Raw genomic sequence first — 55845 nt, 5'->3', positions numbered from 1 at the left:
TGACTCTTTCGGCCCGTCGCATCTCGCGGCGGGCGCTCATCGCGGGCGGTGGGCAGCTCGCCTTCGGCGCGCTGCTCTTCGCACGGATGCGGCACCTGCAGGTGGATCAGGCCGACGAGTTCCTGCTTCTGGCCGAGGAGAACCGGATCAAGGTCCGTCTGATCGCACCGGCGCGCGGCGTCATCTACGACCGCAACGGCGTGCCTCTTGCCAGCAACGAGCAGATCTACCGCGTCAGCATGATCCGCGAGGACGCGGACGACGTGCCCGCGGTGATCGGTCACTTGCGCAGCCTCGTACGGCTCGACGAGGAGGAGTTGCAGCGCGCCCTGCGCGAGATGGACCGCCGTCCGCATCAGGCGGTGACACTGGCCGATCGCCTGTCCTGGGAGGAGCTATCGGCGATCGCGGTCAATGTCCCCGCGCTGCCCGGCATCACGCCGGAGGTCGGCCTGAGCCGCGCCTATCCGCTCGGGCAGGACTACGCCCATGTGATCGGCTATGTCGGCCGCGTCTCCGAGCGTGACATCGCGGAGGCCGAGGAGGTCGACCCCCTGCTGCAGACGCCGCAGTTCCAGATCGGCAAGATCGGCACCGAGCGACAGCTCGAGGACGTGCTGCGCGGCCGCGCCGGCGCCCGCCGGGTGGAGCAGAACGCCGCTGGCCGCATCATGCGCGAGCTCGACCGGACCGAGAGCGGCAAGGGCGCGGACGTGCAGCTCACCCTCGACGCGGGCCTGCAGAACTTCACCCAGGCGCGGCTCGGGCAGGAAAGCGCGTCGGCCGTGGTCATGGACGTGCGCAACGGCGACATCCTCGCCGCGGTCAGTAGCCCGAGCTACGATCCGAACCTCTTCGTCGAGGGGATCAGCGTTCCCGACTACGCCCGGCTGCGCGACAACGACCACCGGCCGCTGCACAACAAGATCGTGCAAGGCCTTTATCCGCCGGGTTCCACCTTCAAGCTCGTCACGCTGCTCGCCGCGCTCGAGGCAGGAGAGATCGGGACGAACGAGACCGTCTATTGCGGCGGCTACACGACGATCTCCAACCGCCGCTTCCACTGCTGGAAGCGCGGTGGCCACGGTCGCGTCGACATCGCGGGCTCGCTTCGCGAAAGCTGCGACGTCTTCTATTACGAGATGGCGCAACGGGCCGGCATCGACCGGATCGCGGCGATGGCGCGCAAGCTCGGCCTGGGCGTGCGCCACGATATTGAGATGAGTTCGGTGAGCGAGGGCCTGATCCCCGACCGCGCCTGGAAGCGGACGAATCGCGGCGAGGAATGGATGATCGGCGACAGCCTCAACGCTTCGATCGGGCAGGGTTTCGTGCTGGCCTCGCCATTGCAGCTTGCGGTTATGACCGCGCGCGTCGCCAGCGGTCTCGACGTCTCGCCCCGCCTCGTGCGCACGATCGGCGGGGTGGCGCAGCCCTCCGGCGTGGCAGGACCGCTCGACCTGCCGCGAAGCTGGCTCGACGGCGCGCGGAACGGGATGTACGAGGTGGTCAACGCGTCCGGCGGGACGGCGGGGCGGTCGAGGTTCGATCTGGACGGCATCAAGTGGGCGGGCAAGACCGGCACCAGCCAGGTCCGCAACATTACCGCCGCCGAGCGGGCGCGCGGCGTGTCCCGCAACGAGGACCTCCCGTGGGAGCGGCGCGACCACGCGCTCTTCGTGGGCTACGCGCCCTACGACGACCCGCAATACGCGGTCTCCGTCGTGGTGGAGCATGGCGGCGGGGGCTCCGCCGTGGCGGCGCCCGCGGCGCGCGACATCATGCTCTACGCGCTGTCGGGCGGCGTGCCCCCGCTCGACGCCTATCCCGACAGCCAGCGTGGCGAGATCGAGGAACGCCTCTCGACGCTAGACCTGGATCCAAGCGTGGCGCGGAGCGGCGGAACCACCAAGGCATGAGCTACCTAGAATACAACGTCGCGCGCACGCCGGCGGGGCTGCGGAAGGTGCTGGCGATGCACTGGGCACTGGTCCTGCTCATCTGCGCCGTAGCCGCGATCGGCTTTCTGGTGCTCTATTCCGTCGCCGGAGGTGACTGGCGGTGGGTTGCGCCGCAGATGCAGCGTTTCCTGCTGGGCCTCGCGGTCATGTTCACCGTGGGCATGATACCGATCTGGTTTTGGCGCAACGTCTCCGCATTGTTCTACGCGCTGACGCTCGTGCTTCTGGTGGCGGTGGAGCTGATTGGGTCGACGGGTGGCGGTGCGCAGCGCTGGATCGAGTTGGGTTTCATGCGCCTGCAGCCGTCGGAGCTGATGAAGGTCACGCTCGTGATGATGCTCGCGGCCTATTACGACTGGCTTCCGGCGACGAAGGTCAGCCGACCCCAATGGGTCGTCGTGCCGCTCGTTATCATCCTGCTCCCGACCCTCCTCGTCCTGAAGCAGCCCGACCTCGGGACCTCGATCCTGCTCATCGCGGGGGGCGGGGCGGTGATGTTCCTCGCCGGGGTCCACTGGGCCTATTTCGCGACCGTGATCGCGGCCGGTGCAGGTTTGGTGACGGCGGTGCTGCAGTCGCGGGGCACGCCGTGGCAGCTCATCAAGGATTACCAGTTCCGCCGGATCGACACGTTTCTCGACCCCGACAGCGACCCGCTCGGTGCGGGCTACCACATCACCCAGTCCAAGATCGCCCTCGGCTCGGGCGGTTGGACGGGCAAGGGCTACCTGCAGGGCACGCAGGCGCGGCTGAATTTTTTGCCCGAGAAGCACACCGACTTCATCTTCACCACGCTGGCAGAGGAATTCGGCCTGATCGGGGGCATCTCGCTCCTTACGCTGTACCTGCTGATCGTGGCCTTCTGCATCGTCTCGGCGCTCCGGATGAAGGACCGGTTCTCGGCACTGGTCACGCTCGGAATCGCCGTCGCGTTCTTCCTGTTCTTCGCGGTCAACATGTCGATGGTGATGGGCATGGCGCCGGTCGTCGGCGTGCCGCTTCCGCTGGTCAGCTACGGCGGATCGGCGATGCTCGTCCTGATGCTGGCGTTCGGCCTCGTGCAAAGCGCCCATGTCCACCGGCCGCGCGCCCAGGGAGAGGGGCGGATCCTGCGACGCTGACACCTTGCTACGGCCGGATGCCGTCGCTTCCACCGGGGCGAAGGGAGGCGCGAAGGCCGGACACGATCGGGAGGCCGGACACCATGCAGGTCGAATCGCTCGAACGGCGGGACGGGACGCCGAGGCTGGCGGAGCGCCACGAGCCCCTGCTGGCGTGAATTACGACATCCCTGCCGGAACCCGGTCCCTGATCGGGCCGGCGTCGCAAACGAAAAAAGGGCCACCCCGAGGGGTGGCCCTTGCAGCTACGTCACGTCCGCCGCGTCACTCGCGGTTGCCCATGAATTGCAGCAGGAACATGAACATGTTGATGAAGTCGAGATACAGGCTCAGCGCACCCATGATCGCCGACTTGCCGAGCCATTCGCTGTCGCCGTGCTGCGCGTGGGCGATGTACTCGGTCTTGATCCGCTGCGTGTCGTAGGCGGTCAGACCCGCGAAGATCAGCACGCCGATGAACGGGATCGCCATCGCCAGTCCCTCGGACTGGATGAAGATGTTGAGGATCATCGCCGCGATCAGGCCGACCAGTCCCATCAGCAGGAACGTGCCCATTCCGCTGAGGTCCTTGTTGGTCACGTAGCCCCACAGCGACAGGCTCGCGAAGGCGATCGAGGTCACGAGGAAGGTCTGCGCGATCGACGTGCCGGTGAAGACGAGGAAGATCGAGCTGATCGACACGCCCATCACGGCGGCGAAGGCGTAAAACACCAACTGCGCGGTGGCGGCCGACATCCGGTTGATCCCGGCGGAGAACCCGAACACGAAGGCGAGCGGGGCGAACATAACGACCCATTTCAGCGGCGATGCGTAGAGAGCCGCACCGATACTCGTCAGGTAATTGTCCGCGCCGATCTGCCCGACCGCTTGCGCCGGATCAGACGTCACGGCCAGCCCCGAGATCGCCCAGGCGGCGGCGAAGGTGATCAGCATGCCTACGGACATCGTGCCGTAGACCTTGTTCATGTGGGCGCGGAGGCCCTGATCTATTTCCGCGGTGCGGGCTCCGGCGATCCGGCCGGTCCGCAGGGCGTCGAGTTGTGCCATCTGGCTCCTCCGAGTGACGTGTTCTGCATTGAGGTTCTCCCCGGAACCTCTTGCTGTCGAATATCGGGATCGGCGCCGTGTTTTTCAAGCGCTCATGCGCGGTCGGGGACCGGCCCCGTTAACGGTCTGGTCCGGGTCGGGACCGGGCGAACCAGGGCAGGGTCGTGGACGGTCCGACGCCGGGCTTTGGGGCGGACGGCATCGATGCCATGCGAGATGCGCAGACGTTTGGCGATTTCGACGCATGACCTGCGGCAGATGCGCTCCAGGGTTTCTTTCCGTTAACCCGTTTCGTTATGAAGCGATCGTCGGCGCTGACTCCGTGCCGGCATGATCAGAGCGGCAAGACCCCGACGGGCATGACGTCGCTGGCCGGGCAGGAGAAGACATGAAGCATCCCGTCGACCTCTATGTAGGTCAACGTATCCGACAACGCCGTTGGAAGACGAACATGACGCAGCAGCAACTGGCCGAAACGGTCGGAATCCGCTTTCAGCAGATCCAGAAATACGAGACCGGAACGAACCGCGTCTCCGCCTCGCGCCTGTGGGATATCGCCGCCGCGATGGGGGTGCCGGTGGCCTACTTCTTCGAAGGGTTCGAGGAGCGGGCGGCAAACGACAAGGGGCCGGACCAGGGGCGGGCGGCGGCGGAGTGACCCGGGCCGCGGAATCCCCCGGTGCGCCTTGACCGGTCGGCCGCCGGATGCCACGCCCCGGACCATGAGCCTTGCCTCCGACATTCCCGCGATCCGCCGCGTCGGCCACGCCCTCGCCGATGCGGCGCGCGCAACGACGTTGCGCCACTTCCGACAGCCGATCGACGTGGAGAGCAAGGGTGCGGCCTTCGACCCCGTGACCGTCGCCGACCGGGAGGCCGAGGCCGCGATGCGCGACCTGCTCGCGAAGCTTCGCCCCGAGGATGCGATCCTGGGCGAGGAGTCGGGAGCCAAGCCGGGGACAAGCGGGTTGACCTGGGTTCTCGATCCAATCGACGGGACGCGCGGCTTCATCAGCGGCACACCGACCTGGGGTGTGCTGGTCGGGCTGATGGACGCGAAGGGCCCGATCTACGGCATCGTCGATCAGCCCTTCACCGGCGAGCGGTTCGAGGGCAGCGCAGAGGGCGCCGTCTGGACGCGGGCGGAGGCACGGCGCGATTTGCGGGTGCGCAGGACGGAAACCATCGAGGCGGCGACGATCCTCACCACCTTTCCCGAGATCGGCACGCCGGAGGAGGGCGCGGCGTTCCGCAGGGTCGCGGCGCGGTGCCGGCTCGTGCGCTACGGAATGGATTGCTACGCCTACGCGCTTCTCGCCGCGGGCCATGTGGACCTCGTGATCGAGGCGGGGCTGCACCCCTACGACGTCGTGGCGCCCATCGCCCTGATCGAGGCGGCGGGCGGCATCGTTACGGACTGGACGGGCGCCCCGGCGCATGGCGGGGGCCGCGTTCTGGCCGCAGCGACCCCGGAGCTGCACGGAGCCGCGATGCGCCTGCTCGATGGCTGAGACGCTGATCCGCGGCGGCGTGATCGTAGCAATCGGAACCGGGCTCGCGACCCCGGTCGAGATGTTGATGGCCGCGGGCTGCCTTGTCGCCACGGACCTCGTGAACACGCGTCGCCATCCGTGCCGAACGCTGACCCGCGAGGTTCCGGCCGGGTAGGACGCGCCGCACTTCGGCGGGCTTCGCGCGCTCTATCCGACGATCCGGCCTAGGCGCGGTTCACGCCGGAGCACATGCACCTCGCCACGCAGCTCGGGTTGGCGGAACTGGCGTTGTCGGGGTGCGACACCTCCTCGGACACCCTTCGTCTCCATCCGAACGGCAGCCGGCTCGGCGACACGACGCAGTGATGGAAGGGGGCGCGGCGATCCTCAACGATCGCATCCGCGTCGTCGATGCGTTCCACGATCCGCGCCCGGCTGCGTGTGTCGCGTGGGTCTCGCCCCTTGCTCGCTCTTCCCGGTCAGCCGGGAGATCATGTGCGACCCGGCGTTGATGACGCGGGACAAGGGCGTGCGGCTGCACACCCATCTGACGGAGAACGACGAAGACCTGCGTTACTTGCTCGAGACGTTCGGCTGCCGGCCGGGACCATACGCCGGAAATCCCGGCTGGACCGGCGCGGATGTCTGGCACGCGCATTGCGTCAGGCTCGACGGTGGACGGGATCGACCTCTTCGCCCGGACGCGCACGGGGGGTGGCGCGTCGCCCGCGTTCGAACTGCCGGCCCGGCACCGGCATCGCGCTGGCTGGGATTGCGCCGCGCTTCTCCTTGCCGGGCGCTGCCAGGTGGGCGTCCTCTTCGTGGCGGGGCGGCAGGGAATGCGCGACGGGACGCTCACGACGCTGGACCTGCCGCGGCGGGTCGAACGGGCGGTAGCGGAGCTGAGGACCTAGATCGGCGGCCCGGACGGGGTGCGGTCGCCGATCTCCTCGCGGAAGTGCCGCCGGCAAAGGCTGACATAGCGATCATTGCCGCCCACCTCGACCTGAGCGCCTTCCGTTAGGGCACGTCCCTCCGCGTCGCGGCGGACCACCATGGTCGCCTTGCGCCCACAATGGCAGATCGTTCGGACCTCCCGCAGCTCGTCGGCCAGCGCCAGCAGCGTGGCCGAGCCGGGGAACAGCTCGCCTCGGAAGTCGACGCGCAGACCGTAGGCCATCACCGGAACGCCGAGATCGTCCACCGCCCGGGCAAGCTGCCAGACCTGGTCGCGCGACAGCCACTGCACCTCGTCCACCAGGACGCAGCCGCAGGGGCCGGCCGCAAGCCGCGCGGCGATCATGGCGAAGAGATCGGTCTTGACGTCCCACGTCTCCGCCGGCGCCTCGATCCCGATCCGGCTGGCGATCCGCCCCGTTCCCGCGCGATCGTCGAACCGCGCCGTCAACAGGAAGGTCTCCATCCCGCGCTCGTTGTAATTGTAGGCGGCCTGCAGGAGCAGCGTGCTCTTGCCCGCGTTCATCGTCGAATAATGGAAGTAGAGCTTCGCCATGTCCGCCGTCCTGCCGCCGCCGGTCTCGTGGCGCAAGACACCGCGCCGTGCTTTCGTCGGGCGCGGCGAAGGATGGGGCATTCGGCCGGCCTGTCTCGCAACGGTCACGTCCCGGGCAGCGCCTGGTCGTTTCTCTCAACGCGCAAGGAGCACGCGACGCGGTTCATACCGGTCAAAGTCGCTGCGGACGCCGTAGCGCTGCGGCGTAATCTATCGGAGCCGAACAAGCATCTGATCGACGGGGCTCAGGCCGCGCGGGAGGCCGGCTGGGCCGGCGCGGGGCCGTCGCCGGCGATGCCGTGCAGCACGGCTGGGACATGCGCGGCCCCCGCGTCGAACGCTTCGCCGCCCCGAACCTCGATCAGCGGCGGGTGCGCCTCTTCGAACGGATCCCGCTTCGTCCGCGGCGAGGGCAGAGGCCGGCCGTCTCAGCCCGTCGGCCCGTTCGCCTTCGCCAGCTGCTTCTCCAGTTCGAATATGCGGAGGGCGTTCTGCATCTGGAGCTCGATCAGCATGTCGAGCATGCGGTCGCGCAGGGCGGCGCGGTCGGGGCCGGGTTTCAGGGGCGCGGAGTCGGGGTCGAGGTCGATGCCGTGCGTCTCCCGGAAATAGTCGAGCATTTCCGACTGGTTCGCCAGATGTGTGTCGACGGAGGAATGGTCGAGGTGCCGCGCGACCATGTCGTCGATGCGGGGCGCCGAGAGGGGGCCGTGCGGCGTCACGGCGTCCTGGAAGGCCGCAGGTCCGTTGGCGGCCTCGAAGCGGCTGTTGAACCACGTCCGGAGCAGGATCTCGGCATCCTCGCTCGTGGAGTGGATGCGGCGCTCGGCCCCGCGAAGCTCCAGGCCCGTGGCCTCGGCGAAGTCGGCAACGATGTCGTCGGAGCGGTATTCACGCACCAGAAGGCCGGGTCCGAGCGTCTCCGCCCAGGTCTTTACACGCCCGTAATAGCCCATGAGTTCAGGGACATACTCGTCGAAGCTCGGGATCGGGCCGGGCATGGACTTGTTGCGGAGCGCGCGCTGCACATAGGCGGAGGAGAGCCAGGGGCGGGCGGGGCGGAGGTAGACGATGCACCGGACGTCCATGAGGTCGCCGAGGCGCTGGACGAAGGGGAGGAGATCCCATTCGACGATGCCCTCGCGGGAGGCGACGAAGGTGGCGGTGCCGTGGGCCGCGTGCCGGGCCGCGAGCTCCGCGTGGAAGGCCTCGGCGAGGGTGGCCTGCGTGGCGGGATCCTGCCGCGAGAGCCGCACGTAGCTCGGGATGTCCTTGCCGGAATCGCCAGCGAAAACAGGCTGCTTGCCGATATAGGCCGCGTTCTGGCGGGCGAGCAGGTTGCGGCTGCGGGCCAGCGCGCCCTGGATCGCGGTGCTGCCGGTCTTGGCCATGCCGATATGGAGGAACAGTCGCATCCCGGTCTCCCTCTGCCCATGTTTTCCGGGCGGCACCGGAGGGCGCGCGGGGCCCCGTGTCAACCGCATTCGGGGCGTGGGGCGGGTGTGTTACGGCCGTGTTATGGCTGTGTTACGGCTGTGGCACAGCTTCGCGTTAACCTTGCGTTCACCGCTCCGCCCGAGCGTCGCCCGAAATCGAGGGATCGCGACAGGAGAGCGGCGATGGCGGGCGAGAAGCTGAGCAAAACGCAGAAGGGCCATGTCAACGACATGATCGGGGCGATGCGGCGCTTCGAATGGGACATGCACATGCAGGTCGCGCGGGCCGGGCGCATCCCGCCCGAATGGCAGGAGATCTGGGAGAGCCGCCGGCCCGAGCGCGAGCACGTCACGGCGCGCATCGACCGCGACGTGATGCGGATGCTGCGCTCCATGGGCCCGAACGTGGGCGGTCGGATCAACGACATCCTGCGCGCCTTCGTCCATGCGCGGCTCGGCGGGCTGATCGAGGGCAACGACCTCGCCGAGGAATACCGCGAGGCCTGGATGGACAGCCGCAAGCCCGACGCCTCGGTGATCAACGTGATGTACGAGCGGTCGAAGAGGTAGGGCGGGCAGGGTTCGATCCCGCGTCGGTTTGGCGAGAGGACGCCTACGGGGGCGGTCCGGTGAAGTAGGGTGGGTGTAAACCCACCGTTGCGCGGCTGGCTGCTGACAAAGCGGTGGGTTTCACCCACCCTACGCTTGCTTTGAGGCAACGAGGAGCGGGTACAATCTAAACCATAGGGACTTACTAATTAAACGACCGAGTTATCGACCGCTCAAGTTAAAATTTAAAATCCGATACATCTCGAAGTCCGACGTCCACCTAACTCCGCAATCGTCGCACGCATCAGGTAGCTTTGACGCACCCAGCCGTTTAGTGCGCTTCGATACCTCTCGTGTCACTATTACTCGGTTAGGACCGGCGAGGCCGTAGGCAACTAAAAATGCGTCTCTGCCAATCTTTTGTAGTTCACGGTCAGTAAACCTAGGATCTGTTGATTGATAGCCAACTTGTAGGCAATGCCTCACGAGCGCGGGATCGAGCGTCTCCTCTAATAGTAGGGCTTTCTTGACCTCGCCTTCTCTCGTCCAAGCGGCAAGTGCACCTTTTCCGCTGGAGACCTCATCGTGTATTTCTGCTGGGATCTTTACGTTTCCGAGCGCCCCTTGATCGATCAGCCAGTCCCAGAATTGAGGAATACGATTTAAGGGGTAGAAATGAGCGTCTGCACTAATCAGGACGTTTGCATCAATTAGATACACTACACGGCAGCCCTATTAGCCGCCACAAATCTGCCTCTATTAGATTCGAAGTGCCGCAAGAGCGGCTCGACGGATGCTGGACGTGAGCCTAGCAAGGCAGCAGCCTTTGTGTGCGATAGTGTATGGTCACGTACATACCGATGCACGAGTCCGAGAAGTGCATTCCCTAGATAAGATTGCTTCACAACGTGCTGGTTGATCTCCCGCTCGCCTTCGTTGTCCTTTGCTACTTTGGTCTGCCAGCGTACATGATAGATCGCGCGGAGTTCGTCATATACGTCAGAAGTTACGCGTCCTATCCGGTGAAGTCGGTAAGCTACCATAGGTTCGCTAACCGACCACCGGGCTGCAATCGCTTCAATTGCAATCTGAGCGGCCGAGGCGTCATCCGCCGAGAAGTCGGCGCTCATCGCTCGAAAGCCGTCGCCCGGTAGAAGTAACTCTCCAGCGACATCGTTGCAGAAACGTTCGATCCGCGCTGTATGGGTGGTCGGATCTCCGGTAGTCACTGTACCACTTACTCCTGTCTGTCCAAGAAAGACGTGAGCAAGCTCATGGATCAACGTGAATGATCGAGCCGGTTTGGCGTCCTTGGCGTTAATGACGACGAACGGAGCGACGTCGTCAGCGATAGCAAAGCCGCGGAAGACGCTTGCATCAACAGTGGAATGGTGATTTCCAAGATCGCCTAGGACCAGCACAAAAACACCAGCTTCTTCTGCTGCCGCTCGGAGCCGCTTGAAGAGCGCATCGGCGTTTCCAGTCCGAATCGCAGTCGGATCGAAGCCTAAAGTCGTAGAGATGGCATGAACGGCATTTGCCACGCCCTGTTCGATCCTTACTGAACCGACGAAGGCTAACTGCCTATAGTCATCTTCCTCTTCGAGGATGTCTCGCACGGTTTCCTGACGAGCGCGGACGTCTCGAAGAAGCGCGTTCAGCAAGCCATTAGCTTTTGCCCCGCGTTTCTCCGGGGTTTGCCGGAAGTCTGTGCCATACGGTCCTACGCGCGGCGGCTCTTGAAGGTAGAAAGTCAGCAATGGGCGGCGGTAAACTTTCGCCATGCTGTTTAATTGGCCGCGTGTCGGTTGTTTCTCGCCGCGTTCCATCGCTTCGAGTTTCTCAGCAGCAGAACTCTTTGCGCTTGTGGTCAAGCCAATCTTTGACGCAGCATCCTCCACGGAGAGACCAGCAGTCTCCCGTGTCCAAACAAGAATGGCGGGTTTCACGTCGATAGTCATGGCCGATATATGATCCTCCTTCTGGGCAAGATCGAGGAGGAATTGGTCGCATCGGAGGCGATACTTGCACTCCCTACTGCAGCGACCTCACCTCCACCGCCCCCTCGTCCCGCGCCTGCATCGCCAGCGCCGCCGCGTGCGATCCGGCCAGCGTCGTGTAATACGGGATCCGGTCCATCAGCGCGACGTTGCGCATGGAGCGGGAATCCTCGACGGCCTGGGCGCCCTCGGTGGTGTTCATCACCAGCGCGATCTCGCCGTCCTTCATCACGTCGACGATGGTGCGGCCGCCCTCGTAGGCCTTGTTCACGTGCCGCGTATCGATGCCGAAGCGGGCGAGGAACTCCGCCGTGCCGGAGGTCGCGAGGATGGTGAAGCCCATGTCGATGAGGAGGCCCGCCGTCTCCACCAGTTGCGGCACCTTGTCGGCGTCCTTGATCGACAGGAAGACCGTGCCGCCCTCGGGCAGGACGACGCCCGCGCCCATCTGCGCCTTGAGGAAGGCGCGGGCGAAGGAGCGGTCCCAGCCCATGACCTCCCCCGTGGAGCGCATCTCCGGGCCGAGCAGCGTGTCGACGCCGGGGAAGCGGGCGAAGGGCAGCACCGCCTCCTTCACCGAGAACCAGGGCGTGTCGGGGTGGGCCAGCGTCATCAGGTCGCCGATCGGCACGTGGTCGGGATTGGCGTCGCCGGGATAGGGGTCGCGGAGCGGGAAGGCGGAGAGTTTCTCGCCCGCCATGAGCCGCGCGGCGATCGAGGCGATGGCGCTGTCCACGGCCTTGGCCACGAAGGGCACGGTGCGGGAGGCGCGGGGGTTCACCTCGATCAGGTAGACCTCCTCCTCCTTCACGGCGAACTGCACGTTCATCAGGCCGACGACGCGCAGCGCGCGGGCCAGCGCCCCGGTCTGCTCGCGGATGGTGGCGATGGTGTCGCGCGACAGGGTGTGCGGCGGCAGGCAGCAGGCGCTGTCGCCGGAATGGACGCCGGCCTCCTCGATATGCTGCATGATGCCGGCGACGTGGACCTGCTCCCCGTCGGAGAGCGCGTCCACATCGACCTCGATCGCGCCGGACAGGTAGCCGTCGAGCAGGACGGGACTGCCGGGGGAGACGATCACGGCGTCGCGGATGTAGCGCTCGAGCTGGCCCGCGTCGCGCACGATCTCCATCGCGCGGCCGCCCAGCACGTAGGAGGGGCGGATCACGAGGGGGTAGCCCAGCTCCTCCGCGCGCAACCGCGCCTCGGCGTCGGACCGGGCGATGGCGTTGGCGGGCTGCTTCAGGCCGAGCTGGCGGACCAGGGCGGCGAACCGCTCCCGGTCCTCGGCCAGGTCGATGGCGTCGGGGGTGGTGCCGAGGATCGGGATGCCGGCGTCGTGGAGGGCGTTGGCGAGCTTCAGCGGGGTCTGGCCGCCGAACTGGACGATCACGCCGTGGAGCGTGCCGTTCTCCCGCTCGACGCGGAGGATCTCCATCACGTGCTCGAAGGTGAGCGGCTCGAAGTAGAGGCGGTCGGAGGTGTCGTAGTCGGTGGAGACCGTCTCCGGGTTGCAGTTGACCATGATGGTCTCGTAGCCCTGCTCCGACAGCGCGAAGCAGGCGTGGCAGCAGCAATAGTCGAACTCGATCCCCTGGCCGATCCGGTTCGGGCCGCCGCCGAGGATCACGACCTTCTTCGCGTCGGTCGGGCGGGATTCGCACTCCGCCTCGTCCATGACCGGGGTCTCGTAGGTGGAGTACATGTAGGGGGTCTGCGCCTCGAACTCGGCGGCGCAGGTGTCGATGCGCTTGAACTGCGCGACCACGCCGAGGTTCTGGCGGGCGCGGCGCACGTTGTCCTCGCTCCGGCCCGTCAGCCTGGCCAGGCGGGCGTCGGTGAAGCCGTAGGTCTTGAGGCGGCGCAGCCCGGCCTCGGTCACGGGCAGGCCGCCCTGGCGCACCTCGGCCTCGATCTCCACGATCTCGCGGATGCGGGCGAGGAACCACGGGTCGAAATGGGTGACGGCGTTGATGTCGACGTCGGAAAGGCCCTGCCGCATGGCCTGCGCGATCACGCGGATCCGGTCGGGCGTCTGCCGGCCCAGCGCCGCCTTGATCGCGGCCGGGTCGTCGGGCAGGTCGATCTCGTCGAAGCCGGTGAGGCCGGTCTCGAGCGAGGCCAGCGCCTTCTGCATCGATTCGTGGAAGGTGCGGCCGATGGCCATGACCTCGCCCACGGATTTCATCGCGGTGGTCAGGAGCGGCTCGGCGCCGGGGAACTTCTCGAAGGCGAAGCGCGGGATCTTGGTGACGATGTAGTCGATCGTCGGCTCGAACGAGGCGGGGGTGACGCGGGTGATGTCGTTGTCGAGCTCGTCCAGCGTGTAGCCCACGGCGAGCTTGGCGGCGATCTTGGCGATCGGGAAGCCGGTCGCCTTGGAGGCGAGCGCGGAGGAGCGGCTCACGCGGGGGTTCATCTCGATCACGACCATGCGGCCGTCGGCGGGGTTCACGGCCCATTGCACGTTGGAGCCGCCCGTCTCCACGCCGATCTCGCGCAGGACGTCGATCGAATGGGTCCGCATCTGCTGGTATTCGCGGTCCGTCAGCGTCAGCGCCGGGGCCACGGTGATCGAGTCGCCGGTATGGACGCCCATCGGGTCCACGTTCTCGATGGCGCAGACGATGATGGCGTTGTCGGCGCGGTCGCGCACGACCTCCATCTCGTATTCCTTCCAGCCGAGCAGGCTCTCGTCGACGAGGATCTGCGCCATCGGCGAGGCTTCGAGGCCGGAGCGGCAGATCCGCTCGTAATCGGCGCGGTTGTAGGCCACGCCGCCGCCGGTGCCGCCCAGCGTGAAGGCGGGCCGGATGATCGCGGGCAGGCCGACGAACTCGATGGCGTCCATCGCCTCGGCCAGGCCCGCGCGGATGTCGAAGCGGCCGTCGGCCTTCTTCGGGGCGGCGACGATGGTGGCCTTCGGATTCTCGATGCCGAGCCGGTCCATCGCCTCGCGGAAGAGCTTGCGGTCCTCGGCCATCTCGATGGCTTCGCGCCTCGCGCCGATCAGCTCCACCCCGTGCTCGGCCAGCACGCCCATCTCGTCGAGGGCGAGCGCGGTGTTGAGCCCCGTCTGGCCCCCCATCGTCGGCAGCAGCGCGTCGGGTTTCTCCTTGGCGATGATCTTCGCCACCACGTCGGGGGTGATCGGCTCGATATAGGTCGCGTCGGCGAGGCCCGGATCGGTCATGATCGTCGCCGGGTTCGAGTTCACCAGGATGACGCGGTAGCCCTCCTCGCGCAGTGCCTTGCAGGCCTGGGCGCCGGAATAGTCGAACTCGCAGGCCTGCCCGATCACGATGGGGCCCGCGCCGATGATCATGATCGACCGGATGTCGGTCCGTTTGGGCATCGGTCGGCTCCCCGTATGTTCTGGCAAACGACCGCCGTTTAGGGCGGGGGCCGGACGGGCGCAAGCCGGGGCGGCGGACCTCCTCGGAGGTTGCGGGGTTCCCGTCGTCCGCGCTTCCGACATGTCCCGGGCGCGTATTCGTTCGGGCGACGGCCGGTCTCGTGCTATCGTCCCGGCACCGTCCCGGCCGGAGCCGGGGGGCGTTTGTGCGAACGGTCCTGACCATCGCGCGCTTCGACGTTCAGGACCCTGTTTGAAGGGGAGGCAGCCCATGCCCGCATTCAAGATGATTGCCGACGGCCACACGGTCTTCGACTGGGACCGTCCGGGGCGGTACGACGTGACGTCCGACCGGGCGCGGGAGTCGTGGGGGCGGTTTTGAACATCCGCGACGGCGAGGATACGGTCATCGAGTTCGGCGACAACGGGATCCGTCTCGACGGATTCGACGGGCGCGGCGTCGAGCCGATGGACTACATCTCCTTCTGAGGGCGGGATGCGGCGCGCGGCTACTCGGCGGCGCGCCGCATCCTCCGCGCGCCGGGCGCGTAGAGGTAGTCGCGGGTGTTCGGCACCGCGTCGCGCGTCTTGGAAAGCTGCAGCTGATAGACGACGTGGCGGTGGGCGTCGAAGCCGACCTCGGCGGCGACGAGGTAGTAGCGCCACATCCGGACGAAGCGGTCGTCGTACATCGCCTGGACGGTCGCGATGTTGGCCTCGAACCGCGCCTGCCAGCGGCGCAGCGTCTCGGCGTAATGCCCGCGCCAGACCTCGATGTCGTCCTGCCAGAGGTCGGTGCGCTCGAGCGGGGTCAGAAGCTCCGACAGCGAGGGGGTGTAGCCGCCGGGGAAGATGTACTTGGCGAGCCAGCCCGAGGTCGTCGTCGGCGGGGCGCAGCGGCCGATCGTGTGGATGAGCGCCACGCCGTCGGGGGCGAGCAGGTCCGCGACCTTGGAGAAGTAGGTCGGGTATTGCGGCACGCCGACATGCTCCAGCATGCCGACCGAGACGATCCGGTCGAAGGGGCCGGCGAGGTCGCGGTAATCCTGCAGGCGGATGTCGATGCGGTCCGCGAGCCCGGCGTCTCGCGCGCGGGCGGTGGCGGTGGCGTGCTGGTTCTCCGACAGGGTGACGCCGGTGACGCGGGCGCCGTGATCGCGCGCGAGGGTCAGCGCCATGCCGCCCCAGCCGCAGCCGATGTCGAGCACGCGCATCCCCGGTTCGATCCGCAGCTTGGCCGCGATATGCGCCTTCTTGGCGTCCTGCGCCTCCTCCAGAAGCATGGCGGGATCGGCGAAGTAAGCGCAGGAATATTGCCGGTCCGCGTCGAGGAACAGCGCGTAGAAGTCGTCCCCCAGATCGTAGTGATGCGCGACGTTCCGGCGCGACGTGCGGGGGTCGTTCGCCTGCATCCAGCGGCGGAGGAGGAAGCGGGCGCGGAAGCCCGCCGCGACCGCCGGGGGCATCCGGCCGCGCCCGCCATTGATCGCGAAGAGGGTGAGCATGTCGCGCAGGTCGCCCGCCTCGACGCGGAGCGCGCCGTCCATGTAGGCCTCGCCCAGCGCGAGCTCCGGATCCTGCACGAGACGGCGCAGATAGCGCGCGTCGGTCAGGCGGAGGGTGACGTCCGGGCCGCCGGCGCCGGTGCCGAAACGGTGCGTCGTCCCGTCCGGCAGGATCGCCGTGAGTTCGCCCTTGACGATCAGGCCCCTCAACATCGTCAGAACAATCGACCGCCACATCTTCCGGCCTGCCTGCTTCGTTCGCGTTGCGGCGACAGGAAACCGCAGGCGCCCCGCGCGATGCAAGTCAAAAGGGTTAACGGTACGTTATCGGGCCGTGCCGCCCGGAGCCGCGGTTGACACGCCTCCGGGCGGTGTGCGCATAGGACCGACGCCCGATTTGACGCCCGGAGAGCCCCCTATGCACGCCTATCGCACCCATACCTGCGCCGGTCTGTCGAAGGCGGATGTGGGCGAGACCGTCCGCCTGGCCGGTTGGGTCCACCGCATCCGCGACCACGGGGGCATCCTGTTCATCGACCTGCGCGACCATTACGGGATGACGCAGGTGCTGGCCGACCCCGACTCGCCGGTCTTCGCGCAGGTGGAGCGCGTGCGCGCCGAGTGGTGCATCCGCATCGACGGCGAGGTGAAGGCGCGCGCCCCCGAGCTCGTGAACCCCAGGATCCCCACCGGCGAGGTCGAGGTCTTCGTGCGCGACATCGAGGTGCTGGGCGCGGCGAGCGAGCTGCCGCTAATGGTGTTCGGCGATCAGGAATATCCCGAGGAGACGCGCCTGCGCTACCGGTTCCTCGACCTCCGGCGCGAGGCGATGCAGCGCAACATGGTGCTGCGCTCGAACGTCGTGCGCTCCATCCGGCAGCGGATGTGGGACAGCGGGTTCAACGAGTTCCAGACGCCGATCATCACCGCCTCGAGCCCCGAGGGCGCGCGGGACTTCATCGTGCCCTCCCGCCTGCATCCGGGCAAGGTCTACGCGCTGCCGCAGGCGCCGCAGCAGTTCAAGCAGCTTCTGATGGTGTCGGGCTTCGACAAGTATTTCCAGATCGCGCCCTGCTTCCGCGACGAGGATCCGCGCGCCGACCGCAGCCCGACGGATTTCTACCAGCTCGACATGGAGATGAGCTTCGTCACGCAGGCGGACGTGTTCGACATGATCCAGCCGGTGATCGCGGGGCTCTTCGAGGAGTTCGGCGGCGGGCGCCGGGTGGACGCGGACTGGCCGCAGATCTCCTACGCGGACGCGGCGCTCTGGTACGGGACCGACAAGCCGGACCTGCGCAACCCGATCCGGATGCAGGACGTCTCGGAGCATTTCCGCGGCTCGGGCTTCGCGATCTTCGCGTCGCTTCTGGAGCAGGACGGCACCGAGATCCGCGCCATCCCCGCGCCCACGGGCGGCAGCCGGAAGTTCTGCGACCGGATGAACAAGTTCGCGCAGGAGCAGGGGCTGCCGGGGATGGGGTACATCTTCTGGCGCGAGGGCGCGGACGGAATCGAAGCCGCCGGGCCGCTGGCCAAGAACATCGGTCCCGAGCGGACCGAGGCGATCCGGCGGCAGCTCGGCCTCGGCGTCGGCGACGCGGCGTTCTTCCTCGGCGGGCGGGCGTCCGATTTCGAGCCGGTGGCCGGACGGGCGCGGACCGTCATCGGCGAGGAGCTGGGCCTGACCGACAAGGACCGCTTCGCGTTCGCCTGGATCGTCGACTTCCCGATGTACGAGCGCGACGACGAGGGCCGGATCGACTTCTCTCACAATCCGTTCTCCATGCCGCAGGGCGGGCTGGCGGCGCTGGAGAGCGATCCGCTCGACGTGAAGGGCTTCCAGTACGATCTCGCCTGCAACGGCTACGAGCTGGTCTCCGGCGCGATCCGGAACCACAAGCCGGAGATCATGTTCAAGGCGTTCGGTCTGGCGGGCTACGACGAGGACGAGGTGTGCCGCCGCTTCGGCGGCATGGTCCGGGCGTTCCAGTACGGCGCCCCGCCGCACGGAGGCTGCGCGGCCGGCATCGACCGGATCGTGATGCTGCTGGCGGACGAGGCGAACATCCGCGAGGTGATCCTGTTCCCGATGAACCAGCGCGCCGAGGACCTGATGATGGGCGCGCCGTCGGAGCCCTTGGCCGGGCAGCTGGGCGAGCTCGGCCTGCGGAAGCTGCCGCAGGGGTGAGCCTTGGCATGGCGCGGTCCGGTCCGGTGAACCTCTTGCCGCGTGCTGCGTTGGGCTTTCTGCAACCCGATACAGCAAAGGGGATATGCCATGGGTCGCCTGTTCAAACTTTTCGCCTTCTGGAAGATGTTCAAGCGGATGCGGCGGGGCCGCTGACGCTGCCCGCCCGGCGGCGCTGACGGGGCGTCCGTGTTCGACGCGCTGCGCGACGCCGGGTTCGACATCGAGACCCGCAACCACGCCGAGGCGATCCTCGCGGGGGACTTTCCCGGTGCGGTATCCGGACTGATCGACGCGCTGGCCGCGTTCCGGCTGACCGCCGCGGAGATCATCGGTTCGGGCGGGGGGCAGGCGGCCAGCACGATGCGCCTTCGCGACGCGCTTTACCGCGACGGCTGGCCGAAGCACGAATTCGTCACCCGCACCATCGTCGACGGGGTGCAGCGCGAGGCGATCAGCCACGAGATCGACCATGTGAAGCGCGCCCGGGCGGGCACGCTCGCGCTCGAGATCGAGTGGAACAACAAGGATCCGTTCTTCGACCGCGACCTCGAGAACTTCCAGCGGCTGCACGCGCAATCGGCGATCTCGCTGGGCATCATCGTCACCCGCGGCGCCGCATTGCAGGCGGCGATGCCCGACCTCGTGGAGGGCGTGCTGCGGGCCGAGGGAATCGGCGATGCGGCCGAGCTCGAAGCCTGGGGCATGAAGGAGCGCACGTCGCGGCAGCGGCGCATGATCGACGGGGCGCTGCGCCTCGGCGCCGATTTCCCCCGCGCCTTCGCCCGCAGCTTCGTGGCCGACAAGTACGGGCAGGCGACGACGCATTGGGAGAAGCTCGCCACGCGGGTGGCGCGCGGCGTCGGCAATCCCTGTCCGCTGCTTCTGGTGGGCCTGCCGCTTTCGGCGGTGGTGGCCGAACTGCCGGCGATGGCGCGGGGGCCGGACCTGTTCTCGTGAGGCGGGAGGGTCGGCGTTCGGGGGCGGGACCGGTCCGGTGAGCGCGCGATCCGGCAGGGTTTGAGCGAACCGCGCGCCGGGCCGCCCGTCCCGAACACTGCATGGATCGGCGCCGCGTGAAACCGAGCGTGCGAAGGGCGGCCTTCCGTTCAGGCTGTCGAGGGCGCTACTCCGCCGCCGAATTGTAGGCGTAGGTCTTCCAGTTCGGCTTGTAGTCCGAATCCGCCTGATTGCCCCAGACGGTCCAGCCCTCGCGCACGCCGCGTCCGAAAAGCTCGAGATAGGGGCCCCAGGAGCAGCCCTCGATCAGGTCGTATTGCTCGTCGGGCTTGCGGGAATGTTCGCGCTTGCGGCTCTGGATCATGTTGACCTGCCGCCGCCCGGGCGGAAGCGTGCGCACGTCGCGGCCGCGCACGCCGAAGAGCAGGAGTTCGGTCACGTTGCGGAAGTAGAAGCCCACGCCGCGCCCGTCCGAGCCGCCGTCCTTGCGGACCTTGTGCCAGACGACGTTCGACTTGTAGGCGAATCCCCAGGCCCGCAGCACCTGCAGCCCTTCGGGGAGGAGCGCGTTCGGAACCCACATGTAGCAATGCGCCCGGTCTTCCAGATGCGCGGCCACCGGAAGCGCGCAGATATCCTCCACCCCCATCGTCGGATAGCGGGCCAGCCGTTTGTGCTCCGGCGCGACCTTGCCGGTGCGGTTCACGAACCGCCACGGCGGATCGGCGAGAACGCAGCCGAAGCGGTCGTCCCCCAGGAATCGGGTCAGGTCCATGGCCGCGTCAGACGTCATGGGCAACGTCTAGCCGACCCGGGGCCGGTGTCACACCCTGTTTCGGTCACGGACACGCGCATCCCTCTGTGCAAGGGGTGAGAGGACGCCTATCTCTGCGTCATGATTCCGACCCTCGCCGCGATCCGGTTCGGCACCGGCCTGAGCCCCGCCATCGCCGCCCCCGACGGGCCGGCGGGCCTTTTGTCCGCGCTCGAGGGGGCGGACAGGATGGCGAGCGAGGTGCCGATCCCGGGCTGGGACGCGCGGATGGAGACGCGGGCCGAGATCGCGCGTCTGCGCAAGCTCAAGCGCGACGACGAGGAGGCCGACAAACGCTACCAGGACGCGCGGCGTGGAGAGGACCGGCTCTATGTGCGGGACCTGACCGCGACCCTTCTGCGCGGCGCGCGGACCTCCGACGGGATGCGGGAACGGCTGGTCTGGTTCTGGACCGGGCATTTCGCCGTGATCGAGGGGGCCAACATCCTGCGCCGGACCGTCGCAGGCTATGTGGAGGACGCGATCCGGCCCAATGTCGCGAGCGACTTCGCCACGCTCCTGCGGGCCGCGGTGACGCATCCGGCGATGCTGAACTATCTCGACCAGGTGCGCTCCGCCGGACCGGGCAGCCCGCGCGGACGGCGGGGCGGGGGGCTCAACGAGAACCTCGCGCGCGAGATCCTGGAGCTTCATACGCTGGGCGTGGGGACCGCCTACACGCAGACCGACGTGCGCCAGCTCGCGGAGCTTCTGACCGGGCTGACGCAGGACAAGACGGGGCGGGCGCAGTTCCAGCGCAACATGGCGGAACCCGGGGCCGAGACCGTTCTGGGCCGCTCCTACGGGGGGGACCGGCCGAATCGCGGCGACATCGACGCCGTTCTCGACGACCTGTCGGTGCATCCGGCGACGGCGCGGCACGTGTCGGGCAAGCTTGCGCATCATTTCGTCTCCGACACCCCGCCCGGCGAACTCGTGGACGCGATGGAGGCGGCCTGGCTGCGGACGGACGGCGATCTTATGGCGGTCTACGGGGCGATGCTGGACCATCCCGCCGCGTGGCAGCCGGCGCTTGCGAAGGTCCGGGCGCCGCTCGACTTCATGGCCGCGGCGATCCGGGCGACCGGGGCGGCGGACCTTCTCGACGGCGCGAAGCATCCGGAGCTGCGGGAGCGCCTCCTGCGGCCGATGGAACGGATGGGGCAGCCGTGGCTGCGGCCGCCGGGGCCCGACGGCTGGCCGGAGGACGCGACGGTCTGGATCACGCCGCAGGGCTTGGCCGCGCGGCTCGACTGGGCGATGGCGGCCGCGGGCTGGCAGAGCCCGCCGCCCGATCCGCGCGAGCTGGTCGCCACGGCGCTTGGTCCGCTGGCGAGCGAGCGGCTGCTTTTCGCCGCGAGGGCGGCGGAGGATCGCGCCGCGGGCGTGGGCCTCGTCCTGTCCTCACCGGAATTCCAACGGAGATGAGCATGGACCGTCGCCGATTCCTGAGCCTTCTGGGCTGTTCCGCCGCGGCCTATCCGCTGTCGACGCCGATGGCCTTCGCCTCCGCGCCGGGGGAGAACCGGCTCGTCGTCGTCATCCTGCGCGGGGCGATGGACGGGCTCGATGCGCTGCAACCCTACGGCGATCCGGATCTGGCCCGCCTTCGGCCCGGCTTCGCGATCGGCCCGGCGGCGGGGGCGCTTGACCTGACCGGCTTCCACGCGCTGCATCCCGCGCTGGGGCCGCTGCTGCCGCTGTGGCAGGCGGGCGATCTGGGCTTCGCGCAGGCGGTCAGCACGCCCTATCGCGGCAAGCGCAGCCATTTCGACGGGCAGGACATCCTCGAGGCGGGAACCGCGGGGGAGGTTCCGGATGCGCGCCAGCGCGACGGCTGGCTCAACCGGCTGCTCGCCACGATGCCCGGCGCGCATGGCCGGACGGCCTTTGCCGTGGGACGCGACGAGATGCTGATCCTGCGGGGCGCGGCGGATTACGCGAGCTGGGCGCCGGATGCCGGGCTCGACCTCGCGCCCGCGACGATCGACCTGCTTCTCCACAGTTACCACGACGACCCGCTGTTCCGGGAGAACGCGGAGGCCGCGCTGGAGCTCGCCGGCGTGAGCGGGGTCGGCAAGGGGCGCCGGGCCGACGCGCTCTTCGCCTTTTCAGCGGCGCAGCTTCGCGAGAATGCCCGGATCGCGACGCTGTCCATCGGCGGCTGGGATTCGCATCGCGGCCAGCCGCGGCAGGTCGCGCGCGGGCTGGAAACGGTGTCGAGCGGACTTCTGCGGCTGAAGGCGGATCTGGGCGAGGTGTGGGACCGGACCATGGTCCTTGCCATGACCGAGTTCGGGCGGACGGCGGCGCAGAATGGCACGATGGGCACCGATCACGGGACCGGGGGCACGATGCTCCTCGCCGGCGGGGCGCTCGACGGCGGGCGCGTCTGGGGCGACTGGCCGGGCCTCGCGGAGACGCAGCTCCTCGACGGGCGGGACCTGATGCCCACGCGCGACGTGCGGGCCTACGCGGCCTGGGCGCTCCATGACCTGTTCGGGACCGAGCGCGCGGCGCTCGAGACGCTGATCTTCCCGGGGCTCGAGATGGGAACGGACCCGCGGCTGCTCGCCTGACATGCGAAGGGCCGCGCGGGCTTGTTCCGGCGCGGCCCCTGATCGACCCGGCAATTTCGTTCAGGCGAAGCGCCTTACTTGATCTTGCCTTCCTTGTATTCGACGTGCTTGCGCGCCACCGGGTCGAACTTCCGCACGACCATCTTCTCGGTCATGGTGCGGGCGTTCTTCTTGGTGACGTAGAAGTGGCCGGTGCCGGCCGAGGAATTCAGCCGGATCTTGATCGTGGTGGGTTTCGCCATCTGGTGTCTCCTTCTGTCGGTCGCGCGGGCTTCGTCGCGCCGACCGCAAAATCCGGGAAGTCGCCTTCTAGCCGCTGCTCCGGGGGTGTCAAGCCGCGCATGGTCAGACGGCGGGCGCGTCCCGCAACTCCACGAGGGTGTAGGCTCGGACCGGGGCGGGCCGGAACACGACTTCGCGGGCGTCGTCCGTGCCGCTGTGATACCGCATGTCGAACCGGAGCGTACGCGCCTCCTCTTCGGCGGCATCGACCGCTTCGGCGACGGCCGGACGGTCCTCGAAGCTCCAGAAGCTCGTGAAGGCGAGGCCGCGCAGATCGTCGTCGCGACGGAAGCCGAGTGCCTGAAGCAGGGCCGGACCGAAAAGCGCGATGCGGCCGTCGCGGTGCAGAAGGCCTCGCCGCCCCTGCGCGACGATCATCCGAAACCGCTCCGCGTCGCCGTCGTCCTTGACAGTCGGTATGTCTCGCATGGCCAGTTGCATCATGATCTCACACTCGGTCGCTGCGCCCGAGGATCAGGCGATCGGAAGGGGAATTGCACAAGGGAAAGATCGTCAATCCGAGGAAGTTCCCGGAGGCCTGGCCGATCCCCGGCGGGTTCTTGCCGAAGCCGGCCGATTTCGGCGGAGGTGCGGGGGGCCTGTAAGCCGGATTTTGTGCCGCGGATTCCGCGGTGACGACCATTCCTCTGGATCGCGAATCGCTTCGCGACCTCGAGCTGCCAACCCGGATCGCCGGGGCGAAGCACCCCCGCCCTCGCGGGCACGCGATCCCTATTCGGCATTGCTCCCGGTGGGGCTTGCCATGCGGAGGACGTTGCCGCCCTCCCGGTGGGCTCTTGCCCCACCGTTTCACCCTGACCCTGCATGCAGGGCGGTCTGTTTTCTGTGGCGCTGTCCGTCGGGTTGCCCCGCCCGGGCGTTACCCGGCACCGTTGCTTCGTGGAGTCCGGACTTTCCTCGGGGCGCGAACCCCGCGGCCGTCCGGCCCCCCGCGGAACAGGGCGTTAAGTCGGCCGGCGGCGCGCGTCAATGGTCCGGCCGCGCCTGTTACGGGGCACGGCGCCTCCGTCGGGCGTATTCGCGCCAGGACGACGGCTCAGAGCGGAAAGCGACGGGCGAGATCCGCGGCGAGGCCGGCATCCACGGCATCGAGCGGGCCGCGCGCGCCCGGCCGGAAGCGGAGCCGGAACGTGGCGAGCCGCGTCGCGTCGTCGACCTCGGCGGTGTAGCCGAACCGGCGGGCGTGGTCGTGGAACTGCGCCGGATCGGCCTCACCGCTTTGCGGCCAGACCGCGCGCCCGCCCCGTGCGAGGCGGCGCCAGTCGAAGCGGGGGCCAGGGTCGATCTTGCGGCCGGGGGCGCAGTCGGAATGGCCGATGACGCCCTCAGGCGCGATGTCGTGCCGGGCCATGAGGTCGGCCAGAAGCGATTCCAGCGCGTCTATCTGCGGCGCGGGGAACGGAGAGGCGGCGTCGTTCGACAGCTCGATCCCGAGGGAGCGCGAGTTGATGTCGTCCCATGGCCCCCAGCGTCCGGCGCCCGCGTGCCAGGCGCGATGCGTTTCGGGGACGAGACTGCTCACGTCGCCGGTCTCCCCCACGACGTAGTGGCAGGACACTTCGGTCGCGGGATCGCAGAGGCGCTTGATAGCGGGGCCGGGTCCGCCCGTCATCGCCGTGTAGTGCAGCACGATCAGGTGAGGCCGGGTCACGCCGCCGCGGCGCGGCCCGTGGTTCGGGCTCGGCCGGTCCGCGATCCGCATCCGGTGGGTCAGTTCGACTGAACGAGGGTCCGCACGACGGACGGATTCCAGTCGCAGGCATTGCCGTCGCCATCGGGATCCAGACCGAGCCGGTCCCGCGCGGGGCCGCCCGCTTCGAGAAAGGCTTCCTGCGCAAGGTCGGGGCTGCTGTAGCCCGCACATTGCCGGGCCATGCGGTCGGTCGAGGCGCGCAGGCCGCGGCGATAGGCCTGCGTCCCGACCGGCTGCGCCGGACCGAGCGCGTAGGCGAAGATGTTGGGGCCCGTGCTGTCGGGGCGTTCCAGCTCGACCGGGGCGGCGACCTGGTACTGCTGGCGGGCGATGCGGAGGCGTTCGGCATCGGCGGCGATGCCGCGCTGCGCCGAGACCGCGCCGAAATCCTGCTCGTTGCTGATGGCGGGATTGTTGCGATCCAGATCCCCGACATTGAGCGAGGATGCGCTGAGATCGGTCAGCGCCCCGTTCGGGGGTGCGGCGGGCGACGCAGGCAGGGCGGGAACCGCGGGATCTTCCACGGGTCCCATGTCGCCCAGCGGATTGGCGGCGAGCGGCGGCTGGCCCAGCGCGTTGCGGGTCTCGCCGGCCAGCCGCTCCGCCTCGATCTGGGTGGAGGTGGCCGCGTCGAATTCGAACGGGTCCTGCGACATCCGCTCGAAGGAGCCCCGGCGACCGGCGGCGGGCGTGTCGAGGCCGGTCCCGTAGCCCGTCGGCTGGACGATGGCGCTTTCGGGAACGGAAGGCGCGCAGGCCGACAGAATCGTAAGCGTGGACAGGGTGATCAGGACGGGGATCGCGCGCATTTCGGACCTCGCTGCGGTTTCGGACGTGCTACCACCATTTCTCCGCCCGTGCCACGAAACCGGCACGATCCTCGAGACATTGTGCGGCGTTCAGGAGCGCGCCCTCCTCCCACGGCCGTCCGATGAGTTGCAGCCCGAGGGGAAGGCCGCGCCGATCCTGCCCCGTGGGCAGCGCGATGCCCGGCAGGCCGGCGAGGTTCACGGTGACGGTGAACACGTCCTGCAGGTACATCTCGATCGGGTCGGCCTCCGCCATCGCGCCGAGCTCGAAGGCGGGCGAAGGCGTGGCCGGCGTCAGGATCGCGTCGACGCCGCTCGCGAAGGCCTCCTCGAAGTCGCGTCTGATCAGAGCGCGGACCTTGCGGGCATGGTTGTAATAGGCGTCGTAGAAACCCGCCGAGAGGACGTAGGTGCCGACCATGACGCGGCGCTGTACCTCGTCGCCGAAGCCTTCGGCACGGGTCTTCTCGTACATCTCGGTCACGCCGTCGCCCTGATCCAGCGCCGCGCGGCGGCCGAAGCGGACCCCGTCGTAGCGGGCGAGGTTCGACGACGCCTCGGCGGGCGCGATGACGTAATAGGCGGGCAGGGCGTATTTCGTGTGCGGCAGGGAAATGTCGCGGATCCCGGCTCCCGCGTCGCGCAGCATGGCAATGCCGTCCTGCCAGCGGGCCTCCACCTCGTCGGGCATGCCGTCGAGGCGGTATTCGCGCGGGATGCCGATGACCTGGCCGCGGATGTCGCCGGTCAGCATCGCCTCGAAGTCCGGCACCGGCAGGTCGGCGGAGGTGGAATCCTTCGGGTCGTGGCCGGCCATTGCCTCCAGCATGATCGCGGCGTCGCGCACATTGCGCGTCATCGGTCCCGCCTGGTCGAGCGATGAGGCGAAGGCGACGATGCCCCAGCGGCTGACGCGCCCGTAGGTCGGCTTGATGCCGACCGTCCCGGTCAGCGCGGCGGGCTGCCGGATGGAGCCGCCCGTGTCGGTGCCGGTCGCGCCGAGGCAGAGATGCGCGGCCACCGCCGCGGCCGAGCCGCCCGAGGAGCCGCCGGGCGTCAGCGCCGCGTCCGAGTTGCCCGCCCGCCACGGGTTCACCGCGGCGCCGTAGGTCGAGGTCTCGTTCGACGAGCCCATCGCGAACTCGTCCATGTTGAGCTTGCCCAGCATCACCGCGCCGGACGTGAAGAGCTTGTCGGTGACGGTGCTCTCGTATTCCGGGCGGAAGCCATCGAGGATGCGCGAGGCCGCCTGCGAGGGCACGCCTTTCGTGCAGAACAGATCCTTCACGCCGATCGGGATGCCGCACATGGCGGGCGCGTCGCCACGGGCGAGCCGGGCATCGGCGGCCCGGGCCTGCTCGCGCGCGAGGTCGGGCGTGTGGTGGACGAAGGCGTTGAGGGCGCCCGCGGCCCCGGCCGCCTCCAGATGGGCCTCCGTCAGCGCCACGGCGCTCGTCTCGCCGGCGCGGAGCGCGTCGCGGGCCCCGGCGATGGTCAGGTCGGTCAGCGCGCTCATTCGACCACCTTCGGCACCGCGAAGAACCCCTCGCGCGCATCGGGCGCGTTGGCCAGGACCGCGTCCTGCTGATTGCCGTCGGTCACCACGTCCTCGCGGCGCTTGAGGCGCATGGGCGTGACGGAGACCATCGGCTCAACGCCCTCGACATCGACCTCGCGCAGCTGCTCGACGAAGCCGAGAATGGCGTTGAACTCTTGTGCCAGACCGTCCAGCCGGTCCTCGGGTACGGCGATCCGGGCGAGCTTCGCCACCCGTCTTGCGGTTTCGCGGTCGATGGACATGGAACCTCCGGACTTGTCGTCCGCGGTCTACAGGGCGTGGGGGCCGGGTTCAATATCGCGCCGGGATGCCACAGCGCGGCCGCCGCGCGTCAGGGGCACTTCGATCAGGGGGTCAGTTCGATCCGGACGACCAGTCCCTCGGGCCGCCAGTCCGGCACGAGGGTGCCGCCGGATCGTTCGATGAGGTCGCGAATGATGCGCGACCCGTTCTCGCGGTCGGGTGTCGCGACCTTGGGCCCGCCGATCTCTTGCCAGGTCAACTCGAACCGTCCGTCCGGGCGCGGATCGGTCCAGACCACCTCCACATGCCCCTCGTCGGTGCCGAGCGCCCCGTGCTTGACGGCGTTCGCGGCAAGTTCGTGCAGGGCGAGCGTAAGGGGGGTGAGCTGCGACGGCGACAATTCGATCCCGGCGCCCTCTACCCGCGCCTGCCGCGCGCCGTGCGGCGCGTAGGCGTGCAGCACGGTCTCGACGAGGTCGCGGAGCGGCATGGTCGTCGCCCGCTCGAACGTGGAGAAATGCGCGCGACCGAGCAGGTCGAGCCGTTCCGTGACCGTCTTGGCGAAATCGACGACGCTCAGCGCCTCCTTCGCGGTCACGCGGACCGCAATCGTCATGACGTTTACGATGTTGCGGAGCCGGTGCGCCCGTTCCTCCATCTCCGCGGCCAGCTTCCGTTCCTCTTCCGCGCGCTTCTCGGTCACGTCGAGCTGGGAGCCGAAGAACAGGATCGTCTCGCCCTCCGGGTTCTGGATCGGGCCGATCTGGAGGGCATTCAGGAACGAGCTTCCGTCCTTGCGGTAGTTCACGATCTCGATCGTCGTGCGGACGTTGTCGACGATAGCCTTGCGGACCGCCGCGATGCTTTCGGCCGTCGTGTCGGGACCCTGCAGGAACCGGCAGTTCCGATTCAGGACCTCCGCCTCCGTGTAACCCGTGAGGTCGAGGAACGCCGAATTGACGTAGACGATCGGGTTGTCGGTCTGGTTCGGATCGGTCACGCAGATCGGCACGCGCACCTGTTCCAGCATCCGCAGGACCGACGGTTCCAGCGGTTCGGGTGTGGACGGAAAATCGGACCGGTCCTTTGCCATTCCAGACCTTGACGCTTGCAGACGGTCCCTTAATCAGGCTGCGGCCGGTGAAGGTCAACAGCGACATCGTATGCTTTTTGTAAAGTTCGCCGGCCGCCGGGTCTTGCGTCCCCCGCACGTGACGCGATAGCGTTCCGTCCGACGCGGGCGTTGTGTAATGGTAAGACCTCAGCCTTCCAAGCTGATGATACGGGTTCGATTCCCGTCGCCCGCTCCATGATTTGCACCATTCCTCGCGGGTCCGTCCGGCCCGTTCGCACGACCCCGTTCGCACGACGCGGCCGCCGAACGACGGTGCCGGGATCGTCCTTCGATGCGGGCGATGGACGTCGCGATGGCGTGCTGGCGCGGCTTTCCGCCCCTCGGAGCGATTGCGACCGCGCGCCGCGCTCGCTTGCGTCCCATGCTCTTGACGCATAGCTAACCCGGGAAAATCCGGAGTTTCCATGTCCGATATTTCCGCTACGGCAGACCGCGAAAGATCGAAGCGGATCGGCAGCCTCCGCGCCCTCGCGCCGTTCTTTCGGCCGCATCGTTTCATGGTCTTCGCGGCGTTCGCTGCGCTGGTGTCCACGGCCTGTGTCTCGCTGATCCTGCCGCTGGCCGTGCGTCGGGTCGTCGACGGGTTCCAGACCGGCGAGACGCAGCTTCTGGACCAGTATTTCGGCGCGGCGCTGCTGATCGCGGGCTTGCTCGCGGTTGGGACAGGGTTGCGCTACTACCTCGTCACCCGGCTGGGGGAGCGTGTCGTGGCCGATATCCGCAAGGCGGTGTTCGGGCGGATGATCGGGATGTCCCCGGCCTTCTACGACAACATCCTGACGGGCGAGGTCCTGTCGCGGATCACCACGGACACGACGCTGCTACTTTCGGTGATCGGGTCGTCGGTCAGCGTGGCGCTCCGCAACGTCCTGATCTTCGCGGGCGGGCTCGCGCTGATGCTGTGGACGGCGCCGAAGCTCTCGACGCTCGTCCTGGTGATCGTGCCGGCGGTGATCGTGCCGATCCTCGTGCTCGGCCGGCGGCTTCGCAAGCTCAGCCGGGAGAACCAGGACTGGATCGCGGAATCCTCGGGGCGGGCGTCGGAATGGCTGCTCTCCGCGCAGACGGTGCAGGCCTATACCTACGAGGGCGAGGCCACGCGTCGCTTCGACGACGTGACCGAAAAGGGCTTCCGCAGCGCGCAAACGCGCATCCGGGTGCGCGCGATCATGACGGCCATCGTGATCCTGCTTACCTTCACCGGCATCGTCGGCGTCCTCTGGATCGGCGCACGGGACGTCCGGGCCGAGGCCATGACCATCGGCATGCTGATCCAGTTCCTGATCTACGCGATCATGGTCGCGGGCGCCGTGGCGGCGCTGTCGGAGATCTGGGGCGAGCTGCAACGCGCGGCCGGCGCGACCGAGCGGCTGGTGGAACTCCTGGAGGTCGAGGACGAAGTGCGCGACCCGGCGCAGGCCCGGCCGTTGCCGCCGAAGCGTGGCAACGGCGAGACGGTCGCGTTCGAGGACGTGCGTTTCGCGTATCCGGCCCGGCCCGGGACGGCGGCGCTCGACGGGGTGACGCTGCAGGTGGCGCCCGGCGAGACGGTGGCGCTGGTCGGTCCGTCGGGGGCGGGCAAGACCACCTTGATCCAGCTTCTGCAGCGCTTCTACGACCCGAGCGGCGGGCGCGTCACGTTGGGCGGCGTCGACCTGCGCGAGCTCGACCGGGCCGCGCTGCGCGGGCGGCTGGCTCTGGTGCCGCAGGATCCGGTGATCTTCGCCGCCTCCGCCCGCGACAACATCCGGTTCGGCAATCCGGGGGCGAGCGACGCCGAGGTGGAGCGGGCCGCCCGCGCCGCCGCCGCGCATGATTTCCTGGAGGCGCTGCCCGAAGGCTACGACACCTATGTCGGCGAGCGCGGCGTGATGCTCTCGGGTGGACAGAAGCAGCGCATCGCCATCGCCCGCGCGATCCTGCGCGACGCGCCCGTCCTGCTTCTGGACGAGGCGACCTCGGCGCTCGACGCGGAAAGCGAACGACTGGTGCAGGACGCCGTGGCCCGACTGGCCGAGGGGCGCACGACCATCATCGTCGCGCACAGACTCGCCACGGTGAAGCAGGCCGACCGGATCGTCGTGATGCAGGACGGCCGGATCGCCGCGCAGGGCACCCACGAGGAGCTGGTCGGGCAGGGCGGTCTCTACGCGCGGCTGGCGCGGCTGCAATTCACCGAAGGTCTGGCCGCGGAATAGGCGACGGCGGCTTGAAAGCAGTCTCACCCTCCCCCATCGTGGCGCGACCATGGCGGGGCAGGGAGGTCCCGCGCAACCGGGAGGGCACGATGGCATCCTTCGTTACCAGGCAGGACATCCTCGACATCGAGGCGGCGGAACCCTGGGCGGAGGTGCAGCCGGCGGCCACGCTCTACGAGCTGCTGACGAAGACCACAAACGCCCATGGTGACCGGCCCGCCATCTCCTACCAGCTTTTTTCCGGGCCGAAGGACGCCGCGGAGACGCTGACCTGGCGCGCGTTCCACGAGCAGGTGACACGGGGCGCGAACCTGCTCCGATCGCTCGGCGTGGGCGAGACGGACACGGTGGCCTATATCTTGCCGAACTGCACGGAGGCGGCGACCGTTCTGCTCGCCGGCTGCGTCGCGGGGATCGCGAACCCGGTCAATCCGCTGCTCGAGGCCGACCAGATCGCCGCCATCCTGCGGGAGACGAACGCCAAGGTGGTGGTCACCCTGCGGTCCTTTCCCAAAAGCGACGTGGCGCAGAAGGTCGCCGCCGCGCTGGAACAGGCGCCGGACGTGGAGACCGTGCTCGAGGTGGACCTGCACCGCTACCTGACGGGTCTGAAGCGGTTTGTCGTCCCGTTCCTCCGCCCGAAGACGAAGGTCGGGCACCGGGCCCGGATCCTCGACTGGACGGCGGCGCTCGCGAAGCAGCCGCGCGAACTGAGCTTCCCGGATGCCGGGGGCGACCGCGTCGCGGCCTATTTCCATACCGGCGGAACGACCGGCATGCCCAAGGTCGCGCAGCACCGCTATTCCGGCATGATCTACAACGGCTGGATCGGGCAGCGGCTGCTGTTTTCCGAACAGGACAACATCCTGTGCCCGCTGCCGCTGTTCCACGTCTTCGCCTGTCACGTGATCCTGATGGCCGCGCTCACCTCCGGCGCGCATGTGATCTTTCCGACCCCGCAGGGCTACCGGGGCGCCGGCGTGTTCGACAACATCTGGAAGCTGATCGAGCGCTGGAAGATCACCTTCGTGATCACCGTGCCCACGGCGATGTCGGCCATGCTGCAGCGGCCCGTGGACGCCGACGTGAGCAGCGTCCAGACCGCGTTCGTCGGCTCCTCCCCCCTGCCGCTGGAACTCTTCCGGCGCTTCGAGGCGAAGACCGGTGTCACCGTCGTCGAGGGATACGGGCTGACCGAGTGCACCTGCCTCGTTTCCTGCAACCCGCCCGAGGGGGAGAAGCGGATCGGATCCGTCGGCATCCCGTTCATGCACACGGACGTGCGGATCATGGTCAAGGACGGGGACGGTCCACGCGATTGCGAAACGGGCGAGGTGGGCGAGATCTGCGTCGCCTCTCCCGGCGTCGATGCCGGGCATACCTATACGGAGGCGGCCAAGAACGACGGCCTTTATTTCCACGATCGCTACCTGCGAACCGGTGATCTGGGCCGGCTGGACGCGGAAGGTTATCTGTGGATCACCGGCCGCGCGAAGGATTTGATCATCCGGGGCGGCCACAACATCGACCCGGCCCTGATCGAGGAGGCGCTGGCCGGGCACGAGGATGTCGCCATGGCCGGCGCCGTCGGTCAGCCCGACGCCTTTTCGGGAGAGCTGCCCTGCGCCTATGTCGAGCTTGTCGCCGGCGCTTCCGTCACCTCCAACGAGCTGGTTTCCTATTGCCAGCAGCATGTGCCGGAACGGGCCGCCCGTCCGAAATACGTCGAGATCCTTGACGAGTTGCCGAAAACCGCCGTGGGCAAGGTCTTCAAGCCCGATCTCCGCCGCAGGGCCATTGCCCGGGTCTACAACGGCGCGCTGGCCGAGGCGGGCGTCGCCGCGAGGGTCGTGCGCGTGGTCGAGGACCGGACGCGGGGCATGGTCGCGGAGCTGGAGCGGACGGGGGAGGTTACGGATGCAGCGGTGACCGACGTGCTGGGGCATTACACGCGGCCTTGGCAATGGGCGGACCGGGGCGGCGCGAAATCCTGACCGTCCCCGCAAACAAAAGACGCCCACTCTCGCGGGCGTCCAGGGATCGGCCTGCTTTTCCGGGGATGCAGCCGTCTTCAGGTCGTCGTATCAGCTCAATCGAGTGCGACGAGGTCCGATGCGGAGGCGCGTCCATCGCGTCCGTCCCGGAGTTCGTATTCGACCTTTTGATTGTCGCGAAGGCCCGTCAGCCCCGCCCGCTCGACCGCGGAAATATGAACGAAGATGTCCTTTCCGCCGTCATCCGGGGCGATGAAGCCGTAGCCTTTGGTGGTGTTGAACCATTTCACGGTGCCAGTGGCCATTCCCGTGTCTCCTTAGTATCGTCCCGCCCGCAACATCGCGGCGGCATGGTGGACGCCGGCACGGAGGGTCTGCACGTTCCGAATCAGCGAACACAATCCTGAGCTAACCTCTCGATGTACCACGTCAAGGAAATCCTCGTGTCCGTCAGCATACCTTGATGTCCTCCTCGACGATCATCCTCCATGGCCTCGGGTCCTGCGATACGTGTCGGGCGGCGCGCAGGCGTTTGGAGGCGACGGGGCGGACGGTCGTTCTGCGCGACCTCCGGTTGCAGGCGCCGGATGCCGCGGAGGTCGCGCGTTGGCACGACGCGTTGGGCCCGGAACTGCTGAACCGACGGTCGGCGACATGGCGGCGGCTGGAGGAGGCGGACAGGGCGGGCGATCCGGAAGCGCTGATGGTGGCGCATCCCACCCTGATCAAGCGGCCGGTGGTCGAAGCGGACGAACGCCTTCATCTCGGCTGGACCGAGGCGACCCGCACCGCGCTGGGCCTCTGATCTCACCCCTGCGGAAGCTCCAGAACGACGTTCCGGCCATCGCGCTGATAGCGAAGCTCGCTTTCGCCGATGGCGATCACCCGGCCGCGTTCGAGCTGGTCCCCGGCCTTCACCTTGACGTAACGGCCGTTCGGCAGGCGCACCAGCGCCCGGCGGGCGTCGGACTGGCCGTAGACGCCGATCAGGCTGGTTTCCCGCATGCGAAGTTCGTTGGCCTGCGTCGCGGCCCGGGCGACGTCGCCCTCGGTGGAGCGGATGACCTGCCGACTCACCGCCGCGGGGGCAGGCTCGGGCGGCGCGGCCTGTCGTGTCACGATACGCTGGCTGCGCTGGGCCGTGGTCCGGGCCTCGGAGGTCTGGGCCGGAACCGGCGCGGCCTCAGCGGCACGGCTGGCCAGAGACGCCGCAGCGGCGGCCGCGGCGGCGGCGATGGCCGCGGCCTGCTGGGCCTCCGCTTGGGCCGCGGCGGCGTCGGCTTCGGTTTGCGCCTGCGCCGCGGTCGCGATGGTCTCCGGGCGTCGTCGGGGGCGCAGCTGGGTGATTTCGTCGGACGTCTCGGACGTCTCGGACGTCTCGGACGTCTCGGACGTTTCGGCGGGCTCGATTTCGATGCGGCCCTCGGCATCGTCCGGGCGCGGGACGGGACGCATGCCCGTCAGCGCGGGGGGCTCGGATTCGATCGCCGCCTCCGCGGCCTCCTCCGGTTCGAGGCGACCCTCCGGGCGGGGCGATGGCATGACATCCGGCCGACCGGCGATCACGGTATAGCCGCCGGTGGCGGGGGTGCCTTCCACGCTCGGCGCGACGGGGTCGTCCGAGGTAACCTCGGTCTCCGTCCCAACCGGGATCGCGCTGTCCGGCGGGCGGAACGGGTCGGGGGCCGGCTCCGCCCGGGACAGGGCCGCGGCCTCGCCCGAGGGCACCGCCGGATCGGCGGTCCCGACACGGATGTCGTTGGCCGCCTCGGTCTCGGGGGCGGCGAGCGCGGTCGCTTCGGCGCGGGCGGCGGGCCCGGGGCCGTCTGTCGGTTCCGCGGAGGGCCTCGCGGCGAGTTCGACGGCGGGCGGCACATCCGGCGCGGTGTCGCGCTCCGGAGTCGCTTCCTCCAAGGACGTCGCCGCGTCGCTTTCCTCACCGGCGGCCCCGGGCGACGTCGCCTCCGCCGTTTCCGCCGGTCCGCTTTCAGGCCCCACCCCGCCCCCGGAAGCCTCCGACGCGACGCGATCCGGCGCCATGACACCGGGCTCCTCCCGCTCCGGGACCGCTGCTTGCTCGACGGGCGGGGCTGGGGCGACGTCGAGCGCGATCTCCTCCGGCGTCATGACCGACCACAGTCCAAGCGCTCCAAGGGCGACCAGAAGCACGACCGTGAGCAGAAGCGCCATGCGTCCGACGGCCGGTCGGGACACGGCCGGCGTCGTATCCGCTGGCCCTGTCGCCTTCGGGTCGAGGGGCGCGATCCGCGGCGCGGCGAGCCTGTTCGCCCGAGGTTGCGTGGCCCCGTCCGGCATGGGTGCGGGGGGCGCGGCCGTCGGACCGTCCGTGTCGGACCGGCGCCGCGACGCGAAGGATGGACCGGGTGTCCGATCGCTCCCCCCGTCGGCGCGGGCCGCATGCATTGGCGGATCGCTCTCCTCACCCGGATCGGCCACCGGCATCTTCGATCCGTCCGAGGCGGCGGCCGCGTCCGACGGAAGCTTTTGCTCGCCCGGTCCGGCCGACGGCAGGGCGTCCTCCTCCGCGACCCCGACGGGCGTTGCCGGCGCGGCGCTCGAGACCGTAAGCGCCAACGGCTTCAGCGTTTCGATGAGGTCATCCGCCACGGCGGGAACCGGCGGCGTCGGCGGCGGCGCGGACCGGGCCATCGCCGGGCCTGGCGGGTCGGCGTCCTCGACGCGGCCGAGGGCCGCCTCGAAGCTCTCGTCCTCCGGCCCGTCCTCCGGCAGGGACGGAGCGGGACGCGCCTCGAACCCGTCGGCGAGGTCGAGCGTGACCGGCACACCGCGCAGGAGGTCCGACGCGAGGCCGGTCGGGCCGAAATCCGGACGCCCCGGATAAAGGCCCGCCGCGGGGTCGGCGACGATCCGAACCGGGCGGAAGCCGAAATCCGTCGCGAAGGTCTCGGCCTCCGCAAGCGTTTCTTTCGCGACCACGGCGACTTGCAGGCGGTCGCCCTTCTGCGCGAAGTCGAAGACGAGGTCCTCGACGGCATAGGGCGTCCGCCCCTTCAGCGACGTCCGGATCGTCGCCCGCGGATCGCGGTCGTCCCGCTCCACCGAGGTATAAAGGACCTGGTTGTCCGGCAGGATCAGGATCGAGGTGGTGTCCTCCCCCGCCCGCGAAAAGGCGTGCCGGCGCATCCGCTCCAGCCGGTCGCGCATGTCGTCGACCTCGAGCGGCACGATCCCCTCACGCAGCCACGCGCCGTCGTCGCCGCGGGTCAGGACGGCGACGTGGTCGAGGGCGAGATTGAGCGCGATGCGTGGGGTCATGCGGTCCGCCTAGCATGGGGGCGCCGTGTCGCGACAGGCGTCCGGCGCGGGACTTAAAGTCTAGGCCGGGAGATCGCGCAAGGTAAACCCGCGCAGCCCTGAGTTGTGCCCGCCCCCTGCCGACCTTGACCGCCACGGCCTGCGGTGTAGGAGGGATGCGACATGCGCGGAGGATCGACATGGCCGGGTTTTTCAGGCGCCTCGTAGGATGGTGGGACGGGCAGAGCTTCGGCACCGCCCTGTGGTCCCGTCGTCACGGCCAGGAGGTCGGGCGCGACGATCTGGGTCACGTCTATTTCCGCAACGCCGACGATTCGCGCCGCTGGGTCTTCTATCCGGGCGACAATGACGCGAGCCGCGTCCCGCCCGAATGGCATGGCTGGCTGCACCGCACGATCCAGCGACCGCCGAGCGAGGCGCCGCTGACACGTCGCGGCTGGGAGAAGCCGCCCAAGCACAACATGACCGGATCCGACGAGGCGTTCTTCCGCAAGGGTTCGCTGCGGCGCGCCGACGTGGTCCCCGAGCGCGACTACGAGGCGTGGAGCCCCGAGTGATCCGCGCGGTCCTCGCTGGCCTGCTCGGTTTCGCGCTGGCCGCCCCCGCGCTCGCGCAGCAAACGCAGGTCCGCACGCGGACGGCGCCGGGCGCGGTGCTCCGCACGCTCGACCGGACGTCCGGCGAGGTGATCGACGTGGAGATGTCCTCCGGCCAGACGATGGCCTACGGCTCGCTGCAGGTGACGCTTCAGGAATGCCGCTTTCCGGCGAACAACCCATCGGGCGATGCGTTCGGCCTCATCAAGGTCGTCGATGCCCGCGACGTTTCCGAGCTTTTCGCCGGCTGGATGGTCGCCTCTTCGCCCGCGCTCAATGCGCTGGAACATCCGCGCTACGACGTCTGGCTCCTGAGGTGCGCGACTTCGGACGGTTGAGGCACGGGCCCGGTCAGCCGGGCACGGTGCTGCAACGCGTCGGCGAGAAGGGTGTGATAATGCTGCCGCGGGATCTCCACGGCGCCGAGGCTGGCGAGGTGGTCGGTCAGGAACTGCGTGTCGAAAAGCGTGTAGCCGCGCTGGCGCAGCAGCGTGACCAGAAAGGCCAGCGCGAGCTTCGACATGTCGCGCCGGCGCGAGAACATCGACTCCCCGAAGAAGGCGGTGCCGAGGGTGACGCCGTAGACGCCGCCCACCAGCGCGCCGCCGCTCCAGACTTCCAGCGAATGGGCATAGTCGTCGGCGTAAAGCTCCGCGTAAAGACGCCGGATCGGAGCGTTGATCCACGTCGTCTCCCGCGCCGCGCAGGCATCGACGACGCCGGCGAAGTCGCGGTCGAGCGTCACCTCGTAATCGCCCCGGCGGATGACCTTGGCGAGCGAGCGCGACAGGCGGAACCCGTCGAGCGGGAACACGCCGCGGCGCTTCGGATCGACCCAGTAGATTTCGGGATCGTCTTGCGCCTCGGCCATCGGGAAGATGCCCGCGGCATAGGCCATCAGCAGCGTCTCGGGCGTGATCTCGGGCGTGTCGCGGGGCATGGCGCGAAGATAGGCACCGATCCCCCGGCTTGAAAGCGACATTGCGCCCGCGGGGGACCGAAAGGCCGGTCCGTCAGGTGAGGTTGCGCGCGAGCCATTCCTCGAGCCAGTGGATCGTGTAGTTGCCGGCCATGATGTCCGGATCCTGGACCAGCTCGGCGAAAAGCGGGATCGTGGTGTCGACGCCGTCCACGATGATCTCCCCCAGGCTGCGGCGCAGGCGGGCCAGCGCCTCGTTGCGGTCGCGTCCGTGCACGATCAGCTTGCCGATGAGCGAATCGTAATAGGGCGGGATGCGGTAGCCGTCGTAGATGGCGGAATCCATCCGCACGCCGAGGCCCCCGGGCGCGTGATACTGCGTGATCCGGCCGGGGGAGGGCGTGAATTGCGGCAGCTTCTCGGCGTTGATTCGCACCTCGATCGCGTGACCGTTGAGGCGAAGCTCCTCCTGGTGGAACGACATCGGCAGGCCCGCGGCCACGTTGATCTGCTCGCGCACGAGGTCGACGCCGAAAACGGCCTCCGTCACCGGATGCTCCACCTGCAGGCGCGTGTTCATCTCGATGAAGTAGAAGTTGCCGTTCTCGTAAAGGAACTCGATCGTACCCGCGCCGGCATAATTGATCCGCGCCACCGCCTCGGCGCAGGTGCGGCCGATCTCGGCGCGCTGCTCGGGCGTGATCGTGGGGCCGGGGGCCTCTTCCAGCACCTTTTGGTGCCGCCGTTGAAGGGAGCAGTCGCGCTCGCCCAGATGCACGGCCCGGCCGCGACCGTCGCCGAAGACCTGCACCTCGATATGCCGGGGCGTGTCGAGATACTTCTCGAGATAAACCTCGTCGTTGCCGAAAGCGGCCTTCGCCTCGCTTCGCGCGGTGCGGAACGCGGTCTCGAGCTCACCCGCGCTGCGCGCGAGCTTCATGCCGCGCCCGCCGCCGCCGGCCGTGGCCTTGATGATGACCGGAAAGCCGATCTCCGTCGCGATGCGCTCGGCGGCCTGCAGGTCCGGCACGCCGCCGTCGGAGCCGGGGACGCAGGGCACGCCCAGCTTCCGCATCGTCTCCTTGGCGGTGATCTTGTCGCCCATGACGCGGATATGCTCCGCCGTGGGGCCGATGAAGGTGATGTCGTGATCCTCGAGCACCTGCACGAATGCGGCGTTCTCGGACAGGAAGCCGTAGCCTGGATGGATCGCCTCGGCCCCGGTGATCTCGCAGGCCGACACGATCGCCGCGACGTTGAGGTAGGATTGCGTGCTGGGGGCGGGTCCGATGCAGATCGACTCGTCGGCCATTCGGACATGCATCGCGTCGGCATCGGCGGTGGAGTGGACGGCGACCGTCGCCACCCCCATCTCGCGGGCGGCACGAACGACGCGCAGTGCGATCTCGCCCCGGTTGGCGATCAGGATCTTGGAGAACATGGGATCAGGCCAGGATCACGAGGGGAGCGCCGTATTCGACAGCTGCGCCGTCCTCGACGAGGATACGCTTCACCTGACCGGCTCGCGGGCTCGGGATCTGGTTCATCGTCTTCATCGCCTCCACGATAAGGAGGGTCTGTCCTTCCTCCACCGTGTCGCCGATCTGGACGAAGCGCGACGCGCCCGGCTCGGACGAAAGATAGGCGGTGCCGACCATGGGGGAGGTCACCGCGCCCGGATCCTGCGCCGGGTCCTGCGGTGCGTTGGTGCTCGTGGATGCGGCCGGGGCGGACGGGGCCTGCGGCGCGTGCGTCACGGCGACGGGTTGCGGGGCCGGGGCGGGCGCGGCGGTGAGCTGACGGGCGACCCGGACGTTAAGGGCGTCGTCCTCGCCGTATTCGCGCGACACCTCGAGTTCGGTCAGGTCGTTCTCGCGCAGAAGCTCCGCGAGCGCCTTGATGAAGGCGACGTCGCTGTCATGGGTCTTCGTCATTGCCGTCTCCGCTGCGTGTTTTCGGGGCCCTAACCCGTCCCAGGCGTCAGGGGAAGCGCCCCGGGGGCACCGATCGTCCGGACGTAGCGCGAACAGCGCAGCTTTGCCACCACTCGACCGCGTCGGGCCGAAGGGCCCGCGGAGGACGGCCTGTCACCGATCGTCCGGGCGGACGCGAAGGCCGGACCGGCCCCTCAGCGGTTCATCCGGTTCGCGATCAGGTCGTCCACGACGCCGGGATCGGCGAGCGTCGAGGTGTCGCCGAGCGCGCCGTAATCGTCCTCCGCGATCTTGCGGAGGATACGACGCATGATCTTGCCCGAGCGCGTCTTGGGCAGGCCCGGCGCCCATTGGATGCAATCCGGCTTGGCGATCGGCCCGATCTCGGACCGCACCCAGCTTTCGAGTTCGCGGCGAAGCTCGTCGGACGGCGTCTCTCCGCCCATCAGGGTGACGTAGGCGTAGATGCCCTGGCCCTTCACCTCGTGCGGAAAGCCCACCACCGCGGCCTCGGCCACCTTCGGATGGGCGACGAGCGCGCTTTCCACCTCGGCCGTGCCCATCCGGTGACCGGAGACGTTGATGACGTCGTCGACGCGGCCGGTGATCCAGTAATAGCCGTCGGCGTCGCGCCGGCACCCGTCGCCGGAGAAATAGTAGGTCTTGTAATCGGCGAAATAGGTCTTCTCGAACCGTTCATGGTCGCCCCAGATCGTGCGCATCTGGCCTGGCCAGCTGTCCTTGATGCAGAGCACGCCCTCCGCCACCGTCTCGGCGATCTCCTCGCCGGTCGCCGGGTCGAGAACGGCGGGCTGTATGCCGAAGAAGGGCAAGGTGGCGGATCCGGGCTTGGTGGCCGTCGCGCCGGGCAGGGGGGTCAGGAGGTGGCCGCCGGTCTCCGTCTGCCACCAGGTGTCGACGATGGGGCAACGGCCGCGGCCCACGACCTCGTCGTACCAGGACCAGGCTTCCGGGTTGATCGGCTCGCCCACCGTGCCCAGCACCTTGAGCGAGGACAGATCGTAGCCTTCCACGAAGCCCTTGCCCTGGCCCATCAGGGCGCGGATCGCGGTGGGCGCGGTGTAGAACTGGTTCACGCGGTGCTTCTCGCAGACCGCCCAGAAGCGGCCGGCATCGGGATACGTTGGCACGCCCTCGAACATCAGCGTCGTGGCGCCGTTGGCGAGCGGGCCGTAGACGATGTAGCTGTGCCCCGTGACCCAGCCGACATCGGCGGTGCACCAATAGACGTCGCCGTCGTGGTAGTCGAACGTGTATTGATGCGTCATCGCGGCGTAGACGAGGTAGCCGCCCGTGGTGTGGACGACGCCCTTCGGCTGCCCGGTGGAGCCGGAGGTGTAGAGGATGAAGAGCGGGTCCTCCGCCCCCACCTCCTCGGGCGGACAATCGTTCGACGCCTCGGCTTCCAGCTCGTGCAGCCAGAAGTCGCGGCCTTCGACCATCTCGATCGCGCCGCCGGTACGCCTGACGACGAGGGTTTTGGTGTCGGTCGAGACCTTCTCCAGCGCCTTGTCGGCATTCGCCTTCAGCGGCGTGTTCCGCCCGCCCCGCGGCGCCTCGTCGGCGGTGACGAGGACCTTGGCCTCCGATCCGTCGATCCGGGCGGCCAGCGCATCCGCGGAAAAGCCTGCGAAGACGATGGAATGGATCGCCCCGATCCGCGCGCAGGCCAGCATCGCGTAGGCGGCTTGCGGGATCATCGGCATGTAGAGGACGACGCGGTCGCCCTTTCCGACGCCGAGCCCCTTCAGGACGTTGGCGACCTTGCAGACATGCGCGTGAAGCTGGCGGTAGCTGATATGCTGCGCCTCCGCCTCCGGGTCGTCGGGCTCCCAGATGATGGCGGTCTGCTCGCCGCGCTCGGCCAGATGGCGGTCGATGCAGTTCGCCGCGACGTTGAGCGTTCCGTCCTCGTACCAGCGGATATCGACGTTGCCGGGCGCGAAGGACGTGTTCTTGACGATGCCGTAGGGCTTGATCCAGTCGATGCGCCGTCCCTGCTCGCCCCAGAAGGCTTCGGGATCGGCGACGGAGGCCGCGTACATCTCGTCGTAGGTCGCGCGGTCGATATGCGCGCCGGCGGCGAAGTCCGGATCGGGCTCGAACGTCTTTGCATCGTGCATCGTAATCTCCCTCATTCCCTGCTTCCGGGGCTATCGATCCCCGGCTCCTTGTGCCAGCCCCGGCCGCGCGGCGGTCCCTTGCCGGTCAGATCGCCAGATATTCCGCGCGGAGCGTCGCGTTTTCCAGAACTTCGCTCGCCGTGCCGTCGAACACGACGCCGCCGGTATCGAGGATCACGGCGCGGTCCGACAGCTTCAGCGCCCGGACGGCGTTCTGCTCCACGAGGATCGTGGTGATCCCGCTGCGACGAATTTCGGCGAGCGTGCGTTCGATCTCGTCGACGATCACGGGGGCGAGCCCCTCGTAGGGTTCGTCGAGCAGCAGAAGCTTCAGGTCGCGGGCCAGCGCGCGGGCGATCGAAAGCATCTGCTGTTCGCCGCCCGACAGCGTGACCCCCTCCTGCCGGCGGCGTTCGCCGAGCCGGGGAAAAAGCTCGTAGATGCGCTCGATCGACCAGCCGACGGGCGGGGCGATCTGCGCGAGCTTGAGGTTCTCCTCCACCGTCAGCCCGGGAATGATCCGCCGGTCCTCCGGAACGAGGCCCAGCCCCGCCGCGCTGGCTTCGTGCGCCCTCATTCGGTGCAGCGCGTCGCCGTCGAGCCAGATTTCGCCCCGTTTGAGTTCGGGATTGCCGAGCCGGGCGCAGGTCCGGAGCGTCGAGGTCTTGCCCGCGCCGTTCCGCCCGAGCAGCGCGAGGATTTCCCCCTCGCGCACGTCGAAGCTGATCCCCTGCACGATGTAGCTCTCGCCGTAATAGGCGTGGATGTCGCGGACCGAGAAGAAGGCCGGTGCGGCCGCGTCGCGGGGCGTTTCGCCGCCGATTGCCGGATTGACGTTCATCGCGTCCTCCTAATGCTCCGTCTCGCCGAGATAGGCCTCGCGCACCTTCGGATGGCCCCTGATGTTGTCGGGCGTGTCCTCGACGAGCGGCGTGCCCTGCGCCAGCACCGTGATCCGCTCGGCGAGCGAGAAGACGACATGCATGTCGTGCTCGATGATCGCGATTGTGATCGGCCGGCTGTCCTTGATCTGCTTGAGGAGCTCGATCGTGTTGTTGGTGTCGGCACGGGCCATGCCCGCCGTCGGCTCGTCGAGCAGCAGCAGGCGCGGCTCCTGCGCGAGGCACATCGCGATCTCGAGCCGCCGCTTGTCGCCGCGCGACATCGAGGCCGCGTGCATGCCGCGCTTCTCGATCATGTGCATGTCCTCGAGCATGTGCTCCGCCCTGTCCACGATCTCCCGGTCGCGCATCAGCGCGCGGTAGCCGTTCAGCGCGAAAGCGCCGTCCCGCTTGGCAAGGCAGGGGATCATCATGTTCTCGAGCACCGTGAGGTCGCCGAAGATCTCGGGTGTCTGGAACACCCGGGAAATACCCATCTGGTTGATCTCGTGCGGCTTGCGCCCGAGCACCGATTGGCCGTCGAAGCTCACCGATCCGGTGTCGGGGATGAGCTTGCCGACGAGACAGTTCAGGAGCGTTGACTTGCCCGCGCCGTTCGGCCCGATGATCGCGTGGACCGAGTCCTTGGCGACCGAGAGGTTCACGTCGGAAAGCGCGTGGAGCCCCCCGAACCGCTTGCCGACGTTCTTGACCTCGAGGATGTTCATGCCGCTCACTCCCCCGCCTGACGCTGCGTCGCCGCGTCGTCCTCGACCCCGCCGCCCTTGCGGTCGCGGCGGAAGATCGTAGCCATCTTGTTTCCACCCTGCACGAGTCCGCCGGGCAGGAAGATGACGACCAGCATGAAGAGCAGGCCGAGCGTCAGGTGCCAGCCCTTGCCGACGAAGGGGTAGACGATGGCCACCAGCGCGTCCTCCAGCCCGTCGGGCAGGAAGGAGAACCAGGCATGCAGCGTGGATTCGTTTATCTTGGAGAAGATGTTCTCGAAATACTTGATGAATCCCGCCCCGAGCACCGGACCGATCAGCGTGCCGGCCCCGCCGAGGATCGTCATCAGCACGACCTCCCCCGACGCGGTCCACTGCATCCGCTCGGCGCCCGCGAGCGGGTCCATCGCCGAAAGGAGCCCGCCGGCGAGACCGGCATACATGCCGGAGATCACGAAGGCCGCCAGCGTGTAGGGCCGGGCGTTGACGCCGGTATAGTTCAGCCGCTGCTGGTTCGACTTCACGGCACGCAGCATCATCCCGAAAGGCGACCGGAACAGACGCACCGAAAGGTAGAAGCAGACCACCATGATCACGGCGCAGAGGTAGTAACCGGCATTGAACTGGAAGTTCCACGCCCCGATCGACAGCGTTTCCGTTTCGCGCATCGCCAGCCCGAAGAGGTGCGGCGCGCGGGGCCCGTCGCCCTGCAGCCATTGCGGGTCGCTCGTGTAAACCTGCAGGCCGGTCTCGCCGTTCGTCAGGTTGAAGGCCGGGTTCGACAGGACGGAATAGGCTAGTGCGAAGGACATCTGCGCGAAGGCGAGCGTCAGGATCGAGAAGTAGATGCCCGACCGGCGCAGCGAGACGTAGCCGATCAGCAGCGCGAATAGCCCGGACACGACGATCGAGAGCAGGATGCCGGGCAGGACGTTGTAGCCCAGGAGCTTGAACATCCAGACGCAGGAATAGGAGCCCACGCCAAGAAAGGCGGCGTGGCCGAAGCTCAGGTAGCCGGTCAGCCCGAACAGGATGTTGAAGCCGATCGCGAAGATCCCGAAGATCACGAAGCGCTGCATCAGGTCCGGGTAGCCTGCGTTGAACTGGGCCATCGCAGAGTTCGACGGGAACGGGTTGAGCAGGAACGGCGCCAGCATCGCCAGCGCGATCACGACGAGGAGGAGGCTGAAATCCTGCTTCGTCAGCCCGAGGATCGTGTCCCGGGCCGCCCTGCGGGACGGCGGCGTCGCGGCGGCGGGGGTATAGTCGGTCCGGTCCGTCATGGCCTCACTCCTCCATCACGCCGCGGCGTCCCATCAGGCCCCGCGGGCGGGTCAGGAGGACGACGATGGCCACGAGGTAGATGATGATCTGGTTGATGCCGGGCACGGCGGTCGTGGCCCAGGTCGTCGAGGCGAAGCTCTCGAGGATGCCCAGCAGGAACCCGGCGAGCACCGCGCCGGGCAGGGAGCCCATGCCGCCGACGACCACGACGACGAAGCTGAGGACGAGAAAATCCATCCCCATGTGGTAGTTCGGTGGATTGATCGGCGTGTACATCACCCCGGCGAGGCCGGCCACGGCGGCGGCGATGCCGAACATGATGGTGAAGCGGCGGTCGATGTCGATGCCCAGAAGGCCCACCGTCTCCCGGTCCGCCATGCCGGCACGGACGACCATGCCGAAGGTGGTGAATTGCAGAAAGGCGAAGACGGCGGCGATGATGATCGCGGCGAAGACGAAATAGACGAGTCGCCAGTACGGATAGATGATCGTGTTCGGATCGAAGCCCAGCAGGACGCCGAAGTCGAAGCTGCCGCGGAACGCGTCGGGCGCCGGCGTCGGGATCGGGTTGGCGCCGTAGAAGTACTTGATAACCTCCTGCAGCACGATGGCGAGTCCGAAGGTCACCAGGATCTGGTCGGCATGGGGGCGCTTGTAGAAATGCTTGATGAGGCCACGCTCCATCACGAATCCGATGAGCAGCATGACCGGGATGGCGACGAGGATCGAGACCGGCACGGCCCAGTCCAGGAGCGCCTGCCCGAGCTCCGGACCGAAGATGTCCTCCACGTAGAGGACGTCGTCGTAGCGCGGATTGCCGAGGAAATCCGTGCCCGACGGCTCCGACGCCTTGTGACTGAGCTGCAGCAGGCGGCTCAGCGTCACGGCGACGAAGGCGCCCAGCATGAAGAGCGCGCCATGCGCGAAGTTCACCACGCCCAGCGTGCCGAAGATAAGCGTGAGCCCGAGCGCGATGAGCGCGTAGGCCGACCCCTTGTCGAGCCCGTTCAGGATCTGGAGGAGGAAGGCTTCCATGTCGCCGGTGTCCTTGAAAAAGGTACGGTCGGGTTCCCGAGGCAGGCGGAGCGGATGCCGGCCCGGGGCGGGCGATCGGGCAGGTCAGCCCGCCCCCGATCGATCCGATGGAGGGGCCGGCCGCGCCGGGCGGCCGGCCGGGCTCGGGTCAGGCGCCCGGGTTGCACTCGCCGAGCTCGCCGCCGGCGAACATCGGGTGGTCCGGCTCGTAGGTGACGGCCTCGGTCGGCGTGACCTCGACGATCTCCACGAGGTCGAACTCGTTCTCCGGGTTCTCCTTGCCGCGCACGACGACCACGTCCTTGAAGCACTGGTGGTCGCTGCCCCGGTAAAGCGTCGGACCGTTGCCCAGCCCGTCGAACTCGAAATCCTCGAGCGCCTCGACGACCGCGCAGGGATTGAAGCTGCCCGCCCGCGTCACCGCGTCGGCGTAGAGCAGTGTCTGCGCGTAGCAGGTATGCGCGGCCTGGCTCGGCGGGAAGCCGTATTTCTCGCCGAAGGATTGCACGAAGGCGTTCGTCCCGATGTAGCGCGAGCCGCGCTCGTTCTCGAGTTTCCAGTCCCAGTTCTGCGAGCCGGGGATGCCGGCGATGCTCTCGCCCGCGCCGCGCGCCATGAGCTCCGAGTAGAGCGGCACGACGATCTGGAAGTCCTTGCCGTTGGCTTGGGCCTGCTTCAGCCCGAACTGCACGGCGTTGGTCAGCGAGTTGACCATGTTGCCGCCGTAATGATTGAGCACCAGCACGTCCGCGCCCGAGTTCAGGACCGGCGCGATATAGGAGGAGAAGTCCGTGGCCGCGAGCGGCGTCAGCACGTTCTCCACCGTCTCCCATCCCAGCGCCTCGGTCGCTGCCGCGATCGATTCCTGCTGTGTCCAGCCCCAGGTGTAGTCCGCGGTCAGGTGGTACGCCCTGCGGTCGGTGCCGTAGAGGCTTTCGAGCACCGGGGCCATCGCGGCCGCGGACATGTAGGCGTTGAAGAAATGGCGGAAGCCGTTGGCCTTCTTGTCCTTGCCGGTCGTGTCGTTGGAATGCGTCAGCCCCGACATGAAGATCACGCCGGCATCCTGACAGAGCCCCTGCACCGCGACGGCCACGCCGGACGAGGATCCGCCCGAGATCATCACGGCGCCGTCCTTCTGGATCATCGACTGCGCGGCGGCGCGGGCGGCGTCGGACTTGGTCTGCGTGTCGCCGGTGACGAACTCGACCCGCTTGCCCATGATGCCGGCGCCGTCGAGCGCCTTCGAGGAGAAGGTCTGCAGCATGCCGCCGTCGCCCTCGCCGTTCAGGTGCTCGACGGCAAGCTCGAAGGCCCGCAGCTCGTCGGCGCCCTCGTCGGCGTAGGGGCCGGTCTGGGGAACGTTGAAACCGAGCGTCACCGTGTCGCCGGTCGGCGCGTTGGTGAAGCCCTGCTCCTGCGCCCATGCGGCGCCGGTGAAGATGATCGGCAGCGCGAGACCGGCGCCGGTGGCGGCACCGGTCTTCATCACGCCACGCCGGGTGAAGTGCAATCTGGTCATGAGGACCCTCCCTTTGTTCTTGAGGCCCGCGCCCTCTCCCAATGGACGCCGGCCGGTCCGTCGTGTCGACGGATCGCCGTCAGTATTCGGCGAGGGGCCATGATCCGACAACAACCTATCGGCATGGCTCCATTCTCTTGTAAATAACGTGACGGGGCGGTGGGAAAATCTGTAAACTTATTCTCGCGCAGCTGCAGCATTCGAGGAAGATCAGGGGGTTTCGTGACACGGGATATGCCGACCGGGCAGCGGATACGGGAACGGCGCATGGCCCTTGGTCTGAAACAGAGAGAAGTTGCCGCAGCGGCAGGTGTCTCGCCGAGCTACTTGAACCTCATCGAGCACGACCGCCGTGCCATCGGCGGGGCGCTGCTATCCCGGCTCGCTGCCGCGCTTCGCACCGACCGCGCAACGCTGGCCGGGGAGGGGGACGCGGACCTCGTCGCCGCGCTGCGGAACGTGGCCGCGCTGCGCGGGCTTCCGGCGTCCGCGCGGGATCAGGCCGGCGACCTCGCGCGGCAACATCCCCGATGGGCGCGGCTTCTCGTGGCGGAGGCGGAGGCGCATGCGGCGCAGGTCCGCAGAATCGACGCGTTGGGGGATCGTCTGAGCCACGATCCCGCCGTGGCCGACGCGATGCACGAGCTGATGTCCGCGGTGGCCGCCGTCCGGTCCACCGCGTCGATCCTCGCGCAAACGCCGGAAATCGACGCGAACTGGCTGGTCCGGTTCTACGCCAATCTCGACGAGGACAGCCGACGGTTGGCAAAGGGCGCGGCCACGGTGCGCGATCTCTTCGACGCGCGGCCGGGGGAGGCGGAGACGAACCTGCCGGCGGAGACCGTTTCGCGCTTTCTCGACGCCAGCGGACATCGCTTCGACCGCCTGGAGGACGACGGCGCCGGTGCGATCCCCGATCTCGTCGCCGGCATCGTCGATCCGGTCGCGCGGGAGATGGCGGCGGGGATCCTTGCCGGGGATGCCGCCGATGCGGCGCGGCTGCCGCGCGGCATGGTCGACGCGGCGGCGTCGCCCGCGGATCTCTTCCCCGCGGCAGAGGGGGACGTCGCGCTTGTGCTGCGGCGAATGGGGGCGCGGGATCCGAGGCGCGGCCTGATGATCTGCGACGCGGCCGGGGCCGTGCTTCGGTCCAAGGTCGTCGCCGGGTTCCCGTTGCCCCGGAACGGATCGGGCTGCCCGCTCTGGCCGGTCTACGCGGCATTCTCCGCCCCCGGCCACACGATCGACACCGCCGTCGAGATGCCGGACGGCGTCGTCTGGCGCGCGCAGGCCGTGGCGGCGCTCGCCCCGCCCCCCGGGTTCGGGCGGGCGCCGATCCCGCGCGCGACGATGCTCCTCACGCCGGTCGCGGGCGCGGCGGTGCCGGACCGTCCTCTTCCTGTCGGGCCGGGATGCCGGCTCTGCCCGCGCGGGGATTGCCCCGCCCGGCGGGAGCCCTCCGTCTTGACCGCGAGGCTGGACAACACGGGCGACGCCATGAACACATCGACCGACACGTGACCGGAGGGAGGCCGGCATGACCCATGCGACCGAACCCGGTCCGGCAGGCACGCGACCGCCGGGTCGCGTCCTGCTGATCGAGGACGAGCCGAACATCGCCACCGCTCTGGGCTTCATCCTGCGGCGCGACGGCTGGCGGGTCTCGACCCATTCCGACGGGGCGACCGCGCTCGACGCCGTGGCGCGTCACGCGCCGGCGGTCGTCGTTCTCGACGTGATGTTGCCGGGGTTGTCCGGTTTCGACATCCTGTCCGGTATCCGCGCGAGCCCGCGCCCCGATCTGCCGGTGCTGATGCTGACCGCGAAGGGACAGGCCAAGGATCGCGCCCGGGCCGAGGCGCTGGGCGTGAACCGGTTCATGACCAAGCCGTTCTCGAACCGCGAGCTGCTCGACGCGGTGCGCGCGCTGGCGGAGCCGTGACCGCGCCACCCGCGCCCGCGCCCGCCACCGACGCGCAACGGCGCGACCGGGCGCGGACACGGCTTGTCGACGGGGCGCGCCTGCTGCCCGTCCTCGGCGCGGCGCTGTTCCTGCTGCCCGATCTCGTTCTGTCGGACGGCGCGGCGGGCGATGGGGCGACGGTGCCCTGGCTCACCTATCTCTTCGCGTCGTGGTCCGCCCTCGTCGGCCTCGCGCTCTGGATCGCCCGGCGGCATGCACGGCTGGGCGGGGCGGACGATCCGCCGTGACGCTGACGTTCAACCTGCTGGTGGCGATCTGCCTCGGCTACGTCGCGTTCCTGTTCGCGGTGGCCTTCGCGGGCGAGCGGCAATCCGCGCGGGGCCGCGGCGGCTGGCTGCGCGGTCCGACCGTCTACACGCTGTCGCTGTCGATCTACTGCACGGCCTGGACGTTCTACGGCGCGGTCGGATACGCGGCGCGGTCGGGCCTCGAGTTCATGACGATCTATCTCGGTCCGACGATCGTCTTCGTCGGCTGGTGGTGGTTCCTGCGCAAGCTCGTGCGGATCGGGCGCGCCGAACGGGTGACCTCCATCGCCGACATCGTGTCGAGCCGCTACGGCAAGTCCACCTCGCTCGCGGTCATCGTGACGCTTCTCGCGGTCGTGGGCACGACGCCCTACATCGCGCTTCAGCTGCAATCGATCACGCTGGCCTTCGGCGTCTTCGCCGCGCCGGAGACGGGCGGCGCGGATCTCGACGGGCTCGCGCTCTGGTGCGCGGTGGGTCTCGCGGTCTTCACCATCCTGTTCGGCACGCGCCGGCTCGACATGGGCGAGCGGCACGAGGGGATCGTGAGCGCGATCGCGGTGGAGGCCGTGGTGAAGCTCGTGGCGCTCCTGTCGGTCGGCGCCTTCGTGGTCTGGGGGCTGAACGACGGCATCGGTCCCACGCGGGCGGCGATCGCGGCGGGGCCGGTGGCGGACTGGACGGCGACGCCGGGCCGGTGGGCGGGCCTCATCCTCGTCTCCGGCGCGGCGGTGATCTGCCTGCCGCGCATGTTCCAGGTCCTCGTGGTCGAGAACAGCGACGAGCGGCACCTCGTCACGGCGAGCTGGGCGTTCCCGGCCTATCTCATGGCGATGTGCCTGTTCGTCGTGCCGATCGCGGCCACCGGGCTCGCGCGGATGCCGGACGGGGCGAACCCGGACCTGTTCGTGCTGACGCTGCCGCTCGCCGAGGGACAGGACGGGCTGGCACTGCTCGCCTTCCTCGGCGGCTTCTCGTCGGCGACGTCAATGGTGATCGTGGCCTCCGTGGCGCTCGCGACGATGCTGTCGAACCATGTCGTCATGCCCGTCTGGCTCGCCTGGCAGGGGCAGGGACGGGCGAGCATCTCGGGCGACGTGCGCGCCGTGGTGCTGCGCGCCCGCCGGATCTCGATCCTCGTCGTGCTCGCGATGGGCTACCTCTACTTCCTGACGACCGGCGGGACGGCGGCGCTGGCCTCCATCGGGCTCATCTCCTTCGTGGGCATCGCGCAGGTCCTGCCGACGCTGGCCTTCGGCCTGTTCTGGACGGGTGCCACGCGGCTCGGGGCGGCGGCGGGGATCCTGACGGGCTTCGCCATCTGGGGCTGGACGATGCTGCTGCCGGTGCTGCTGCCGGATGCCGGTTTCCTCGCGGCGCCGTTCGGGATCGGCTGGCTCGGGTCGTTCTCGCTCTTCGGGATGACGGGCGACCCGCTGGTGACGGCGGCGATCCTGTCGCTCGGCCTCAACACCTTCGTCTTCTGCCTCGTCTCCCTCGCGACCCAGCCCACGCCGATGGAGCGCCTGCAGGCGCCGCGCTTCGTCCACGTCTTCGACCGCACGGCGCGTCCGCGCGGCCATCGCGGCGGGACGGTGCAGGCGGACGAACTCCTGATCATGGCGCAGCGCATCCTGGGCGCGCGGGAGGCGCAGGATTTCTTCTTCGCCGAGGCGCGCAGGCAGGGGCGGGCGCGCGACCTGCCGGAAACCACGCCCGACCTCCTCGACCGGCTCGAGCGGCGCCTGGCCGGCTCGGTCGGCGCCGCGACGGCCCATGCGATGGTCAGCGGGATCACCGGCGGCACCGCCGTCTCGGTCGAGGATCTGCTGGCCGTGGCCGACGAGACGGCGCAGATCATGGAATATTCCGCCCGGCTCGAGGCGCAGTCCGTCGAATTGACCCGCACCACGCGCGAGCTGCGCGAGGCCAATCGCAAGCTCACCGCGCTCGGCCGGCAAAAGGACGCGTTCCTGAGCCAGGTCAGCCACGAGCTGCGCACACCCATGACCTCGATCCGCGCCTTTTCGGAGATCCTGCGCGAGGAAGACGTGCCCGAGGCCGACCGGGCGCGCTATGCCGGGATCATTCTGGAGGAGAGCCGCCGGCTGACGCGGTTGCTCGACGATCTGCTCGACCTCGCCGTGCTCGAATCCGGGCAGGTCGAGCTGGAGCGCGTCACCGTTTCCCTGCGTGACGTGATCGACCGGGCGCTCGTCGCCTCGGGGGAGACCGGGCTTCGCATCGAGCGCGACCGGGACGCGGAGGCGGTGGACGTGGAGGCCGATCCCGACCGGCTCGCGCAGGTCTTCATCAACCTCGTCACCAACGCGGCCCGGTATTGCGACGCCGACCGGCCGGCCCTGCGCATCCGGGTCGACGTGGCCGAAACGGTGACGATCGACGTCTCCGACAACGGCGGCGGAATCGACCCGGAGGCGCGCGACCTCATCTTCGAGAAGTTCGCGCGGCTGGACAGGGGGGCGGCCACCGGACGCGCCGGGCTCGGCCTCGCGATCTGCCGGGAGGTGATGGCCCGGCTCGGGGGCAGCATCGAATACGTGGCCGCGTCCCGGGGAACGACGTTCCGCGTCCGCCTGCCCCGCGTCGCCGCCGGGGCCGCGGCATGACCGGGATCGCGGAAAAGGTTTGTTAACGTCGATGACGCAGAGAAAGCTGCGAGAGAATCTCCCGGGGCCCGATGTCTGCAGAACGTGACACAAACCTCCTGCGCCGGATGGCCGCGCCGAACGCGGCGGCCGCCGAGACCGGGCTGGTGGCCGGGTCGGATCTGGCGCGGGCGATGGCGACCGGCGTGCTGCGCGTCGCCGACAGGATGGACGGCCTCGGCCTTTCCACCGGCGCGCGGACGGCGCGGCGGCTGGACGCGGACGCGGCGTTCGACGCGTTCGACGCCCGCGCGCTCTGCCTTCTGCTGGACCCCGAGGGCCACGATCCGGCCGCGCCGGGCAGCGTGTCGCCGGAAGCGCTCGCGGCACGAACCGGACTCGTCGTCCTGCATCCCGCGCTGACCGACGGGCTGATCGAGGTCCAGACGATCGGCCGGGTCGAGGGGCCGGCCCGTCCGGCGCGGCGGCCGACGCGGATCGACGCGGCGCTCGCGCAGCCCTTCGTGCTGTCCCTCCTAGACCAGATCCGCGCGCTTCTGCCCGTCGATACGAACGAGCCGTGCCCCGGCACCCTGCGCGCGGGCAGCTTCATCGCCGGCCCGGCCTCGCTCGGCCTCATCCTCACCGCGTCGCATTACCTGCGCGTCGACCTCGAGATCGAGCTTGCCCAGGGCCACCGCCAGGCGGGCCTGTCCTTCGTCCTGCCCCTCGACGTCGCCGCCCGGGCCACCGCCGAGGAGCCGGACCCGCGCGGCGAATGGGCGCCGGCGATGGAGGCCATCGCGATGGAGGCGCCGGTGCGGCTGGAGGCGGTGCTGCCGCCGCTCAAGATGCCGCTGTCGAGGCTCGTGACCCTGAAGGTGGGCGACCTGATCCCGATCGACGCGCAGGCGCTGAGCCGGCTGTCGCTGCACGGCGGCGCCTCCGGCATCACCGTTCCCGGCCGCGCGCGTCTGCCGCGCGGCGCGTCGCTCAAGGCCCGGCTGGGGCAACTCAACGGGGTGCGCGCGGTCAAGATCGCCGCGCTTCCCGGCGATGCGGAGGGCGCCGAGGCCGGGCGCGACCCCGAGTTCGGCGCCGACGCGATCGCCGGCTTCGGCGTGGGACCGGCCCCGGCGCTGGGCATGTCTGGCAATGCGAGGGAGGATGCGCTCGGGACGCTGCCCGATCTGCCCGGCAGCCCGGACTTCCCGGATTTTCCCGACCTTCCCGATCTGCCCTGACGGCCTTGCGTCGTTCTCTGGCCTCTGCGACCAATCGAACGGGGAGGATCGGACATGACGGACAAGAGGCGGCCCTTGCGCGCGCGGATGCAGGCGGGCGAGCGCCTGGCCGGGACTTTCGTCAAGACGCCCAGCGTCGCGGTGGTGGAGGTGCTGATCCTGTCGGGTCTCGATTTCCTGACGCTCGACGCGGAGCATGCGCCCTTCGATCGCGGCGCCATGGATGCCTGCATGGCCATCGCGCGCGCCTACGATTTTCCCGTTCTCGTCCGGGTGCAGGACGGATCCCCCGCCCGCATCCTCGACGCGCTCGATCTGGGCGCGACCGGCATCGTCGTGCCCCATGTCGACAGCGTCGGGAAGGCGCGCGCGGTCGCGGCGGCCGCGCGGTTCGGTCCCGGGGGGCGGGGCTATGCCGGCTCCACCCGCTGGGCCGGCTACACCACGCAGCGGATGCCCGCCCTTCTGGCCCGGTCGCGCGAGGAAACCGTCGTGCTGGCCCAGATCGAGGAGCCGGCCGGGGTCGAGGCGGCGGAGGAGATCGCGGCGGTGGCGGGGATCGACGCGCTTTTCATCGGACCCTCGGACCTGTCGGTCGCCTACGGACACGACAGCCTCGACAATCCGGACCTGTTCGCGGCGATCGCGCGGGTCGGACGCGCGGCGGCCGGGAACGGCAAGACTTTCGCCACCTGGGTTCCGAACGCGGAGGTCGCGGCGCAGTGGGCCGGTCACGGCTTCACGATGTTCGTCGTCTCCTCGGAGCACGGCTGGATGCTGCAAGGCGCGCGGGAAACGGCGAAGGCCATCCACGACCTTTCGTGAAGTTCCTTGCACTGGGCGCATACGGGCGTTTCCGCACCGGCATTGGTGATGTGCCGCGGTGCGGCATAGGTAGGGGTCAACAGAGGCGACGGGCAGCCCGTCGCGACCGACCTACGGAGTACCGTCATGACCGACCATCAGTATATGGACGTACAGAAATACGAACTCGAAGCCCGCGCCATGCGCGCCGCCTACATGCGGGAGCTGGGCCGGAGCTTCGCCGCACGCATCCGGGGCTTCTTCGCGCGGCCCGCGCACGCCTGATCCGGCGCGGATAAGTTCGCAAAGGCCCCGTTCGGGGCCTTTCGCATGTCCGGGGGGGCGGTCTAGAGGGGATCATGTCCGACACGCCCGCACCCCGCCCCACCCTTCGTCTCAAGCCCGGCGCCGATGCGCGGCGTTTGCGGCACGGCTTCCCCTGGATCTATCGCGACGACGTCGTGGCCGACCGGCGCACGCGGTCGGTCCCCGCCGGCACGATCGCCGTCGTGACCGATGCCGAGAGGCAGCCGCTCGGCCTGGCGGCGATCAACATGGACTCGCGCATCGCGGCCCGCCTTCTCGACCGCGATCCGGAGGCGGCCATCGACGTGGCCTGGATCGCGGCCCGGCTGTGCGCCGCGGCCGAGCACCGCGACCGCCTCCACGACGCGCCGTTCTACCGCCTTGTCCACGCCGAGGCCGACGGTCTGCCCGGCGTGATCGTGGACCGGTTCGGCGACGCGGCCGTCCTGCAACCGAACGCGGCCTGGGCCGAGGCGCATCTGGACGACTTCGTCGCGGGCCTCGGCACGCTCGGCATCGAACACGTCCTGCTGAACGCGACGGGACGGGCGCGCGCGACGGAGGGGCTCGACGGCGAAAGCCGGTGGCTTGCCGGCGGCATCGACGCGCCCGTCCCGGTCGTCATGAACGGCGCGACCTATCTCGCGGACCTTGCCGGCGGCCAGAAGACCGGACTGTTCTACGACCAGCGTCCGAACCACGCCTTCGTCGCCGGCCTGGCGAAGGGCGCGCGGGTGCTCGACGTGTTCGCGCATGTCGGCGGCTTCGGTCTGGCTGCGCTCGCCCACGGCGCGGCCTCGGCGCTCGCGGTGGACGGCTCGGCCCCGGCGCTGGAGCTCGCGGCGGAGGGCGCCGTCCGAACGGGCCGCGCCGCGGATTTCGGCACGCGCCGGGGCGACGCGTTCGAGGTCATGGCGGCGCTGGCGGAGGAGGGGGCCGCCTTCGAGGTCGTGGTCGTCGATCCGCCCGCCTTCGCCCCGGCCAAGCCCGCGCTGACGGCCGGCCTGCGCGCCTATGAGCGCGTCGCGCGCCTCGCGGCGCCGCTGGTCGCGCCGGGCGGCTACCTGACGCTGTGTTCCTGCAGTCACGCGGCGGAGCTGTCGAAGTTCCACGCCGCCTCGATCCGCGGGATCGGCCGCGCGGGCCGGTCGTCGCAACTGGTGCGGACCGGCTTCGCGGGGCCGGATCACCCGGTCCATCCCCAGCTTGCCGAGAGCGGCTACCTGAAGGCGCTGACCTTCCGCCTCCTGCCGTGAAGGCGTTCCTGGACGCCTGCGTCCTTTACCCGACGGTGCTGCGCGAGATCCTGCTGGGCTGCGCCCGCGCCGGCCTTTACCGGCCGCTCTGGTCGCCGCGCGTGCTGGAGGAATGGGCGCGGGCCGCGCGCAAGATCGAGGGCGGTGAGGTCGTCGCCCGGGGCGAGATCGCGCTCCTGCGTGCGGGTTTCCCCGATGCGGAGGTCCGTCCGGGGCAGGGGACGGAGGCGCGGATGTACCTGCCGGACGCGAACGACGTCCATGTCCTCGCCGCCGCGTCGGATGCCGGCGCGGACGTGCTGGTGACGCTCAACCTCCGGGACTTTCCGATCCGCGACGTGGCGGAGGAGGGCATCCGCCTGCGCGCGCCGGACGTCTTCCTCCTCGAGCTGCGGCAGGCGGCGCCGGACCGCGTGGCGGCCGAGGTCGAGGCCGTGCGCGCCGTCGCCGAACGCCTGTCCGGCAGTGCGACGCCGCTCCGTCCGCTTCTCAAACGCGCGCGCCTGCCGCGGCTCGCCAAGGCGCTCAGCGCGGAACGAGACGGGTGATCCCCACCGCGCCCGCCCGTGCGAGGTCGGGATCGAGCGTCATGGGAAT

At 68.9% G+C, this 55845-nt stretch carries 49 protein-coding genes, 1 tRNA gene, 1 other RNA gene and 2 pseudogenes (2 of these 53 only partly in view); 25 read left to right on the top strand and 28 right to left on the bottom strand.

What is annotated here, in order from left to right; translation table 11 throughout:
• Together mrdA and rodA are read left to right on the top strand one after the other, a co-directional pair.
• Positions 1-1919 carry the 3' portion of a penicillin-binding protein 2 gene (gene mrdA, locus Q1B08_RS00570; RefSeq protein ID WP_299813073.1) on the top strand. It extends 22 nt beyond the left edge of the window, so 1919 of the gene's 1941 nt are visible here — the last part of the coding sequence; its start codon lies beyond the left edge, outside the window; the stop codon is at positions 1917-1919.
• On the top strand, positions 1916-3082 hold the full coding sequence (gene rodA / locus Q1B08_RS00565; RefSeq protein ID WP_299813070.1) for a rod shape-determining protein RodA: 1167 nt from the start codon (positions 1916-1918) through the stop codon (positions 3080-3082). Before mrdA ends, rodA begins: the two co-directional genes overlap by 4 nt.
• Before the next feature lie 264 nt (positions 3083-3346).
• Here rodA and Q1B08_RS00560 read toward each other — a convergent pair whose 3' ends face one another.
• Entirely contained in the window at positions 3347-4129 is a 783-nt protein-coding gene (locus Q1B08_RS00560) for a Bax inhibitor-1/YccA family protein (protein ID WP_299813067.1), read from the bottom strand.
• 388 nt (positions 4130-4517) lie between these two features.
• On the opposite strand from Q1B08_RS00560, the pseudogene Q1B08_RS00555 reads away from it, so the two are divergent.
• From Q1B08_RS00555 to Q1B08_RS00545, 3 genes and pseudogenes are all read left to right on the top strand, one after another.
• Positions 4518-4730, top strand: a pseudogene (locus Q1B08_RS00555) (helix-turn-helix transcriptional regulator); the annotation flags it as partial.
• A gap of 121 nt (positions 4731-4851) precedes the next feature.
• The gene (gene hisN / locus Q1B08_RS00550) at positions 4852-5640 is read left to right on the top strand and encodes a histidinol-phosphatase (RefSeq protein WP_299813064.1); all 789 of its coding nucleotides are present in this window, start codon (positions 4852-4854) and stop codon (positions 5638-5640) included.
• A pseudogene (locus Q1B08_RS00545) lies at positions 5639-6384 on the top strand (8-oxoguanine deaminase); the annotation flags it as partial. The gene hisN and the pseudogene Q1B08_RS00545, both read left to right, overlap by 2 nt.
• Before the next feature lie 148 nt (positions 6385-6532).
• On the opposite strand, the gene Q1B08_RS00540 reads toward Q1B08_RS00545, so the two are convergent.
• Complete coding sequence (locus Q1B08_RS00540) at positions 6533-7135, bottom strand: thymidine kinase (RefSeq protein ID WP_299813061.1); 603 nt, start codon at positions 7133-7135, stop codon at positions 6533-6535.
• Positions 7136-7563: 428 nt separating this feature from the next.
• Positions 7564-8550 carry a hypothetical protein gene (locus tag Q1B08_RS00535; RefSeq protein WP_299813058.1) on the bottom strand — a complete coding sequence of 329 codons (987 nt, stop codon included), beginning with the start codon at positions 8548-8550 and terminating at the stop codon, positions 7564-7566.
• Between the two features lie 204 nt (positions 8551-8754).
• Between Q1B08_RS00535 and Q1B08_RS00530 the strand changes: the two genes are divergently transcribed.
• Positions 8755-9141: a BrnA antitoxin family protein gene (locus Q1B08_RS00530; RefSeq protein WP_299813056.1), complete on the top strand. Its 387-nt coding sequence runs from the start codon at positions 8755-8757 to the stop codon at positions 9139-9141.
• Between the two features lie 201 nt (positions 9142-9342).
• Here the strand turns inward: Q1B08_RS00530 and Q1B08_RS00525 are convergent, their stop codons facing one another.
• From Q1B08_RS00525 to Q1B08_RS00510, 4 genes are all read right to left on the bottom strand, one after another.
• Positions 9343-9840 carry a DUF4411 family protein gene (locus Q1B08_RS00525; protein WP_299813053.1) on the bottom strand — a complete coding sequence of 166 codons (498 nt, stop codon included), beginning with the start codon at positions 9838-9840 and terminating at the stop codon, positions 9343-9345.
• Complete coding sequence (locus tag Q1B08_RS00520) at positions 9840-11081, bottom strand: XRE family transcriptional regulator (protein ID WP_299813050.1); 1242 nt, start codon at positions 11079-11081, stop codon at positions 9840-9842. Before Q1B08_RS00520 ends, Q1B08_RS00525 begins: the two co-directional genes overlap by 1 nt.
• 73 nt (positions 11082-11154) lie before the next feature.
• Positions 11155-14475 (bottom strand): carbamoyl-phosphate synthase large subunit, encoded by a 3321-nt coding sequence (gene carB, locus Q1B08_RS00515; RefSeq protein ID WP_299813047.1) that lies wholly within the window; start codon positions 14473-14475, stop codon positions 11155-11157.
• A 509-nt stretch (positions 14476-14984) separates the two neighbouring features.
• On the bottom strand, positions 14985-16217 hold the full coding sequence (locus Q1B08_RS00510; RefSeq protein ID WP_299813044.1) for a cyclopropane-fatty-acyl-phospholipid synthase family protein: 1233 nt from the start codon (positions 16215-16217) through the stop codon (positions 14985-14987).
• Positions 16218-16398: 181 nt separating this feature from the next.
• Here Q1B08_RS00510 and aspS point away from each other — a divergent pair, with 181 nt between their 5' ends.
• Entirely contained in the window at positions 16399-18171 is a 1773-nt protein-coding gene (aspS, locus tag Q1B08_RS00505; RefSeq protein WP_299813040.1) for an aspartate--tRNA ligase, read from the top strand.
• Positions 18172-18360: 189 nt separating this feature from the next.
• Entirely contained in the window at positions 18361-19131 is a 771-nt protein-coding gene (locus Q1B08_RS00500; RefSeq protein ID WP_299813037.1) for a BglII/BstYI family type II restriction endonuclease, read from the top strand.
• Between the two features lie 166 nt (positions 19132-19297).
• Here the strand turns inward: Q1B08_RS00500 and Q1B08_RS00495 are convergent, their stop codons facing one another.
• Entirely contained in the window at positions 19298-19924 is a 627-nt protein-coding gene (locus Q1B08_RS00495; protein WP_299813034.1) for an MT-A70 family methyltransferase, read from the bottom strand.
• Positions 19925-20026: 102 nt separating this feature from the next.
• Here Q1B08_RS00495 and Q1B08_RS00490 point away from each other — a divergent pair, with 102 nt between their 5' ends.
• The gene (locus tag Q1B08_RS00490; RefSeq protein ID WP_299813031.1) at positions 20027-21373 is read left to right on the top strand and encodes a DUF1800 domain-containing protein; all 1347 of its coding nucleotides are present in this window, start codon (positions 20027-20029) and stop codon (positions 21371-21373) included.
• A gap of 2 nt (positions 21374-21375) precedes the next feature.
• Positions 21376-22524, top strand: a complete 1149-nt coding sequence (locus tag Q1B08_RS00485; RefSeq protein ID WP_299813028.1) for a DUF1501 domain-containing protein — start codon at positions 21376-21378, stop codon at positions 22522-22524.
• Positions 22525-22598: 74 nt separating this feature from the next.
• Here the strand turns inward: Q1B08_RS00485 and rpmG are convergent, their stop codons facing one another.
• The 8 genes from rpmG to Q1B08_RS00445 all read right to left on the bottom strand — a co-directional run bounded on the left by rpmG (position 22599) and on the right by Q1B08_RS00445 (position 28223).
• The gene (rpmG, locus tag Q1B08_RS00480; RefSeq protein WP_055661766.1) at positions 22599-22766 is read right to left on the bottom strand and encodes a 50S ribosomal protein L33; all 168 of its coding nucleotides are present in this window, start codon (positions 22764-22766) and stop codon (positions 22599-22601) included.
• Between the two features lie 103 nt (positions 22767-22869).
• A complete protein-coding gene (locus Q1B08_RS00475) occupies positions 22870-23250 on the bottom strand; it encodes a hypothetical protein (RefSeq protein ID WP_299813025.1) in 381 nt (126 codons plus the stop codon).
• A gap of 142 nt (positions 23251-23392) precedes the next feature.
• An RNA gene (gene rnpB / locus Q1B08_RS00470) (RNase P RNA component class A) lies at positions 23393-23760 on the bottom strand.
• A gap of 103 nt (positions 23761-23863) precedes the next feature.
• The gene (locus Q1B08_RS00465) at positions 23864-24529 is read right to left on the bottom strand and encodes an N-acetylmuramoyl-L-alanine amidase (RefSeq protein WP_299813022.1); all 666 of its coding nucleotides are present in this window, start codon (positions 24527-24529) and stop codon (positions 23864-23866) included.
• Between the two features lie 8 nt (positions 24530-24537).
• Positions 24538-25329, bottom strand: coding sequence for a hypothetical protein (locus Q1B08_RS00460; protein WP_299813019.1), 792 nt, complete (start codon positions 25327-25329; stop codon positions 24538-24540).
• 28 nt (positions 25330-25357) lie between these two features.
• A complete protein-coding gene (gene gatA / locus Q1B08_RS00455; RefSeq protein WP_299813016.1) occupies positions 25358-26845 on the bottom strand; it encodes an Asp-tRNA(Asn)/Glu-tRNA(Gln) amidotransferase subunit GatA in 1488 nt (495 codons plus the stop codon).
• The gene (gatC, locus tag Q1B08_RS00450; RefSeq protein WP_299813013.1) at positions 26842-27129 is read right to left on the bottom strand and encodes an Asp-tRNA(Asn)/Glu-tRNA(Gln) amidotransferase subunit GatC; all 288 of its coding nucleotides are present in this window, start codon (positions 27127-27129) and stop codon (positions 26842-26844) included. The genes gatA and gatC overlap by 4 nt, the downstream gene beginning before the upstream one ends.
• A 104-nt stretch (positions 27130-27233) precedes the next feature.
• Positions 27234-28223, bottom strand: a complete 990-nt coding sequence (locus Q1B08_RS00445; protein WP_299813010.1) for a PAS domain-containing protein — start codon at positions 28221-28223, stop codon at positions 27234-27236.
• 143 nt (positions 28224-28366) lie between these two features.
• On the opposite strand from Q1B08_RS00445, the gene Q1B08_RS00440 reads away from it, so the two are divergent.
• The 3 genes from Q1B08_RS00440 to Q1B08_RS00430 all read left to right on the top strand — a co-directional run bounded on the left by Q1B08_RS00440 (position 28367) and on the right by Q1B08_RS00430 (position 32457).
• Positions 28367-28440: transfer RNA gene (locus Q1B08_RS00440), tRNA-Gly, on the top strand.
• Positions 28441-28669: 229 nt separating this feature from the next.
• Positions 28670-30463: an ABC transporter transmembrane domain-containing protein gene (locus Q1B08_RS00435; protein ID WP_299813007.1), complete on the top strand. Its 1794-nt coding sequence runs from the start codon at positions 28670-28672 to the stop codon at positions 30461-30463.
• Positions 30464-30552: 89 nt separating this feature from the next.
• Positions 30553-32457: an acyl-CoA synthetase gene (locus tag Q1B08_RS00430; RefSeq protein WP_299813004.1), complete on the top strand. Its 1905-nt coding sequence runs from the start codon at positions 30553-30555 to the stop codon at positions 32455-32457.
• 95 nt (positions 32458-32552) lie between these two features.
• Here the strand turns inward: Q1B08_RS00430 and Q1B08_RS00425 are convergent, their stop codons facing one another.
• Complete coding sequence (locus Q1B08_RS00425) at positions 32553-32762, bottom strand: cold-shock protein (protein WP_299645979.1); 210 nt, start codon at positions 32760-32762, stop codon at positions 32553-32555.
• A gap of 158 nt (positions 32763-32920) precedes the next feature.
• Between Q1B08_RS00425 and Q1B08_RS00420 the strand changes: the two genes are divergently transcribed.
• On the top strand, positions 32921-33262 hold the full coding sequence (locus tag Q1B08_RS00420; RefSeq protein WP_299813001.1) for an ArsC/Spx/MgsR family protein: 342 nt from the start codon (positions 32921-32923) through the stop codon (positions 33260-33262).
• Positions 33263-33264: 2 nt separating this feature from the next.
• On the opposite strand, the gene Q1B08_RS00415 is transcribed toward Q1B08_RS00420, so the two are convergent.
• Complete coding sequence (locus Q1B08_RS00415) at positions 33265-35754, bottom strand: hypothetical protein (protein ID WP_299812998.1); 2490 nt, start codon at positions 35752-35754, stop codon at positions 33265-33267.
• Positions 35755-35933: 179 nt separating this feature from the next.
• Between Q1B08_RS00415 and Q1B08_RS00410 the strand changes: the two genes are divergently transcribed.
• Both Q1B08_RS00410 and Q1B08_RS00405 read left to right on the top strand, forming a co-directional pair.
• Complete coding sequence (locus tag Q1B08_RS00410; protein ID WP_299812995.1) at positions 35934-36311, top strand: NADH:ubiquinone oxidoreductase subunit NDUFA12; 378 nt, start codon at positions 35934-35936, stop codon at positions 36309-36311.
• Entirely contained in the window at positions 36308-36688 is a 381-nt protein-coding gene (locus Q1B08_RS00405; RefSeq protein ID WP_299812992.1) for a DUF2155 domain-containing protein, read from the top strand. Before Q1B08_RS00410 ends, Q1B08_RS00405 begins: the two co-directional genes overlap by 4 nt.
• Here the strand turns inward: Q1B08_RS00405 and aat are convergent.
• The 9 genes from aat to Q1B08_RS00360 all read right to left on the bottom strand — a co-directional run bounded on the left by aat (position 36646) and on the right by Q1B08_RS00360 (position 46797).
• A complete protein-coding gene (gene aat / locus Q1B08_RS00400; RefSeq protein ID WP_299814844.1) occupies positions 36646-37290 on the bottom strand; it encodes a leucyl/phenylalanyl-tRNA--protein transferase in 645 nt (214 codons plus the stop codon). The two genes, Q1B08_RS00405 and aat, sit on opposite strands and share 43 nt — an antisense overlap.
• 73 nt (positions 37291-37363) lie before the next feature.
• The gene (gene accC / locus Q1B08_RS00395) at positions 37364-38710 is read right to left on the bottom strand and encodes an acetyl-CoA carboxylase biotin carboxylase subunit (RefSeq protein ID WP_299812989.1); all 1347 of its coding nucleotides are present in this window, start codon (positions 38708-38710) and stop codon (positions 37364-37366) included.
• Between the two features lie 4 nt (positions 38711-38714).
• Positions 38715-39203: an acetyl-CoA carboxylase biotin carboxyl carrier protein gene (gene accB, locus Q1B08_RS00390; RefSeq protein ID WP_299812986.1), complete on the bottom strand. Its 489-nt coding sequence runs from the start codon at positions 39201-39203 to the stop codon at positions 38715-38717.
• A 194-nt stretch (positions 39204-39397) separates the two neighbouring features.
• The gene (acs, locus tag Q1B08_RS00385; protein ID WP_299812983.1) at positions 39398-41347 is read right to left on the bottom strand and encodes an acetate--CoA ligase; all 1950 of its coding nucleotides are present in this window, start codon (positions 41345-41347) and stop codon (positions 39398-39400) included.
• 85 nt (positions 41348-41432) lie between these two features.
• Complete coding sequence (locus tag Q1B08_RS00380; RefSeq protein ID WP_299812980.1) at positions 41433-42188, bottom strand: ABC transporter ATP-binding protein; 756 nt, start codon at positions 42186-42188, stop codon at positions 41433-41435.
• Between the two features lie 9 nt (positions 42189-42197).
• On the bottom strand, positions 42198-42956 hold the full coding sequence (locus Q1B08_RS00375) for an ABC transporter ATP-binding protein (protein WP_299812977.1): 759 nt from the start codon (positions 42954-42956) through the stop codon (positions 42198-42200).
• A 5-nt stretch (positions 42957-42961) separates the two neighbouring features.
• Positions 42962-44170, bottom strand: a complete 1209-nt coding sequence (locus Q1B08_RS00370) for a branched-chain amino acid ABC transporter permease (RefSeq protein WP_299814841.1) — start codon at positions 44168-44170, stop codon at positions 42962-42964.
• Between the two features lie 73 nt (positions 44171-44243).
• Positions 44244-45275 (bottom strand): branched-chain amino acid ABC transporter permease, encoded by a 1032-nt coding sequence (locus Q1B08_RS00365; RefSeq protein WP_299812974.1) that lies wholly within the window; start codon positions 45273-45275, stop codon positions 44244-44246.
• A gap of 148 nt (positions 45276-45423) precedes the next feature.
• Positions 45424-46797 (bottom strand): substrate-binding protein, encoded by a 1374-nt coding sequence (locus tag Q1B08_RS00360; protein WP_299812971.1) that lies wholly within the window; start codon positions 46795-46797, stop codon positions 45424-45426.
• A 234-nt stretch (positions 46798-47031) separates the two neighbouring features.
• Between Q1B08_RS00360 and Q1B08_RS00355 the strand changes: the two genes are divergently transcribed.
• The 9 genes from Q1B08_RS00355 to Q1B08_RS00315 all read left to right on the top strand — a co-directional run bounded on the left by Q1B08_RS00355 (position 47032) and on the right by Q1B08_RS00315 (position 55796).
• Entirely contained in the window at positions 47032-48318 is a 1287-nt protein-coding gene (locus Q1B08_RS00355) for a short-chain fatty acyl-CoA regulator family protein (RefSeq protein ID WP_299814838.1), read from the top strand.
• A gap of 16 nt (positions 48319-48334) precedes the next feature.
• Positions 48335-48739, top strand: a complete 405-nt coding sequence (locus Q1B08_RS00350; protein ID WP_299812968.1) for a response regulator transcription factor — start codon at positions 48335-48337, stop codon at positions 48737-48739.
• On the top strand, positions 48736-49008 hold the full coding sequence (locus Q1B08_RS00345) for a hypothetical protein (protein ID WP_299812965.1): 273 nt from the start codon (positions 48736-48738) through the stop codon (positions 49006-49008). The genes Q1B08_RS00350 and Q1B08_RS00345 overlap by 4 nt, the downstream gene beginning before the upstream one ends.
• Positions 49005-51659: an ATP-binding protein gene (locus Q1B08_RS00340; RefSeq protein ID WP_299812962.1), complete on the top strand. Its 2655-nt coding sequence runs from the start codon at positions 49005-49007 to the stop codon at positions 51657-51659. Before Q1B08_RS00345 ends, Q1B08_RS00340 begins: the two co-directional genes overlap by 4 nt.
• A 71-nt stretch (positions 51660-51730) precedes the next feature.
• Positions 51731-52882: a FliM/FliN family flagellar motor switch protein gene (locus Q1B08_RS00335; RefSeq protein ID WP_299812959.1), complete on the top strand. Its 1152-nt coding sequence runs from the start codon at positions 51731-51733 to the stop codon at positions 52880-52882.
• 54 nt (positions 52883-52936) lie between these two features.
• The gene (locus Q1B08_RS00330) at positions 52937-53707 is read left to right on the top strand and encodes an aldolase/citrate lyase family protein (RefSeq protein ID WP_299812956.1); all 771 of its coding nucleotides are present in this window, start codon (positions 52937-52939) and stop codon (positions 53705-53707) included.
• 126 nt (positions 53708-53833) lie between these two features.
• Positions 53834-53971: an RSP_7527 family protein gene (locus Q1B08_RS00325; RefSeq protein ID WP_299812953.1), complete on the top strand. Its 138-nt coding sequence runs from the start codon at positions 53834-53836 to the stop codon at positions 53969-53971.
• A 74-nt stretch (positions 53972-54045) separates the two neighbouring features.
• On the top strand, positions 54046-55248 hold the full coding sequence (locus Q1B08_RS00320; RefSeq protein ID WP_299812950.1) for an RSP_2647 family RNA methyltransferase: 1203 nt from the start codon (positions 54046-54048) through the stop codon (positions 55246-55248).
• Complete coding sequence (locus Q1B08_RS00315) at positions 55245-55796, top strand: RSP_2648 family PIN domain-containing protein (protein ID WP_299812947.1); 552 nt, start codon at positions 55245-55247, stop codon at positions 55794-55796. Before Q1B08_RS00320 ends, Q1B08_RS00315 begins: the two co-directional genes overlap by 4 nt.
• Here Q1B08_RS00315 and Q1B08_RS00310 read toward each other — a convergent pair.
• Positions 55774-55845 carry the final stretch of a penicillin acylase family protein gene (locus Q1B08_RS00310; RefSeq protein WP_299812944.1) on the bottom strand. 2379 nt of this gene lie beyond the right edge of the window, so 72 of the gene's 2451 nt are visible here — the last part of the coding sequence; its start codon lies beyond the right edge, outside the window; the stop codon is at positions 55774-55776. The genes Q1B08_RS00315 and Q1B08_RS00310 overlap by 23 nt on opposite strands.

Source organism: uncultured Jannaschia sp. (assembly GCF_947494025.1).
Lineage (GTDB): Bacteria > Pseudomonadota > Alphaproteobacteria > Rhodobacterales > Rhodobacteraceae > Jannaschia.
The sequence above is the reverse complement of the archived record's forward strand: the minus strand, read 5'-3'. Positions and strand labels throughout refer to the sequence as shown.

Excerpts from the sequence above, each read along its gene's own strand:
- rodA (WP_299813070.1), top strand. The coding sequence starts at position 1,916 with ATGAGCTACCTAGAATACAACGTCGCGCGCACGCCGGCGGGGCTGCGG.
- Q1B08_RS00560 (WP_299813067.1), bottom strand. The coding sequence starts at position 4,129 with ATGGCACAACTCGACGCCCTGCGGACCGGCCGGATCGCCGGAGCCCGC.
- hisN (WP_299813064.1), top strand. The coding sequence starts at position 4,852 with ATGAGCCTTGCCTCCGACATTCCCGCGATCCGCCGCGTCGGCCACGCC.
- Q1B08_RS00540 (WP_299813061.1), bottom strand. The coding sequence starts at position 7,135 with ATGGCGAAGCTCTACTTCCATTATTCGACGATGAACGCGGGCAAGAGC.
- Q1B08_RS00535 (WP_299813058.1), bottom strand. The coding sequence starts at position 8,550 with ATGCGACTGTTCCTCCATATCGGCATGGCCAAGACCGGCAGCACCGCG.
- Q1B08_RS00530 (WP_299813056.1), top strand. The coding sequence starts at position 8,755 with ATGGCGGGCGAGAAGCTGAGCAAAACGCAGAAGGGCCATGTCAACGAC.
- Q1B08_RS00520 (WP_299813050.1), bottom strand. The coding sequence starts at position 11,081 with ATGACTATCGACGTGAAACCCGCCATTCTTGTTTGGACACGGGAGACT.
- carB (WP_299813047.1), bottom strand. The coding sequence starts at position 14,475 with ATGCCCAAACGGACCGACATCCGGTCGATCATGATCATCGGCGCGGGC.
- Q1B08_RS00510 (WP_299813044.1), bottom strand. The coding sequence starts at position 16,217 with ATGTGGCGGTCGATTGTTCTGACGATGTTGAGGGGCCTGATCGTCAAG.
- aspS (WP_299813040.1), top strand. The coding sequence starts at position 16,399 with ATGCACGCCTATCGCACCCATACCTGCGCCGGTCTGTCGAAGGCGGAT.
- Q1B08_RS00495 (WP_299813034.1), bottom strand. The coding sequence starts at position 19,924 with ATGACGTCTGACGCGGCCATGGACCTGACCCGATTCCTGGGGGACGAC.
- Q1B08_RS00490 (WP_299813031.1), top strand. The coding sequence starts at position 20,027 with ATGATTCCGACCCTCGCCGCGATCCGGTTCGGCACCGGCCTGAGCCCC.
- Q1B08_RS00485 (WP_299813028.1), top strand. The coding sequence starts at position 21,376 with ATGGACCGTCGCCGATTCCTGAGCCTTCTGGGCTGTTCCGCCGCGGCC.
- rpmG (WP_055661766.1), bottom strand. The coding sequence starts at position 22,766 with ATGGCGAAACCCACCACGATCAAGATCCGGCTGAATTCCTCGGCCGGC.
- Q1B08_RS00475 (WP_299813025.1), bottom strand. The coding sequence starts at position 23,250 with ATGATGCAACTGGCCATGCGAGACATACCGACTGTCAAGGACGACGGC.
- Q1B08_RS00465 (WP_299813022.1), bottom strand. The coding sequence starts at position 24,529 with ATGCGGATCGCGGACCGGCCGAGCCCGAACCACGGGCCGCGCCGCGGC.
- Q1B08_RS00460 (WP_299813019.1), bottom strand. The coding sequence starts at position 25,329 with ATGCGCGCGATCCCCGTCCTGATCACCCTGTCCACGCTTACGATTCTG.
- gatA (WP_299813016.1), bottom strand. The coding sequence starts at position 26,845 with ATGAGCGCGCTGACCGACCTGACCATCGCCGGGGCCCGCGACGCGCTC.
- gatC (WP_299813013.1), bottom strand. The coding sequence starts at position 27,129 with ATGTCCATCGACCGCGAAACCGCAAGACGGGTGGCGAAGCTCGCCCGG.
- Q1B08_RS00445 (WP_299813010.1), bottom strand. The coding sequence starts at position 28,223 with ATGGCAAAGGACCGGTCCGATTTTCCGTCCACACCCGAACCGCTGGAA.
- Q1B08_RS00435 (WP_299813007.1), top strand. The coding sequence starts at position 28,670 with ATGTCCGATATTTCCGCTACGGCAGACCGCGAAAGATCGAAGCGGATC.
- Q1B08_RS00430 (WP_299813004.1), top strand. The coding sequence starts at position 30,553 with ATGGCATCCTTCGTTACCAGGCAGGACATCCTCGACATCGAGGCGGCG.
- Q1B08_RS00425 (WP_299645979.1), bottom strand. The coding sequence starts at position 32,762 with ATGGCCACTGGCACCGTGAAATGGTTCAACACCACCAAAGGCTACGGC.
- Q1B08_RS00420 (WP_299813001.1), top strand. The coding sequence starts at position 32,921 with ATGTCCTCCTCGACGATCATCCTCCATGGCCTCGGGTCCTGCGATACG.
- Q1B08_RS00415 (WP_299812998.1), bottom strand. The coding sequence starts at position 35,754 with ATGACCCCACGCATCGCGCTCAATCTCGCCCTCGACCACGTCGCCGTC.
- Q1B08_RS00410 (WP_299812995.1), top strand. The coding sequence starts at position 35,934 with ATGGCCGGGTTTTTCAGGCGCCTCGTAGGATGGTGGGACGGGCAGAGC.
- aat (WP_299814844.1), bottom strand. The coding sequence starts at position 37,290 with ATGCCCCGCGACACGCCCGAGATCACGCCCGAGACGCTGCTGATGGCC.
- accC (WP_299812989.1), bottom strand. The coding sequence starts at position 38,710 with ATGTTCTCCAAGATCCTGATCGCCAACCGGGGCGAGATCGCACTGCGC.
- accB (WP_299812986.1), bottom strand. The coding sequence starts at position 39,203 with ATGACGAAGACCCATGACAGCGACGTCGCCTTCATCAAGGCGCTCGCG.
- acs (WP_299812983.1), bottom strand. The coding sequence starts at position 41,347 with ATGCACGATGCAAAGACGTTCGAGCCCGATCCGGACTTCGCCGCCGGC.
- Q1B08_RS00380 (WP_299812980.1), bottom strand. The coding sequence starts at position 42,188 with ATGAACGTCAATCCGGCAATCGGCGGCGAAACGCCCCGCGACGCGGCC.
- Q1B08_RS00375 (WP_299812977.1), bottom strand. The coding sequence starts at position 42,956 with ATGAACATCCTCGAGGTCAAGAACGTCGGCAAGCGGTTCGGGGGGCTC.
- Q1B08_RS00365 (WP_299812974.1), bottom strand. The coding sequence starts at position 45,275 with ATGGAAGCCTTCCTCCTCCAGATCCTGAACGGGCTCGACAAGGGGTCG.
- Q1B08_RS00360 (WP_299812971.1), bottom strand. The coding sequence starts at position 46,797 with ATGACCAGATTGCACTTCACCCGGCGTGGCGTGATGAAGACCGGTGCC.
- Q1B08_RS00355 (WP_299814838.1), top strand. The coding sequence starts at position 47,032 with ATGCCGACCGGGCAGCGGATACGGGAACGGCGCATGGCCCTTGGTCTG.
- Q1B08_RS00350 (WP_299812968.1), top strand. The coding sequence starts at position 48,335 with ATGACCCATGCGACCGAACCCGGTCCGGCAGGCACGCGACCGCCGGGT.
- Q1B08_RS00335 (WP_299812959.1), top strand. The coding sequence starts at position 51,731 with ATGTCTGCAGAACGTGACACAAACCTCCTGCGCCGGATGGCCGCGCCG.
- Q1B08_RS00330 (WP_299812956.1), top strand. The coding sequence starts at position 52,937 with ATGACGGACAAGAGGCGGCCCTTGCGCGCGCGGATGCAGGCGGGCGAG.
- Q1B08_RS00325 (WP_299812953.1), top strand. The coding sequence starts at position 53,834 with ATGACCGACCATCAGTATATGGACGTACAGAAATACGAACTCGAAGCC.
- Q1B08_RS00320 (WP_299812950.1), top strand. The coding sequence starts at position 54,046 with ATGTCCGACACGCCCGCACCCCGCCCCACCCTTCGTCTCAAGCCCGGC.